Source organism: Burkholderia sp. 9779_493, assembly GCF_015712215.1.
Taxonomy (GTDB): domain Bacteria; phylum Pseudomonadota; class Gammaproteobacteria; order Burkholderiales; family Burkholderiaceae; genus Burkholderia; species Burkholderia cenocepacia.
Genome location: NZ_JACCQA010000023.1, coordinates 56,319 through 112,100, shown reverse-complemented (window position 1 = coordinate 112,100; position 55,782 = coordinate 56,319). Strand labels below are relative to the sequence as shown.

Sequence of the window (55,782 nt, the reverse complement as noted above, 5' to 3'; positions counted from 1 at the left end):
GGCGATACATGGGTACTTTCCTCAAATTTTTATCGGCGCCGCAATGCTTCGAGCTATCCCACCCCGCGAGCTCGTACCCGGTTGCGCGCGGCGCAGCGGATACAATTCCATCCGCCAACGCCGACACGCAGTCCTAGGCTCTCTCAGGTTCTCTCTTCGAATCGTTCCATCACTACTTCATTGCTGCCGCTTTTCGCTGTCCGACCAGGGCCGGAATCGATCTCCAAACATGACGCAACAAACAATAGTGACGTGGTGAGCAATAATAATGGAGAAAAACGGCATGTCAAGGCCCTTAGCGTGTTTGAAGTTTGCGTGACACGTCAGCTTTGATATGCTCTACCTCGCCCAAAACCCCTGGAGACCCCATCGAGATGTCCACCACCGAGCAGGCCAACGTCGATCTCATCACCGCCAACAAGGTGCGCGATCTCCTGAACCGGAACGGCATTCCGCCGCGCAGTCACAACACGACGATCGCGAACGTGCTCGGCCTGAGCTTCTCGGTCGTCACGCGCAAGATGAAAGGCCTGATCCCGTGGAACCTGTCGCAGTTGCAGGACATCGCGACGCACTTCGGCGTGCCGCCCGCGATCCTGCTCGACGACAAGGGCACGCAGCCGGCCGCGGCCGAGATGATCGACGCGACGTTCGTGATCGAGTCGAAGCGCTTTCGCTGCCGCGCCGCGATCTCGACGAAGGCGACCAGCCAGATCGAAACGGATTTCGTCGCGCTGCAGTGGCAGGGCGAATGGATCGTCACCGAACGCGAGCATGCGCGTGAGGGCCGCACGTATCCGGTCGACGTGATCGAGCTGCGCTCGGCGCAGCCGAATGTGTACGCGGCGCGCATCGCCGTGGTCGACGATTCGCACGACGTCGCCGAAACGGTCTGTGAATACTTCATCGAGAAAGGCGTGAACGCGATTCCGTACTTCGACGGTGCGAGCTTCCGCAAGGCGCTAGAGGTCGAGGATTTCGATGGCTACATCCTCGACTGGATGCTCGGCGACCAGACGGCCGCCGAACTCGTGCGCGGCATCCGCTCGAGCGAGAACAGCGGCGCGCCGATCTTCCTGCTGACTGGCAAGATCTCGACCGGCGAAGCGAGCGAGGACGAGATTGCGCACATCGTGTCGCACTACAACGCGCGCTGCGAAGAAAAGCCCGTGCGCCTGCCGATCCTGTTCGCGGAAGTCGCCCGCGAACTGAAACTCACGCTGCCGGCGGCAGCGGCCGCGACGAACTGAGCACCGAGCACGGAAACGGCGACCGGCGCGACAACCCGCTACACGCACCATAAGACCGAGGGAAAAACATGCGCATTTCAACCATCTGGATCAAAAGCCTGCTGACAACCTGCCTGCTCGGGATGGCCACTGCGGCATGGGCCGCGTCGTCGTTCACGTTCACCGTCGACGGCAAGATCAGCAAGAGCAACCAGCAGGGGAAGATGAGCTACGTCTTTTCCGAGCAGGCGCTGATGGCGCTGCCGCAGCATACGATCGTCACGTCGACGAGCTGGACGCCGAAGGCGACCTTCACCGGCCCGCGCCTGTCCGACGTGCTGAAGACGGTCGGCGCGCACGGCACGCAGATCGAATTTCGCTGCATCGACGAATACACGTTCACGATTCCCGTGTCGGACGCCGACAAGTACGGCGTGATCCTCGCGCGGACGATGAACGGCAAGGTGCTCGGCAACGACAACTACGGCCCGTTGTGGATCATGTATCCGCGAGACCAGTATCCCGACGAGCTGAAGACGCCGCTCGGCGAAGCCAAGTTCGCGTGGCAGATCATCGGTCTGACCGTGAAGTGACATGACGCGGCGGCGATGGAAAAATAGAAAAATCATCCTGGTCCTCGGCTCGCTGTGGATCATGGGGTTCGCCGCGTGGGCGTTCCTGCTGTGGGATCTCCTCGCCACCTCGGTCAACGAGGGCGTGCTCGAGGGGCCGCGCGAAGGCGTGTTCTGGACCGCCGCGCAATACCGAAACGTCTATACGCGCTTCGATCGTCAGCTGATTCTTTACGCGACGCGCGAGGACGACGACTTCGATCACGTGCAGATGCAGCTCGACAGCCTGTCGGTGTCGTTCGGGTTCCTGCAGCGGCCGTCGGAAGTGTCCCAATACTGGCTGCGCATCCCGCGCGCGCGCAACGAGATCGACGCGCTGGGCGAATTCATGACGCGCCTGAAGCGCGAGGTGCCGCTGCTGCGCGAGTCGCCGATGCAGGCGCGGCAGGTGATCGACGAAGTCAATGCGTATTGGCCGAAAGTTAACGGCCTCGCGAACTACTTCCGCGCGATCGAAATGGCTCAGCGCGATTTCACGTTCCATCAACTGAAGGACAAACAGCGCGCGATCCTGATCCTCGGCATCGTGCTCGGTGTGCTCCTGTGCGCGCTGTTCCTGCTGCTGCTCTATACGATGCGCACGCGCGACGACCTGCTCGAACGGCAAAACGCCGCGCTCGATGCGGAGCGCAAGGCGTCAGACCGCGCGTTCGAGATGATCGAGGCGAAGAATGCGTTCCTCGGGATGGTCAGCCACGAACTGCGCACGCCGCTGCAGGCGATCTGCGGATCGATCGAGATCCTGCTCGCGCGCTCGCAGTCCGACGCGAACCTGAAGACGATTCGGCGGCTGCAGAACTCCGCGCTGTCGCTGGAGGCGCTCGTCAAGGACCTCACCGACTACATCAAGCTGCGCTCGACGAAGCGCGTCGCCGAACTGGAGACCGTCGGCATCGCGCCGCTGCTCGCCGAAGCGCTCGAACCGCTACGCGAGAAGATCGTCGCGAAACGGATCGCGGTCACGCAGCTCGTCGAGCCGCCCGGCCTCGCGATCCGCTCCGATCGCAAGCTGCTGCGACAGGTGCTGTCGAATCTGATCGAGAACTCGGTCAAGTACACTGTCGGCGGCTCGATCACGGTCGCGATCACGCTTGCCGACGCGGCGGCCGGCCAGCAATTGAAGATCGCCGTGCGCGACACCGGCGCCGGCATCGCGAAACAACATCTGTCGAAGATCTTCGAGCCGTTCTATCGCGCGAACGACGCGGTCGGGCTGCACGTCGACGGGATCGGCATGGGGCTCGCGGTCGTGCGCGAAATCGTGACGACGCTACGCGGGCATGTGGACGTGCGCAGCGTGGTCGGCGAAGGCAGCGAGTTCGTCGTGACGCTGCCGGTCGAAGTGCCGGGCGTCGATACGGCCGGCACTGCCGCCGGCGATGCGCCCGCGCCGCCGCCCGCGCTGGCGTACCACGGCCGGCGCGCGCTGGTGGTCGACGACAACGACAACGCGCGCGAAACGCTCGGCGCGATGCTCTCGGCGCTCGGCGTCGACGCCGATCTGTGCGGCACCGGGCAGGAAGGCGTCGCGCGCTTCGGCACGGGCCGCTACGACCTCGTCGTGCTCGATCTCGAACTGCCGGACCTGAGCGGATTCGACGTGGCGCGGCGTATTCGGGCGGTGGCGGAACCCGACGACAACGGTCGGCATCCGGCGATCCTCGGCGTCAGCGCGTATGAATCGGCGGCGCTGCGCGAGAACCAGCGGGTGTTCGACGCGTTCCTGCCGAAGCCGGTCCACCTGCGCGAGCTCGGCGCGCTCGTCGAGACACTGCTCGCCTGAGCCGCGCGCCGGCGCGGCATCACGCGTGCCCGTTGCCCGGCGATTCGCCTACTCGCCTACTCGCCTACTCGCCTACTCGCCTACTCGCCTACTCGCCTACTCGCCTACTCGCCTACTCGCCTACTCGCCTACTCGCCTACTCGCCTACTCGCCTACTCGCCGAGCAGATGCAGCACGATATCGCGCCGGTGCGCCGCGCGACGATGCTCGAACAGATAGATCCCCTGCCACGTGCCGAGCACCATGCGTCCGTGCTCGACCGGGATCGATAGTTGCACCTGCGTGAGCGCCGTGCGCAGATGCGCGGGCATGTCGTCGGCGCCTTCGGTGTCGTGCTCGTAGCGCGTGTCGTCCTCGGGCGCGAGCGTCGCGAAATAGCGTTCGATATCGCGCTGCACCGACGGATCCGCGTTCTCCTGGATCAGCAGCGACGCCGACGTATGGCGGCAGAACACCGTGAGCAGGCCGGTTCGGATCGCCTGCTGGTCGACGAACGCGCGCACCTGCGGCGTAATTTCGACGAGGCCGCCGCCGCGCGTGTCGACGCCGACGTGCGTGATGGCCTGTTGCATCGCCATGACCTCAGGCCAGCGCGGCGAAGCCGTCGGCTTCGATCTGTTTCGCGTCGGCGGGGCGCACGACGCGTGCGACTTCGACCCCGTCGCGCAGGAACACCAGCGTCGGCCACAGCTTCACGCCGAACGAGCGGCCGAGCGGACGGCCGGGGCCGTCCTCGATCTTCAAGTGCCGCACGGCAGGATGCGCGGAGAACGACGCCGTGATCGCGGGCTGCGCGCCTGCGCAGATCCCGCACCAGTTCGCGCCGAATTCGATGACGGTTGCGCCGCCCAGTGCGTCGACTTCCGCGCGGGTCGGCGCGTTGGCGGTGTAGCGTTGCTCGGTGTCCATCAGGCCCTCGTGTGCGTTGGCGGAACGTGACTGCACGCGCCGGCGCGATGCGGGCGGGTGCGGCCTTCGATTTCTTACTGTAGCGGAAAAGCCCGCGCGCTGCCGGCGCGGTCCGCGCGCATCGTCCGGAATGACACGACAAGATTCGGAGCGCCGCATCGCCGCGACGGGATCAGCATGGGAACCGATCCCGTCAACAAAGGCCTCGACCATGAATGCACCGCATTGCGTCACCGAACCGAACATCCTCTACTTCGGCACGCCCGTCGTGCTGGTCAGCACGCTGAACGAAAACGGCACGGCCAATCTCGCGCCGATCTCGTCCGCGTTCTGGCTCGGCTGGCGCGGCGTGATCGGCATCGCTGCCAGTTCGCAGACCACCCGCAACCTGCTGCGCACCGGCGAATGCGTGCTGAACCTGCCGTCGTCGGCGCAGGCGGACGCGGTCGACCGGATCGCGCGCACGACGGGCACGTACCCGGTACCCGACGGCAAACGCGCGAAGGGCTACGTATTCGAACCGGACAAGTTCGGCACGGCCGGGCTGACCGAAGCGGCATCGCAAACCGTCACGCCGCCGCGCGCGCTCGAATGCCCGGTGCACATGGAGGCGGTCGTCGCGGCCACCTACGGAATCGGCGACGACACGCCCGACCTGCGCGGCCGCATCCGCGTGTTCGAGCTGCGCATCCAGCGCGTGCACGTGCATCCCGACCTGCTGATGGACGGTCATCCGGACCGCATCGATCCGGACAAGTGGTCGCCGCTGATCATGAGCTTCCAGAAGTTCTACGGGCTGGCGCCGCGGCAGGTGCATCCGTCGCGGCTCGCCGAGATTCCCGAACGCGCGTATCGCAGCCCCGACATCGAGCGTTCGCGCGACGCGGGCACGCTGGCCGGTAGCGCACGGTAATGAAGCGCGCGGGAGAACGCCTGTGAATCCGATACGCCGCCCTGCTGCCACCCGTGCGGCCGATGTCGCCGCGCCGGCCCGGCATCGCCTCGTGCTGCCGGCGCTGTGCATCGCCGTGCTGATCGCGCAGATCGACACGGCGATCGTCAATCTCGCGACCGAACCGATCGGCACCGCGTTCGGCGCCCGCGTCAGCGCGCTGCAGTGGGTGATCGACGCGTACAACCTCGCGTATGCGGTGCTGCTGCTCACGGGCGGCCTGATCGGCGACCTGTACGGTCGGCGGCGTGCATTCGTGCTCGGCGCGACGGTGTTGAGCGGCGCGTCGGTCGTGTGCGCGCTCGCGCCGACGCTGGGCGTGCTGATCGCGGGCCGCGCGCTCGCCGGCGCGGGCGCCGCGCTGCTGATCCCCGCGTCGCTCGCGATCGTCCGCGTGCTCTGGCGCGATCCGGCCGAACGCGCACGCGCGCTCGGCATCTGGGCCGCGTGCGGCGGCATCGCGATGATCGTCGGCCCGACGCTCGGAGGCGTGCTGATCCACGCGTTCGGCTGGCGCAGCATCTTCGGCGTCGTGATTCCGTTCGGCATCGCCGCGATCGCACTCGCCAGCGCCGTCGTGCCGGAATCGGCCGATCCGCGGGGCCGGCGCTTCGATCCGGCCGCGCAGGTGCTCGGTGCGATCGCGATCGGCTGCGTCGTATTCGCGACGATCGACGCGCGCCACGACCCGCAGCGCGCGGCGCTGCTAATCGGGACCGGCGCGGCCGCGATCGCGCTGTTCGTGCGGATCGAACGGCGGCTCGGCACGGCCGCGCTCGTGCCGCTCGACCTGTTCGCGAATCGCGCGTTCCGCGGGATGCTGGTCGGCAACGGCGCCATGACGTTCGGCGGCTACGGGATGCTGTTCGTGCTCCCGCTCGCATGGCAAAGCCACCACGTGCTCGACGCCAGCGGCGCCAGCCTCGCACTGCTGCCGATGTCGGTGCCGTTCGCGCTCGTGTCGTTCGGCTCCGGTGCCGTTGCGGCCCGCGTCGGCGCACGCACGGCCGGCGCGGGCGGCGTCGCGCTGATGGGGCTCGGGCTCGCCGCGATCGGCATCGGCGCGGCCGGGTCGACGAATCCGCACGCGCCGATGCTCGCGTGGGCCGAGGCGGGGCTCGCGCTGACCGGCACGGGCCTCGGCCTCGCGGTCGGCTCGCTGGCCGCGACGGCCGTCGGCGCAGTCGACGCCGCGCGCGCCGGCACCGCGGCATCGCTGATGAACGTGACGCGGATGATCGGCGCGGTCTTCGGCGTCGCGCTGCTGGGCGCGCTGTACGATGCGTGCGGCGGCGGCGCGTCGGGGCTGCGGGTCGCGATGCTGACGGGCAGCGCGCTGCAGCTCGCGGGCGCGGCGCTCGCGTGGCGCACGGCCGGCACCGGCACGCGGGCCGGCGCACCGAGGCCGATCGGATAAGATACGGCCGGCCACGCACCTTGGCCCATGACCGAACCGACGGAGTGTTTTCAGTGATTCAACCGACCCCAATATTCAAGGACAACCTCGCGCAACTGCCGGCCATCGACGGCATCGCGCGCATCGATCTCGTCGGCGCGAACGGCGACGTGGTCGCGACCATCGAGAACCAGCCAGGCAAGCAGGGCTCGCTCGCGGTGTACCACTATCTGAAGCAGGCGTTCGGCACGCTCGACGCGAAAGCGGCCGAGCACGGCCTCGCGGTGTTCGCCGAGCATACGGCCGACGCGCGCAATCGTCCGGGCGCGCACCCGAACGTCGATCGTCTGCTGGCGATCGTGGCCGGCGGCGACGCACTGCGCATCGACGTCGTCGCGAAGGACTGAGTCGGCGGCGACACGTACGCGTGCCGCCAGGCGGCGCGCGCGACCGTGACGGACGGGCGAAAAAGCGCTTGCCGCGCCCGTCCCACTTTCCCCGGAGACAACCAGCGTGCTTCCTTCCGTTGCCTCGCCGCTCACCCGGCATCTGGCGTCGATCGTTTCGATCGCGGTACTTGCCGGCGCCACGTTCGGCGGCACGGCATCGGCCAAGCCGCTGCGCACGGCCTCCGATATCGTCGGAGCGTCGCTCGTGCCGCTCGGCACGCTGCCGCACTCGCCTGAAAGAGGTTCGCTCGATCCGTTCTGCACGCAATATCGCGCGAAGCCGACCACGGCGGCCGGCCGCGAAGTCGCGAAGCGCGACTGGATCGTGACATCCGAGGCACCGCTTGGGCGCTACACGGTCGTGAGCTTCGCGAGCGGATTCAACGCCGGCACGAGCGCAATCTGTTTCGCGCGCAACGGCAACCTCGGCGTATTCGAGGGCGCGACGCTCGTCGCGCTGGGCTACACGGCGCGCAAGGCAGGCTGGCAGCTCGGCTCGGTCGATCGTCTGGAGAATGGTGCACTGCTCGTCTGGGGCGGCGACGGCCCCGGAGCGCCCGTCGGCGAGCTGCACGAGGAAAACGGCGGCCTGCGGCTGACCCGCGTCGCCGCCGAAAGCACGCACTGCAGCGGCCGCGCGGTCGTGCCGAACGTATACGGCAAGCCGCTCGACGCGGCCCGCAAGATACTGATCGCGCATGGCTGGCAACCGCTGCGGCCGCGCGAGAAGCCGGACGCGATGGACGGGGCTGCAACGCTCGCGAAGCACGGCATTATCGAAGCCGAAGCGTGCTCGGGCACCGGCATCGGGTATTGCGCGCTGCGCTACCGGAATGCGGCCGGCGTGCTCGGCGTGACGACGGTGGGCGGCAAGCCGGACCGGCCTTCCGAGAACACCGTGATCGACTATCAGGTTGCCTGTCGCAAGCAGTGAACGGCGTGCAGGGGCGCATGCGCGATGCATGCGTCATGCGATCCGTGCCGCCAGGCCATCGTCCGTTCGCTCGATTGACCGGCTTCGCCCGCCCTCCTAAACTGGATTCCCTTTTACGCCGCACCCGCAAAAGGGACTGCCATGATCGGCTTCTCCACGCTCGCGCTGTTCTCCGGCGCGTGTCTCGCGCTGACCATTACGCCGGGCCCCGACATGTTGCTGATCGCGTCCCGCAGTGTGAGCCAGGGGCGACGCGCCGGCTTCGCGACGCTCGCGGGCATCCAGGCCGGCACCTACTGCCACGCGCTCGCGGCCGCGTTCGGTCTGTCGCAGCTGTTCGTTGCGGTGCCGCTCGCCTATGACGCGGTGCGCTTCGCAGGCGCCGCGTATCTGCTGTATCTCGCGTGGAAAACCTTCCGTTCGAGTGCGGCCGCGTTGTCGCCCGTCGCGTCGCCACGTCGCCATTCGACCGCGACGATCTTTCGCCAAGGGCTGACGACGAACCTGCTGAACCCGAAGATGGCGCTGTTCGTGCTCGCGCTGTTCCCGCAGTTCGTGCGGCCCGAGCACGGCTCGATCGCCGTGCAGATTCTCGTGCTCGCGACGGTGCTCAACCTGATCGGGATCGTCGTGAACGGCGCGGTGATTCTGTCCGCGAGCCGGCTGAGCCAGCGGATCGGCGCGCGCCGCCGGCCGTCGAAAGTACCGCAGTATCTGCTGGGGTCGGTGTTCGTGGGGCTGGCGGCGCGGCTCGCGATAGCGGGACGGCACTGAGGGCAGCCAGCAGCGCGAACGGAACCGTGCGCGCCCCGACGACACACGAGGGCGTCAGTCGTCGCGACCGGTACCCGAATCACGCGTGTCCATCACCACGCGCAACGCACCGCTATCGAGGATGCTTGCCGGCGTCACCGTGCGGCGGTGCCACGCAATCCGGCCGAAATACCAGATCCTCCAGAAGCCGAGCGGATGATCGGGATTCCGGTGCAGCAGCGTGTAGAAGGTCTCGACGTCGCCGAGCACGATCCGCGTCGCCTCGCACACGACCTCGCGCACGAAACGTGAGCAGAACTGCCGGCTCGACGCGAGATTGAAACCCGTGTCGTAGAGCACACCGATCCGGCGCGTCGCCGCGGCGCCGCCGGGTGGCGGATTTCGATACCGGCGTGACACGCGAAGCGCCCGAACCCAGCACCCTTCAGCGCGTCGCACCCAGCGCCACGCGCAGCCGCTCCATCAACCGCGTGTAATGCCGCAGCACGTCGTCCTTCGACACGACATTCGCGGTCGAGAAACGCTCGGACCACGCCGGCTTCCATTGATACGAACCGTGCACGCTGCGGTCGCCGTCGGGCGCCTGGATCAGCGAGCGGATCCGCGCGTCGCGGCCGGGCCCCGTATGCATCTCGAACAACGCGTGGATGAACGTGTGATACGCGTCGTACACGTCGTCGTCGAACAGGTAGCGGTAGATGTGGAACGTGCGGTCGAGGTCACGCTTCGCGCGGATCACGTCGTCCGGCGAGATGTCCTTCCAGTAACCGATCCACGTGTAGAAGCACAGCAGCGCATTGAGCTGCGGCGCGACCGTGTCGTACAGCGAGAGCCGCTTCTCGATCAGCCGCTGATTGGTCCACTGCACGAGCTCGAGCCGCTTCAGTCGGCGCGCGACGAGCCAGCCGAGACAGGCGACCGACAACGGCGTCAGCACGCCGAGCGCGAGCTTGACGATTTCCAGCGAATTCCACGGCGTATTGAATGGCTGCATGTAGGGCTCGACAGGAAGAAACGCATCCTCTGCGACGCGCGGCCCGGCGCGCCACGCAGCGCCGCTGGGCCGATCGCGTCGGCATTGACCGTTAGTTGCTTGCACATCGAACAGTACGCGAGCGCACCGGCACTCCGTGCGACGCGACTCACCCCGTCAGTGTATCGGGCGATTGTCACCGCGCGATGACCGCGCGTCGACGCGCCACCGCGCGCCCGCTTCGCGCTAGGTCGGTAGCGCCGAGGTGAGCTTGACCTTCTGCATCGGAATGTCGGTCTTCACGCTGAGCACGCCGGGGATGCGCGTCAGGTATTCCATCTGGAAGCGCCGGTAATCGTCGATGTCGGCCGCGACGACGCGCAGCAGGAAATCGCAGTCGCCGGCCATCAGGTGGCATTCGACGACTTCTGGCATCTGCTGGACGGCCTCGGCGAAACGGTTCACCGATTCCGCGTCCTGCCCCTTCAGCCACACGCGCGTGAAGATCGTCAGCCCCTTGCCGACCTTCGCCGGGTTCAGCACGGCCACGTACTTCTCGATCACGCCGGCTTCCTCGAGCAGCCGTACGCGCCGCAGGCACGGCGACGGCGACAGCCCCACCTCGTGCGCGAGCTCCACGTTCTGCATACGGCCGTCGCGCTGCAGCGCGCTCAGGATCCGGCGGTCGATAGCGTCAAGTTTCATTTGGCATCCGATTCCAAAAAATTCGTGTATCACGCGTTCAATGCCAAATTCTGAGAAAAATCTGGCGACAACGCAACCCGATTCGAGTCAAAAAAGCAGACAATTCCTCCCCCGAAGGAGGAGTGATGAGCAGTAGCGTTTCAACGTCGTCCGGGCTTCGCGACAAGCCCGCCTATGTCGCCGAGATGGGCCGCGGTTTGCGCACGGCGCTGCCCGTCATGCTCGGTTTCGTGCCGTTCGCGCTGGTGCTGGGCGCGCAGGCCGCGCAGAAAGGACTGAGCCTGTTCGAGGTGCCGATGATGACGGGCCTGAACTTCGGCGGCGGCTCCGAATTCGCGGCGATCCATCTGTGGACGTCGCCACCGCACATCGCGCTGATCGTCGCGATGTCGTTCCTCGTGAACTCGCGCCACATCCTGATGGGCGCCGCGTTCGAGCCGTATATCCGGCGCCTGCCGCGCCGCCGCGCGTTCGTCGCGCTGTTCTTCATGTGCGACGAGAGCTGGGCGATGTCGCTCGCCGATGCACGCGAGCGCTCGGCCACGCACATCAGCGTGCCCTATTACGCGGGCATCTGCATGGGGCTCTATCTGACGTGGATCTCGATGACGACGCTCGGCGCGGCGGTCGGCCCGACGATCGGCAACGTCGAACAGTACGGCTTCGACATGGCGTTCACGGCCGTGTTTCTGGTGCTGCTGCGCGGCATGTGGAAAGGCGTGCGTGCGAGCCGTCCGTGGTTCGTGAGCCTCGTCGTCGCGGCGGCCACCCATCTCGCGCTGCCCGGTGCGTGGTACGTCGCGGCCGGCGCCTGCGCGGGGCTGATCGCCGCGCTGCTGTGGGAGCCGCGCGATGCCTGAGCTTCCGGATTTCGGCACGGTCGCGACGATCGTGCTGATGGCGTCGACCACCTACCTGTCGCGCATTCTCGGCTACGTGCTGCTGCGCAACCGCACGCTGAGCCCGCGGATGGCGTCGGTGATGGAGAACGTGCCCGGCTGCGTGCTGATCTCGGTGATCGCGCCGGCCTTCGTGTCGACGCGCCCGGCTGACCTGCTCGCGCTTGCACTCACGCTGCTTGCGGCGACGCGCCTGTCGATCCTGCCGACCGTCATCGTCGGCGTCGTGTCGGCAGGCCTGCTGCGCTACCTGCTCGGTTGAGCGGTGCCGCCGGCCACCCCGGCACCGCATTCCACGACACGACGAACGGGCGCGCGATGCGCCCGTTTTCACGTCCACGCCCGCCGGCGTCATGCGCGCGACACGACGATCCTCGCGTGGGAGTGCTAGCCTTGTGGCTTGCGCCACGCCGCACTTCCCCTCTGATTGCCCTTCGCGAGGATCGCCCCGATGCAAGCAACCCGCCCGCTGTTCGACCGTGTCCTGCTCACCAACGACGACGGATTCGACGCGCCCGGCCTCGACATACTCGAACAGGTCGCCACGCAACTCGCCCGCGAAGTGTGGATCGTAGCTCCAGCCGAAGACCAGAGCGGCACGTCGCATTCGCTGAGCCTGCACGAACCGCTGCGCGTGCATCGCAAGGGCGAGCGCCGCTTCGCGGTGCGCGGCACGCCCGGCGACTGCGTCGCGATCGCGGTCAGCCACCTGATGAAGGGCGCGCGACCCGACGTCGTGCTGTCCGGCGTGAATCGCGGCGCGAACCTCGGCACCGAAACGGTGTTTTCCGGCACGGTCGGCGCGGCGATGACGAGCATGCTGGTCGGCGTGCCGGCCATCGCGTTGAGCCAGGCCTTCACCGATCGCAATGCGGTGCCGTGGGGCACCGCGCTCGCGCATGCGCCGGACGTCATCCGCCGGCTCGTCGCCGCCGGCTGGGACAGCGACGCGTGCCTCAACGTGAATTTCCCGCCGCGGCCGGCCGACGACGTACGCGGCCTGAAGGTGACGAACCAGGGCGCCGGCACGCTGCAGGGCGTCGAGATCGTGTCGGGACGCGACCCGCGCGAGATCGATTATCACTGGCTGAAGCTCGCGCGCGCGCCGCGCGACGACGATGCGGATTCGGAAACGGTCGCGCTGGGCGAAGGGTACATCGCGGTCACGCCGCTGAAGTTCGAGCGCACGCACGATCAGGCGCTCGCACGGCTGCGGTCGAACCTCGGCTGATCGATCGCGCGTTCGAACGGACCCGGCGGTGGCGCATACGATGCCCGCGCCGCCGGTTCACCGCGTCAGCCGTCGCCCGTCACCCCATCAAGTCAGGTTCAACCCGCCGTCGAGCATCACGATCTCGCCCGTCACGTAATCGGACGCGACGAGCATCGCGACCGTCTGCGCGATATCGTCCGGCGTCGCCGCGCGACGCATCGGCGCGCGCTCGCGCCAGAGCTGCTGCGCGTCCGTCCAGTCGGCGGTCAGCGGCGTATCGACGAGCCCCGGCGCGACCGCGTTGACGCGAATCGCCGGCGCGAGCGTGCGGGCGAGCAGCCGTGTCGTGTGATTGAGCGCGGCCTTCGCGGCCGCATACGGAATCGACGCGCCCTTCGGCCGCACGCCGGCATGCGAGCTGACGTTCACCACACATCCGGCCCGCCCGCGCGACGCCGACTCGCGCAGCGCGGCCTCCGCTTCGGCCACCAGCCGGAACGGCGCGATCACGTTGATTTCGTGCATCTCGCGCCACACGTCGGACGTGGCGGCCGCGAGGTCGTCATGCGCGATCACGCGGCTGACGCCCGCGTTGTTGACGAGCACGTCGAGCCGCCCGTGCACGGCGAGCGCGTCGCGAATCAATCTCACGCGCTCGGCATCGTCGGCGAGATCGGCCTGCACGTAAGCCGCGCCGAGTTCGCGCGCCATCGCACGCCCGGTCTCGGCCGAGCGACGCGAATGCAGGATCACCGCGTAGCCGTCGGCCGCGAGACGCCGCGCGACGGCCGCGCCGATCCCCGACGTCGAGCCGGTGACGAGCGCGACCGGCCGGTGCAGGCGCGCCGCGCGCGGCTCGCCGGCGGTTTCGGTTTCAGGTGCCGTTTCGGCAATCGGGGCAGACATCGGCGGCAGCGGCGCGTCCATGGCGTGGAACCCAGTCAGTGGCGTTCCCGCATCATAAGCGCGACGAGGCACAGGATCGAGGCGCAATCGATCCGGCCCCTTCGTGCCCGCCGCGCGCGCTGCCCGGTGAGTCGGGCAGCGTCGCCGGCGGCGCGCGTTGACGGCGCGCGCTGCTACTGCGCGCGGGTCGTGCCGCCGGCCGCCAGCAGCGACGGCGCCAGCGCGCTGTTCGGGTCCTGGCCGTTCCACTGGCCGACCCACGCATCGTTCGGGGTCGAGCCCATCACGAAATCGAGCCTGCCGCCGGCCTTGATCTCGTCATAGGTGATGTACGGCCGATGCAGCGGCGCGCCGTTCAGGCTGACCGACTGCACGTAGCGATTGACCGACGACGGTGCGGCGCCCGACGCCGTATGCGCGGTGATCGTGAAGCGTCGCGCACCGCCGAACTTCAACGCGCCGCCGGTGCCGCTGCCTGATGCCATCGGGATGTCGATCGACGCCTGCTCGAACAGCGGCGTACCGAAATAGAACACGCCGCCCACCGGATTCAGCGAATAGATGCCGAGCGCGGACAGCACGTACCACGCGGACAACTGGCCGCAGTCGTCGTTGCCGGGAATTGCCGCATCGCGCACGCGCCGCGGATCGTTCAGCGCGGCCTTCAGGCTGGCGCCGCTCAGCAATGCACGATCGCCGGCTGTGAGCGTCAGCGAGTACATGTCGTCCATCACCGTGCGCACGCGGTCCTGCGTCTTCGACGGCATGCCGGCGACGTCGTACAGGTACGGCAGGTGGTTCGCCGGTTCGTTGCCCGCGAAGAACTGGCCGCTGCGGCCGGTCAGGTCCGGGAAGCCCTGGTTGTACTGGAAGGTCAGCGGGTTGGCCGGATCGAACGTGCGGTCGAGCTGCGCGATGAACTGGCTTGTGCCGCCGAGCAGCGTGATCAACCCCGGGAAGTCGTGGAAGATGTTCCACGTGTCGACCCATGAATTCGATTCGGAGAAGTCGGTCTTCTCGGCGGCCGTCGGATCGAAGCCCGCGACCCAGTTGCCCTGCGCGTCCTTCGGCTGCGAGAACTTCCAGCCGTTGTTCGGCGCCGGGTTGAACACGTTCCGGTAGTTCTGGCTGCGCGTCAGATAAGGCTGGTAGTCGGCCGTGCTCTTGCCGGCCGCCTTGCCGACCGCGGCCGTCGCCCAGTCGTCGAACGCATAGTCCTGCGTGGTCGACACCGACGCGTTGTCGCCCGCATAGACGTAGCCGCGCTGGCGATACTGGTCGAAGCCGTGCGCGCTCGCGCGCTGCGTGGTCGTCAACGCGGTCCAAATGTCGTCGATGCCCGCGCTCGTCAGGTGCTTCAGGTACGCATCCGCGATCATCGGAATCGACGGGTGGCCGGCCATCGTGAATGTTTCCGTTTGCGCCAGCGGCCACACCGGCAGCTCGCCCTTGCCGTTCTGCGCGAACTGCGTCAGCAGCGACTTGACCCAGCCGTCGACGCGCTCGGGCTGCACCAGCGTCATCAGCGGCGCCTCGGCGCGGAACGTGTCCCACAGCGAGAACGTCGACGAATAGTCGAAGCCCGGGTTCGCATGCTTGCTGGTGGTCGGCGGCGACGTCGTGCCGTCGTTCGACGAATCCATGCCGACGTAGCTGCCGTCCGCGTTGTTGTAGACCGTCGGCGCGAGCATCGTGCGGTACAGCGACGTGTAGAACATCGTCCGCTGGTCGGCGCTGCCGCCCTTGATCCGGACCCGGTCGAGCGCGGCGCTCCACACGCGCTCCGCCGCGCCGCGCACTTGGTCGAACGACTTCGCGCCGACTTCCGACGCGAGATTGGCCTGCGCATCCGCGATGCTCGACGGCGAGATGCCGACCTTCACCGTGACCGCGCCGCCGTCGCCGCCGTCGGCGAACGTCAGGTACGCCTTGAAGCCGTCCGCGCTGAACGCGACGTGCTGCGTATCGAACGGCTTCGAGAACCGCGCGACGAAATACGTCGGCTTGTTGTTCGCCCAGTTGTTGGTGAACTGCCAGCCGGCGATCGTCCGCGCGTCGACGACCTGGATCTTGCCGCTCGCGGTCGAGCCGCCGATCGGGTTGTCGATGCTCACGATCATGCTGCGTTTCTGCGTCGCCGCGCTCGGGAAGTACGTGTAGCGATGCACGCCCGCGTGCGTGGTCGCCGTCATTTCCGCGAGAATCTTCGCGCCCTGCACGTTCCACGGCGTGTTGCCACTGCCGACCGGCGCCAGCTTCACGCGGTAGTAGCCGGGGCTCGCGGTTTCGTCGTCGTGGCTGAACGACGCGTCGTAGGTGATCGATGCATCGGCGGCGACCTTGGCCAGCGTCGCGGTATCGACCGGCGCGAGCGTCGGCAGGAACCGCACTTCGCCGCCCGAGCCGATGCCGGTCCCCGACAGGTGCGTATGCGTGAAGCCGGTAATGAACGGATCGTCGTACTGGTAGCCGGACGTGCGATCCCAGTTCCACGGCAGCGTATGCGCGCCGCCGGTCGTGTCCGGCCCGAGCTGCACCATGCCGAACGGCACGGTCGCGCCCGGATACACGTGGCCGTGGCCGCGCACGCCGCTGCTCCAGTCCGCGTTGATGTCGAGGTTGGCCGTGCCGATCATCGGATCGACGCTGCGCAGCACCGATCGCTTGTGCGCGCCGTTTACCCCCTGATCGTTCTGATCGCCCTGGTCGTTCTGGTTGCCTTGATCGTTCTGGTTGCCCGGTGCGTTCGACATCTGCGCGAGCACGCTTGCATCCGTCGCCCCCTGATCGCCCCCGCACCCCGACAACACGGCAAGGCATCCGATACCCACCACGTGACGTAGCTTCATCCGTTCGTCCCTCCCTCTCTCTGCGTCGATCCTGTCGGCAAGACCCGCTCTTCGATCCTCCCGCCCTATTGCGCGCCCGCCGCCCGCGGGAACGACGGCATCGCGGATGCATCGGCGCCCCACGTCGCGGCGCTCGCATCCGCCGTCATCGCATACGTCAGCTTCCCGCCCTTCGCGATGTGCTCGAGCGGCAGCCACGCGGCGGGCCACGACGTGCCGTTCAGCTTCAGCGACTTCACGTAGAACGACGCGCTGTCGCCCGAACCCGCGCCCGGCGCGGCGATGTGCAGCAGCCGGTAGCTGCCGTCCTGCTGCCCGACGCGCACCGTGATCGCCTCGAACTGCGGGCTCGACAGCGCGACGCCGCTCACGCCCGGCACGACCGGGTAGAGACCGAGCGCGGCCCACACGTACCAGCCGGACAGTGCGCCGAGATCGTCGTTGCCGGGCAGCCCCGCCGCGCCGGGGCCAAACGCGTTGGCGAGCGACGCGTGCAGCACGCGCTGCGTATGCGACGGCGCGCCGGCCCACGCGTAGACCCACGGCACGGCCATCGTCACTTCGTTGCCGACGTAGAAATACGGCTGCTCGGTGCCGATGTTCAGATGCGTGAAGAACGTGTCGAGCCGCTTGACGACCGGCGCGGCGCCGCCCGCCTGCGCGATCACGCCGGCGAGATCGTGCGGCACGTACCACGTGTATTGCTCGGCATTGCCTTCCATGAAGCCCGACCCGTCGGTGACCCACGCGCCGGCCGACGTCTTCGGCCGGATCGCGCCGCGATCGAACAGGTGTTGCCAGTTGCCGCTCGACTTCAGCAGCGCGCCGGCCGTCGCCGTGTCGCCAAGCGCCGTCGCGAAGCGCGACACCGCGAAATCGCGCACCGCGTATTCGAGCGTGTTCGACGCGGTCTGGTTGTCGCCGCTGCCCGATGCGGGCACGTAGCCGAGCCGGTCGTAGTCCGCGCGGCTGCCCATCACCGGCGTGCCCGCGCACGCGGCACCCGGCGCGGTGCTGGCCTTCATGATCGCCAGCGCGGCCTGCGTATCGAAGTGCGTCGCGCCGAACGCATACGCGTTCGCCGTGATGATCGAGCCCGCATCGCCGGGCATCACGGCCGTCTCCGTATTGAAGTACGCCCAGCGCGGGAACGCGCCGCAGGCCTTCGCATCGAGCACGAGCGACTGCACGATGTCGCTGGTGCGCACCGGATCGAGCAGCGCCTGCAACTGGATGAACGAACGGTCGATGTCCCAGCCGGAGAAATTCGCGTACATCGTGCGGCCGTTTTCGACCTGACGCGTCGGCGCGGTCGATGCGCTGTTCGACGCGTAGAAATCCGGATACTGGCCGTTCACGTCGTTGAACACGTTCGGATGCAGCGACGCGTGATACAGCGCGGTATAGAACTTGGTCTTGTCGGCATCGCTGCCGCCCGCGACCTGGATCGCGTTCAGGCGGGCGTTCCATGCGGCGCTCGCCGCGCGGCGCACCTTGTCGAAACGCCAGTTCTGTTCGCCTTGCGCATCCGTTGCCGGATTCTCCGCACGCAGGTTCGCCTTCGCGTTCGCTTCGCTGACGAACGAGATGCCGAGCTTCATCATCACGTCCGGATGCTTGCTGTCGACGTTGAAGGTCAGCGTGACGGGGCGGTTGTTCGACAGCGCCGGCTTCGCCGCGAACGGCTGGCTGAATTCCGCGTAGTAGTAGACGGGCACCGCATGTCCGGCCCAGCAGAATCCGCCGCCCGCGATCGTGCCCGACAGCGCGCGGTCGCCGACCTGGCTGACCGTGTCACTCGTCGTGCCTTGCGCGCGGTTGTTCAGCACGGTCGGATCGATCGCGATCGTCGCCTGCTGGCCCTGCGCGAGCGCCGGGTACGTGAAGCGCGCGAAGCCGGTGCGCAACGTCGTCGTCAGCTCGGCCTTGATGCCGTTGCCGAGCGTGACGCCGTAATAGCCGGCCTGCGCGGTTTCGTTCGCGTGATCGAACGTGGCCGGCGTGCCGGCGTCGCCGGGCGCGAGCTGCGGCATCACGTTCAGGTAGCCGCCGTTCGCCCAGCAGCCGGTGCCGCTCAGATGCAGGATGCTGAATGCGTTGATCGACGTGTCGCCGTACCAGTAGCCGCCGGAGAAACCGGAGCCGTCGCCCTTGCGCCCGTCGTATTGCGCGGTGGGCGTCATCGGGCTCCACTGCATCATCCCGAACGGCACCGTCGGCCCGGGGAACGTGCCGCCGCCGAGACCCGAGCCGACCGGGTCGGCCGGCTGGTCGGTCGCATAGTCGGTGCCGATCAGCGGGTTGACGTACTGGACGACGCGGATGTCGGCGTTTTTCCTTGCCGCTTCGTTGCCGTTGCCGCTTTCGTTGCCGTTGCTGTTGTCGTTGCCGCCGTTGCCGTTCTCATTGCCCTGCGACTGCGCGGACGTCGACATGTTCGCCGCCACGGCCGACGGCGAATCGCCATCGCCGCCGCAAGAAGCCACGGCCACGCACAGCGCCAGCAGCGCCGTTCCCAACCCCCAGTTCCTCGACATCGCCTGTCTCCGTTTCGTTCTTGAATCAAGCCGTTGGTTCGAACTACTGAGCTTTAGATCAGGAATCTTTTCGTGACTTGTCGCGCACCCGCGCAATCGGTCGAAAATGCCGGGCGCGTATTTATTTCCGCATTCTGGTATCCGAAAAAGCTGCGCCGACCTATCGAAATACCGGCGCCCAGAAACGGACAATGGGCACCAGCGTGCCCAAATAAACGCGTTTTCTCTACCCCGTGTTTTTACGAATTTTTATTTTGTTTATCTAAACAAAAGGCGATTGATTCGATTTTTATACGGAATCCGTCACGGCGAATGCAATTCACCATTACGGCTGTTTCGGCAGATCGACATACTCCTCGAGCTCGCCCGCAATATAAAGCCGCTTGCCGATGCGCGGGTATTCGCACACGTCGTGCTCGAGCCGCTGGCCGCCGACGAGCAGCTCCAGCGGCGCATCGCCGGTGTTCTGCACCGTATGCGCGTCACCGCCGCGCGGAAAGCCGATGAAATCGCCGGGCCCGATTTCGCTGGCGTGCTCGCCGATCGTCACCGCGCCGGTGCCGGACAGCACGTACACGAATTCCTCTTCGTACAGGTGGCGGTGATATTCGGCCGATTCGTGACCGGGCATCAGCGTGAGCAGGTGAACGCCGAATTGGGTCAGCCCGGTCAGGTCGCTGAGCGGGCGCTTGAGACGAACGGCATTGGGATTGAGCGAATGCACCGCGCGCGTCGGTTCCATCTTCGCGATATCGGCGGCCTTCAGCAGTTCCCGGGGAAAGGGGGTCGACATGGGGATCTCGCAAGCGTGAATGCTTCGGTTGAACGCACGGCGCCAGCGCGGCGCGCGCAGCGGCCATTGTCCGACATTTTCACGCTGGCAAGGGCGCGCGCCGAACCGCACCCGGCGACGCAGTCAACGCGCGCAATCGGCCAGCAGGTTCGCCAGCACCGACGCGCCTTGCGCGAGGTGCACCGGATCGGCATCTTCCGCTTCGTTGTGGCTGAGCCCGGCCTTGCACGGCACGAACACCATCGCGGAAGGCGCGACGTATGACAGGTTCACCGCGTCGTGCCCCGCGCCGCTGCACATCTCCAGGTATGGATAGCCGGCGGCGACCGTCGCCTGCCGCACGCGCGCGACGCAGTCCGCATCGAACACCACCGGCGCGTATTCGGCGATCGTCTGCACCTGCACGCGCGTGCCACGCAGCGCGGTGCGCTCCATGCAGATCGCCTCGATATCGGCGACGAGTTGCTGCAGCGCCGGCCGCGACGGGTGGCGCACGTCGACGCTGAAGCGCACCTTGCCCGGTATCGTGCTCGGTGAATTCGGCTGGCACGCGACATGGCCGACGGTCACGCGCGCATCGGCATCGAACGCATGGCCGTGCTCGACGATCGCGGCGATCATCGCGGCCGCCACGCCCATCGCGTCGCGGCGCACGCTCATCGGCGTCGTGCCCGCATGCGACTCGAAGCCGGTCACCGTGACGTCGAGCTCGTAAATGCCCTGCACCCCCGTCACGACGCCGATCGGCAAGCCGGCCTGCTCCAGCACCGGCCCCTGCTCGATATGCGCTTCGAAATACGCTTTCGGCATCTGTCGCTCGCGCGCGGGACCGGCGAAACCGGTGCGTTCGAGTTCGTCGCGCAGCAGCACGCCCGTCTGCATGCACGGGCGCGCCAGGGCGTAGTCGAGATCGAGCGCGCCTGCATAGACGGCCGAGCCCATCATGCCCGGCGTGAAGCGCGAGCCCTCCTCATTGGTCCACGCGACGACGTCGATCGGGTGCCGCGTCGCGATGCCGTGCTCGTTCAGCGTGCGGATCGCCTCGAGGCCCGCGAGCACGCCATAGACGCCGTCGAAGCGGCCGCCGAGCGGTTGGGTGTCGAGATGGCTGCCGCACATCACGGCCGGCAAGCCGGGCTGCGTGCCGGGCCGGCGCGCGAACACGTTGCCGATCGGATCGATGCGGATCTCGCAGCCCGCGGCCTCGCACCATGCGATGAAGCGGCGCCGGCCTTGCGCATCGTCGTCACTCAGCGCGAGCCGGCAACTGCCGCCGTGCGCGGTCGCGCCGATCGTCGCCATCTCCATCAGCGAATCCCACAGTCTCTGCTGGTTCACGCGCATCATCGTCGCCGCTCCTGAAAAGCACCGAGCATATACACTCGACCCCATAAGAAAAATCCAAGATTTCGTTGTGGACGATAATTTTTACTTGTCACCCGGCGTCCCACCCGGACCCCCGTGCTTTCTTTCTCACTGGATCGATCGCCCATGAAGCTCAAGCAACTCGATGCGTTTCTCGCGGTCGCCGAGCATCGCACCATTCGCGGTGCGGCGCGTGCGCTCGGCGTCACGCAGCCGGCCGTCAGCGGCATCGTGCGCGAGCTCGAACACGAGCTGGGCGTGCCGCTCGTCGTGCGCAGCGTCAAGGGGATCGCGCTGACCGATTACGGCAGCGCATTCGCGATTCGCGCGCGGCTGATCGTCGAGGAGATCCAGCGCACGCGCGACGAGATCGAGCAGTTGCGGCTGGGCACGACCGGCTCGGTATCGATCGCGGTCAGCCCGACCGTCGCGTTGACGATCCTGCCGCGCGCGTTCGCGGCCTTCACGCGCGACCTGCCCGGCGCGACGCTGAACGTCGACGATGCACTGACCGCGACGGACCTCGCGCGGCTGCGCGACGGCTCGCTCGACTTCATCGTCACGCACCAACTGTCGAACGCGCTGCCGGACCCGGACGAATTCGCGAGCATTCCATTGTTCCGCACGGCGTTCGCGGTCGTCGCGCGAAGCCGGCATCGGCTCGCGCGGGCCCGCTCGTTGCGCGAGCTCGTCGATGCGCACTGGTGCGTGCCGCGCTACGGCGAAGGCGGCGACGACCTGATCCGCTCGATCTTCATGCCGTTCGGCCTCGACGTACCGAAACGCGTGGTGCACTGCCCATCGTTTGCCGCGACGCTCGGGCTCGTGTCGCAGACGGAGGCGCTCGGCGTGTTCGCGCGACCGCTCGCCGAGGTCGAACGCCAGTCGCGCGGGATCGTCGCGTTGAATCTCGCCGAGCCGATGCCGGCGCTGACGGTCGCGATCGTGATGCGGCGGCATGCGTTGCTGACGCCGGCCGCACTGCACTTCATCGAGTGCCTGAAGGGTGCGTCCGCAACCGTGTCGGCCGCGGACGACGCGTGACGCTCAACCCACGTGCACGCCGCGCAGCTTCGTCAGCAACGCAACGAGACGATCGATGTGCGCGTCCTCGGTGCGCCACGACGACACGCTGATCCGGAACGCCGGCCGCCCTTGCCACACGGTCGCGCCGAACCACACGTCGCCCGACGCCTGCGCGGCTTCGAGGATCGCCGCCGTTTCCTCGTCGGTACCGGCGCGCACGAGCACCTGGTTCAGCACGACGCGGTTCAGCACGTCGTAGCCGGCCGCACGCAGGCCGTCAGCGACCCGCGCTGCCTGCGCGCAATGTCGCTCGACCATCGTCGCGACGCCGGCGCGGCCGAGCGAACGCAGTGCGGCCCACACGGGAATGCCGCGCGCGCGGCGTGAGAATTCGAGGTTCAGGTTCTTCTGCGCATCGTGCGCGCCGCTCAGGTAGACGGCGTCGCTGTTCATCGCGGTGGCGAGCGCGGCCGCGTCGCGACAGATCACCATCGCGCCGTCGTACGGCGTGTTGAGCCATTTGTGACCGTCGGTCGTCCAGCTGTCCGCGCCGTCGATGCCGTCCGTCAGCGCGCGCTTCGACGACGCGCGCGCCCACAGGCCGAACGCGCCGTCGACGTGCACCCACGCGCCGGCCGCCTTCGCGGGCGGAATCAACGCCGCGAACGGATCGAATTCGCCGGTGTTCACTTCGCCCGCCTGCACGCAGAAAATGGTCATGTCGTCGAGCGGCGGCAACTGCGCCGGGTCGATCCGGCCGTGCGTATCGACCGGCGCGACGACGATGCGCTTCATCCCGAAGCCGAGCACGCGCAGCGCCTTCTTCACCGTGATGTGCGCGAGCGCGGAGATCACGACTTTCACTTCCGGCGCGCCGATCAGCCCGTCCTCGTCGATATCCCAGCCCTTGCGCGCCAGCAGCGCGCGCCGCGCGGCCACCAGCGCGACGAGCGTGCAGGCCGTCGCGCTCGTGCCGAAGCCGACCGCGCTGCCTTCGGGCAACCCGAGCGCATCGACGACCCAGCGCGCGGCCTGGCGCTCGAGCGTCGCGGCCACCGGCGAATTCGCATACGACGACGCGCACTGGTCCCACGCGAGCATCAGCCGCTCGGCCGCCGCCGCGGCCGGCAGCGTCGCGCCGATCACGAAGCCGAAGTAGTTCGGGCCGTTCGATGCGACCGTCGCGGGCGTGCCGTGCTCGTCGAGCAGGCGCAGCACGTCGTCGGCCGGGCGGCCTGCATCGGGCAGCGGCTCGTCGAATGCGGCGAGGCCGGCGAGTGCGGCCGCGTCGGGAAACGCGCGCCGCTCGTTCGTTGCAGCCAGATACGCGTGCGCGCGCCGGTCGGCGTCGGCCAGCAGGGAAAGTTCGTCCATGTCGGTTGCCTCGGTCAGGGTCAGAGTTGCGAGAGATCGCGGCCGAGCCGCTGCAGCGCGCCGTCGATCCGCTTGTAGTACGTGAACTTGCCGACGCGGGTCGCCTGCACGAGCCCGGCATCCGCGAGGATGCGCATGTGGCGCGTGGTCGTGGCCGGCGCGATGCCGAGCTTCTCGGTGATGTACGTGCAGCACACGCCGAGCTCGTCGACGTCACCATGCGGCTGCGGCGGGAAATGCTTGCGCGGTTGCCTGAGCCAGCGCATCACGGCCAGACGGCTTTCGTTGGCGAGCGCGCTGAGGCGGGTGACGTCGTCCATGGGGGTGCGGATTCGTTTAACGTTTTGAATATTAGCTAAATGACGAAATGTGGGCAATGCAGTCGAAGGGGGATTTCGACGCATGACGACGTTCGCCGGCATGCACCGGCGCACATTCGATGTGATCGCAGCGAGATCGCCGCTTCAACCGCTCGAAGCGCGTCAGGCAACGTGCTTCAGGCCAGCGCCTGTGCCAGCCTGTCGATCAACGCCCGCACACGCCGCGGCTGCGCCGCACGCCCCGGATAGACGATCTGCAGATCGACTTCGCCCGGCGAGAAGTCTCGAAGGATCTCGACGAGCGCGCCCGACGCCAGATCGCGCTCGACGTCGACCAGCGACTTCAGCGCGATGCCGTGCCCCGCGATGCACCACGCGCGCACGAGCGCGCCGTCGTTGGCGACGCGCCGGCCACGCACCACCACGCGCTTCAATACGCCGTCGATGCCGAACGGCCATTCGGCATACAGCTCCTGGCCGAAGCGCATCACGATGCAGTCGTGCGCGGCGAGTTCGTCCGGATGCATTGGCGTGCCATGTGCGGCGAGATACGCGGGCGACGCGCACACCACGCGCCGCGCACGGCCGAGCGAACGGCTGCGCAACGAACTGTCGGCCAGCGTGCCGCGGCGGATCGCGAAATCGAGCCCCTGCCCGACGAGGTCGACATACCCGTCGCCGAGATGCAGGTCGACCGTCACGCCCGGATGGTCGGCCAGGAATGCGTCGACGACGGGCACGACGCGCTCGCGCCCGAGATCGGCCGGCGCACTGAGCCGCACCGGCCCCGACAGCGTCTGCACGCCCAGCCGCACGCGGCTTTCGAGTTCGTCGGCCTCGGCCAGCAGGCGTCGCGCGCCGTCCACCAGCGTGCGGCCCTCGTCGGTCAGGCTGATCGCGCGCGTCGTGCGCGTGAGCAGCGCCGCGCCGTAGTGACGCTCGAGCGCCGTCAGCCGCTCGGACACCGTGGCCGGCGACAGACCGACCTCGCGACCCGCGGCGGCCAGCCCGCCCTTCTCCACGATGCGCAGGAACAGCGCGAGGTTGTCGAGCAGCATTATTCGCTCCTTCCGAAGGATATTTTCGCCATCTCCTGGATTATCCGGGAAAGGCGCAAACGGTACATTGATCGCCTGACGATCGATCCGCGGCCGCGCCGCGCCCATACGACGAAAGGAAACGCAGATGGAATACCGCACGCTCGGCCGCTCCGGCCTCCAGGTCCCCGTGCTGAGCTTCGGCGCCGGCACCTTCGGCGGCACCGGTCCGCTGTTCAGTGCATGGGGCAATACCGGCGTCGACGAAGCGCGCCGCCTGATCGACATCTGCCTCGACGCCGGCGTCAACCTGTTCGACACGGCCGACGTGTATTCCGACGGCGCGTCCGAGCGGGTGCTCGGCGCCGCGCTCAAGGGGCGCCGCGATCAGGTGCTGATCTCGACCAAGACGGGCCTGCCGACCGGCGACGGCCCGAACGACGCCGGCACGTCGCGCGCACGGCTGGTGCGCGCCGTCGACGACGCGCTGCGCCGGCTCGACACCGACTACATCGACCTGCTGCAACTGCACGCATTCGACGCCGGCACGCCGGTCGAGGAAGTGATGTCGACGCTCGACGATCTCGTGCGCGCGGGCAAGCTGCGCTACATCGGCGTGTCGAATTTCGCCGGCTGGCAGATCATGAAGTCTCTCGCGGCGGCCGACCGGCATGGCTGGTCGCGCTACGTGGCGAACCAGGTGTACTACTCACTCGTCGGCCGCGACTACGAATGGGACCTGATGCCGCTCGGCGCGGACCAGGGCCTCGGCGCGCTGGTGTGGAGCCCGCTCGGCTGGGGGCGGCTCACCGGCAAGATCCGGCGCAATGCGCCGCTGCCCGAAGGCAGCCGGCTGCATGAAACGGCCAGCTACGGGCCGCCGGTCGACGACGCGCGCCTGTACGACGTGGTCGATGCGCTCGATGCGATCGCGGAGGAAACCGGCAAGACGGTGCCGCAAATCGCATTGAACTGGCTGCTGCAGCGGCCGACCGTGTCGTCGGTGATCGTCGGCGCGCGCAACGAGGAACAGTTGCGGCAGAACCTCGGCGCGGTCGGCTGGACGCTGACCGATGCGCAGGTCGCGAAGCTGGACGCGGCGAGCGCGGTGGAAGCGCCGTATCCGTACTTCCCGTATCGCCGGCAAGCGGCGTTCGCGCGGCTCAATCCGCCGATGCGCGGGTAAGTCGTGGAGGTACGGGCATCAGGCCGGCACGCGGGCCGTGCCAAGCCGCACGACCTTGTCGGTCGGTCCGATGACCGAGCGCCGGTGCGTGATCGCGATCACCGTGACGTCGCGCGCCAGTAGCCGCACGTGCTCCATGATGTCGCGCTCGGTGGCTTCGTCGAGCGCGGAACTCGCCTCGTCGAGAAACAGCACGGTCGGATCGCCGTACAGCGCGCGGGAGATTGCGATGCGCTGACGCTCGCCGCCGGACAGTTTCAGCCCGCGCTCGCCGACCGTCGTGCGAAGCCCGTCCGGCAAGCCCTCGATGAACGGCAGGATCGTGGCCTTCGCGGCCGCGTCGCGCAAACGCCGCGCATCGCGTGGCCGGCCGAGCAGGATGTTGTCCTCCAGGCTTTCGTTCAGCAGCACGACGTCCTGCGGCACGACGGCCACCGCGCCGTACCAGTCGGCACGGTCGATCGTCGCGAGATCGACACCGTCGACGAGAATGCGTCCGGCGGTCGGCTCGATCGACTTCAACGCCAGCCTGAAGACAGTGGACTTCCCCGCGCCGGTTTCGCCGACGATGAACGTGATGCCGCCGCGCTCGGCCACGAAATCGACGTCGCGCACGCCGCGCCCGTTGCCGTATGCATAGCCGACGCGCTCGAACACGATGCGCCCTTCGCGCGGCACGAACGCCGACGCGTGCGACACCTGCCGCTCCTCGGGCGCCGTCCAGAGCGCGGTGAACGGCACGAGTGCGGCGCGGGAGCGCACACTCTCGTCGATCGAGCGCGCGAGCATGTCGAACGGCAGGTTCAGTTGCAGCAGCAGCGTGTTGAACAGCACGATCTCGCCAATCGACAGCGCGCCGGCCGCATGATGCGGCAACAGCAGCCAGAACGTCACCGAGAACTGGACTGCGAGGCCGAGCCCCAGCAGCGCAAGAAAACCTACGTGCTGCATCACGTAGGCGCGCCAGTTGTCGCGCTCGGTGCGCGCCTTCTCCGCGAAACGCTCACTCATCCAGCGGTGGCTGCCGAAATGCCGGAGCGTTTCCATCGCGTTGATCGCACCGCCGACGAACCGCGCATTGTCCTGCCCGGCCTCGATCGCGCGATCGAGGTACACCCGCGAGCGCCGCGCCGAAACCATCGCGATCGTCACCGCGATCGCGCCATAGGCCGCGGTGATGGCCGCCACTTGGGGATTGATCAGTGTGCCGAGCGTGACGAGGGTGAAGACGATCTGGAGCGTGCCGGGGATCAAATCCATCAGCGCAAGCTGCACGAGCACCGCCAGCGCGCGGCTGCCGCGCGTGTTCGCGCTCTGGATTTCGGCGGGATTGTGTTCGACGAAGAACGCCGTGGTCTTCTTCAGGACGCGCTCGAAAAAGCGCGTGCTGGTGATGAATCCCAGATTCCCGGACGTCATGAAGGCGAGGTACTGCACGACGCGTTGCAGCGCGCTGGACAGGCCCAGCAGCACCGCGTAGACAACGAAGCCCGCCATGAGCGCGTGCATCGCGCCGCGATGCGACAGCGCGTCGATCAGGCGCGAGAACAGATACGGAGCGGCAACGGCGGTGGCACTCGACAGCACGACGACGGCCGCAACCGTCAGTAACATCCAGCGATCGGCCTTCCAGTAGGCGCGCAGCACCTCGGTGATCGGATTCGGTGCGTGGTGTTCGTTCATGGCGCAATGGACCGGGGCGCGGCCCGGATGGCGACAGGCGGCCAAAAAGTCTAGCAGACTGAAAGAAAGCCCACCGCACCGTTCGGGCTGCACGACGGTAGCCGCATGCAGTTGCGCTGTGACATCAGAAAACGCGAGCACCGCGGCCCCCCATCGTGCCCCTGCCCTCGTGTCGTTGCGCCCCGCGACCGGTCTGGCCGGCAACGCTCTTCCCTCCTCGAAAGGCTCACGAACATGAACGTTGCCGATACCGGCCTGACTGTACGCGTGGTTGGGAGTAGACGACTACGATCAATGGCTGCCGCAATGGGATCACAACCGCTTCTTCGATAGCCGCTTCGACGCCACGCTACCGCCGCACATCACGCAGCTCACGTGGTCGCGCTCCTTCGACGGCTACGAACCGGTGTTCGCGCTGGTCGCGGAGCGTCACGGCAGGCCGGTCGGGTTCGCGCATTCCTGCGCCACCGCAGCACGACGCACGTCGGGCCGTCCTGCTATCTGCAGGATCTGTCCACGCTCGACAGCGAACACGGCAAAGGTGTCGGCCGCGCGCTGATCGAAGCGGTGTACGACGCCGCGCGCCGACATCGTGCCGAATACGTGCACTGGCTGGCAGACGCACGCGACGGATCACACAGCGCAGCGCGCCCGACGACACCGGCGCGGCACGAACGGCAGGATTTACAGAAAGATGCTTCCGCGCTGAGTACAGTTGATCGGGTATTCAACTCACTCTCATTCAACGCATCGACGACCCGCCACGTGCACCCCGACCGTCGGGGGGACATGGCCCCCAACCCCGGGTAGCCCGCGGGATACAAATTCGTCCTTTCACCGGATTTTTGTATCCTCGGGGACACCATTTCGATGTCTCAGTTTTCGTCGCCAATAATGGGGGCAGATTAATCCTGTTGATCGGCCATTCCCCTGCTCTGCGGCCTCAAATTTCGGCTATACGCTCCTCGCATGTCCCACGAAATCAAACGCCCTCGGTCTCATCCGACGGCTTGTCCGTCCCCGGTCGTTCCGTCGGCGTACCATTGATCGCAGCCACGAGCGCCAGCACCCCGCGCCTTTCTCGCAGCTTCAGTTCTCGAAAGCCCGCGAGGAGCAGTTCTTCGTCGCTGGTTAGCGCCAAAGTTACGGGGTCGGACGTACGGCCAGTCAGCAAATACTGGACATCTACACCCAAGTCCGCGATCCCCACCAGATAACTCACGTCCGGAAGCCTCGCCCCTTTTTCGTAGTTGACCTGCGCATGTTGTTGAACGCCTCCCGCCGCCGCGAATTCGGTCTGGTTCATCCCCAGTCGCTTTCGCTCCAGCCTCAGGCGTACGGAAAATATATCCGGTTGATTCATTTTTATTGACATATGCTCATTTGATACATAACATGGCAGGTATGGTCGATCGGATACCGACGGTAGCGAGATGCATCTGACAATGCCGTCGCTCTCTCACAGGAGGCGTTATGACTTCCACCTATGAAATCTGCGGCGCACTCTCCGTCGTCGGTCACTTCCGACGCAATCACGCACAGCAGTTCGCGCAGAGCTTGCCCGCTTCCGCGACCGTCTACTGCGTCACCGACGCCGTCACGCATTCGGTCATGATCCGCCTTCGCGGTGCACTTACCGATCAAGAAGTCACCTCCATTGAAGGAAAATTGAAAGAATTCTCCCAGAAGTGGGCCCGGACCGTCGCCGTATTCAGTCGCATACGGTTCGGGGAACGATCTCTCATGTCTCTCGCGCCGGGCCGACATGTCGAGCGGTTGAAAGGTCCGGCGACAGAATACGTCCGGCATCACACGTCTACGCCGCCACATTCTGATGCTCAAAACACTCAGGTACTGGCAGCTCCGCTCGGATAATCCGCCTAGCCTAGCTAAAAGCTGGAATTCTAGGCCCAATCGGGACATTGATTTCCCCCCAACCTCTGGAGGTTCGCAATGGAAGAGCCCGCACCGTACAGCCTCTCAGGCGCACTGTCCGTCCAGGACGACTTGGACGATGAACAACTCGATCGGGTATCCCGGCACCTGAGCGGTATCGCCAGCGTGTACGTGAAACACGACGCCGTCGCGCATACCGTTTCATTGTGTATCTCGGGTACGTTGATGCGTGACGATGCGCGTTACATCGAACAACGCATCGAACGCTTCGCCGAAGAGCATGCTCGTGCGGCCTCTATTCTACTTAGCGAGTGGAACGGCGTGACGAGCGAGCTTGTTGTCGGAATGAACTGGGACGCCCAGTGCCTCATCAAGCTGGCAGCGATCCAGGAACAACTTGGAAAGCTCCCGGAGCGATATTTCGATTTTCTCTTGCGACTGGAACCGGCGGGTGCACCAGCGCGTGGCAAGCAGTTCTTGTCTGTTTCGATCGAGACCAGCGACGATCAGCAGGTTGTGTAACGCAAGTTCAGCGTTGCGGACACGCTGCGAGTATAAGATGTCGAGGCGCGAAAGCACGGTGCCGACTCGCGCTCGTTCAGCATAGGTGCGCGCGATGAGTCGGTCACACATTCGAATTGAAAATCGCACGAAGCATCCGCGTCGCCTATCAGTCGCACGCGCTCAACGCAATGGCCGAGCCTTGATCCACAGAAACAGCGGCACGCGCGCCCACTGCTTCAACTGATCCGTATCGGCATGATCCGGCGGCGGTTCGCGCAACGACACGATCGCGAACCCGGCCGCTTCCAGCGCCTCCATGTACGCCTGCAGCGGCAGCGACCAGCCCGCGAAGTGCATCGACAGCCCGTCGCGTGTTTCCACTCCGTCGAAATGCTCGCGCCCGAAATAGCTGCCCGTCAGCACGAACGGCGCATCGGGCTGTGGCCCGGCAAAGCTACCGCGATCGCGGAACGGATGCACGAGCGAGATGAACAGCGTGCCGTCCGGCTTCAGCACGCGGCGCGCCTCGTGTAAGGCGCCCTGCATGTCGTCGAGATCCATCAGCACGTTGTACGCCATCACGAGATCGAAGCTGGCCGTGTCGAACGGCAGCGCGGCCGCGTCCGCCAGTCGATAGCGATGCGCGGAATCCGCACGACGCGCGGCATCGAGCATCGCGGGCACCGCGTCGCTCGCGGTCACGTCGTAACCGAGCGCCTTCAACTCACGGCTCACGCGGCCTTCGCCGCAGCCGACCTCCAGCGCGACGCCCGTGCCGCGACCGATGTAGGCCGCGAGCCCCGCGCGATATTTCCAGAACGCATCGTGGCCCGGCTTGCCGGCCCAGCCAATCCATTGGTCGGCGACCCGCGTCCAGTGTTCGGTAATGGCTTTCGTGTCGGTCATGCGTGCTCCCGATCGGTCTGCGTCGTAGGCCCAAGATGCGCATGGTAAGCCGAAGCGCATCGACGCGATTGCGTGCAAGCGGAATCCGCTTTCCGTCGGGAGCAAGTCGATTGGTTCACTCAATCCCACGGATTCAGAATCGCGACACCGGTTTCAACGAAATCGGCAACGTTGCGCGTCACGACGGTCATGCCATGCACGATCGCCGACGCAGCAATGAGCGCGTCCCGCTCGTATCGCCGGTCCGGCACATGAAGCCGTGCGCATCGTTGGGCGACAGCAGTATCGACCGGTAACACGCGCCCGGCGAACTCGGGCAGGACGTGCCCGTCGAGCCATGCCCTGAGAAGCGCCCCCTGTTCCGCGTCCCTGCGCCCGACCTGCAAGACGCCCGTCTCCAGCTCCATGATCGTGATGGCCGAGACGAACAGCACCGGCGCATCGACGGTCGAACACCAGGCCGCCACGTTCCTGTCCGCCTTGCCCGCCCGCACCTTCCGGAGTTCCCAAACCACATTGGTATCGAGAACGAACATCATCAGAAATCGACCTCCTTGATCTTGACGTTTGCGCGCGGCGGGTCGAACTCGATGTCCTCACACCCGGCATGGCGAGCGCGTCGGCAATGTTGCGCCGCTGCCGGGTGAGACGCTGGTATTCCTCGAAACTCAGCAGCACATGGGCCGGCCTGCCGCGATCGGTAATGAACACGGGGCCGTCCTTTGTCGCCTTCTTTGCCTTGGTCACGTCCTGGTTGAGTTCACGACTCGAGAGCGTGGTGATGGTCACAATGAACTCCTGGAAACCATATATGTAGGTTTGTTACTACAATATATGATTCCGTGTCATTCCTCGCCCTGTGCGGCGGATTCCTCGCGATGCCGGTAGCAACGTCCTACAGTTACGAGAAACAATCCGCACCGCCGCGCATCGCCTCCGCTCGACGATGCGCACCGATTCCGAGGAAAATCGATGCCGAGTATCTATGCCGTGCCCGCCGATGCCCCGCCGAGCCCCGTCGCGGCGGAAACACGTATGGTGCACGATGTGGCGACGCTGCGGCCGTCCGACTACCGTTCGGCGGACGGCGCGTCGTGGGTCATCTCCGTCATCACGCCGGCCGCAGACAGCGGCGCGAACGTCACCGGCACGACGTATTTCGACACCGCGAAAGGTCAGACCGTCCCGGTACCCGACGCGCGCCGCCGCTATGCGAATCGCGGCACGTGGCAGGTCGTCGCGAGTTCGAGCCCGGCGGTGCCCGCGACGGGTCGCTACGACTGGCTCACGCTCGCGTGGCTGCCGATCAACCGGCGGCCGCTACCGCAAACGGCCGAGCATCTGTATTCGCCGTTCATTCGCGGCGGCACGATCGTCTATCGGTGGAATCCGTCCGCGGAAGGCGGCGAGCAATTCGGCAACGTGCGGATGATCTTTCCGGAATGGACGCAGCAGGTGGCCGATGCGTTGCGGTCCGCGCCCGCGGGGATGCAGGACGGCGCGTCGTCGGCCCCGCAACCGGCACTCGACCGCCTGAAAGCCGACACGAACCCGATGACTGCCGTGCTCGACTTCGGCGATGCGCTGCGCGACGAACCGGTGGAACAGATCATTGCGCGGCTACCCGCGCTGCTGCGGGTGAAGGACCGGCATGCACTCTCGGCGATCGTGTACCTGTGCCTGTCCGCGCCGCGCGCGGAAGACCGGTCGCGCTTCGTCGAAACGATCAACGCGACGATCGCGGGCACCGACGACCGCGCCCGCCTGCTGGCGATCGCGTATGGCGCATTCGCCGCCGGGCGGACGCAACCGGTTCCGTTCCGCGACGGCGCGCAGAGGGCGTTCATCGACGATGTATTCGGCGCGCTGAAACAGCGCACGACGGCGCTCGGTGTGCCGGTCACGCAAGGCTCGCCGTGGTACGAGTTCTTTACCGCGTATCGATTGGGCGAAGCGGTGTCGGGCAACGGCCAATAACCGCGAGCCAAGAGACGCCGCCGCGCAAGCTATAGCGGATCTCCACCGCCGTTCATCACGCACTGCCCATTATTTCGACCATTCCTCGGTGCAATCGCGCCGCGTCGACCAAACACCGCATCGATTTTCGATCTATTCGACGATTTGAATGGAATCGCTCCGTGCTAGATTCCCGCTCGGCCACAGAGCCCATTCCAATAACCTCAATCAAAGACCAAATCATGAAATCTCTTATCCGCCATGCCGCTCTGGCATTCGTGACGATCGGCTTCCTGTCGGGCTGCGCCAGCAGCGTGACGCGCGACGCCAGCGATACGGCCGGGGCCGCCGTGACCGCATCAACGACCCCATTCGGCAAGAAGCCCGTGATCGTGACGGTCACGCTCGACAATGCCGCGCAGGAAGCGTTGAAAGACAACCTGAAGTTCGACGCAAAGAAACTGCAGGAGAAAATCGAACACGCATTGGACGCACGCAAGCTGCTGGCCAAGGCGGATGCAACGGATGCGATGCACCTGAATGTCAAAGTCACTGGCATTCGCGTGCGCTCAAGTTTCTCGGCCGTCATGTTCGGCTTCATGGCCGGCAGCGATTACGTCGACGGCACCGTCACGTTCACCGATGCCGACAATCATCCGGTCGACCACTTCAAGGTGTCGGCGTCGTATGCGCTCGGCGGTATCGCCGGAATCGACAGCATGCGCATGGACTGGCTGTATGAGAAATTCACCGAGAAGACGCTCGCGACGCTCGATCCGACGGCCGCGGCCACGCAAGGCGACGCGGCACCGGCAGCGTCGAAGAAGCTGTAAGGCCCGCCGCCCGACAGATCGCGGATGCGCGGCCCGTCGGGCCATGGCGGCAGACCCGGTGCTGCCATCAACGCACTGCCTGGCCGGTCACGAACCGACCATCATGCGTCCTGCAATGCGCGAGTGAATGCCCGGTGCTCGCATCTGGCAGCGGTCCTATTCCGTTAAATCAGCCGATATGCATCGGAGTGCGGCCGCGCCCACCGACCGCCACAAGGCATTCACGCGCGCACGCATGACAGCAAAAAAGCGGCCGCTCGCGAGCGGAGCGGCCGGCAAGGAGAGATCCCTAGGCGGGATACCGGTGGACACCACACCAAACCGGTCTGCGTATTGTTGATGAACGGTATGCCGTTGACCATCAGACTGGTCTGATTCGCTGCAAGCTGGCGTGAACGTCACGCCCTCGTGAGCTGCCCGGGGCACTCATCGCGACCCGCAATACGCCGTTACGTTCTCTGAGGGAACCCCCATACGCGCCAACCGGTCGAAACGCCGCACGACCGTCGAAGGCTTGAGCACTGCGACGGCCCACCTGCGCTCCTGTCCCGCTCGATCACGTCCATTTTTCCCATCGCATGCTGAGCATTGGTCCCTTCTCGATCCGCGTCGTCGCGGTAGCCGTCGCCGCGCTGCTGGCGTGGCTCGTCGCGCACCTCATCCAGCGCCGTCCGCCTGATGGGCATCACAAGAGCGCGTCGAGCCTGATCCTCGACGTGCTGTTGCTCGGATTGATTGCGGCGCGGGTCGCTTATGTCGCGCAATGGTGGCCGGACTATGCGGCGTCGCCGCGCGCGATCGTCGCGCTCGGCGATGGGGGCTTCGACGCGCGCATCGGTATCGCGGCCGCGCTGGTGTTCGCAGCCTGGCGCCTGCGCCGCCTGCCGGCGCTGCGTCGGCCGGTGCTAGCCGGCATCGTCGCGGGCCTAGGCGCGTGGGGCATAGCGCAAGGTACGCTGGCGACGTTGCAGCGGGGCGCGCCGCCGCTCGCCGCGATGCCGCTCCAGGCGCTCGATTCGACGCCCGTGATGCCGGCGGGCTTCGTCGGCAAGCCGGTCGTCGTGAACCTGTGGGCGACGTGGTGCGCACCGTGCCGGCGCGAGATGCCGATCCTCGAACAGGCGCAGCGCGACCATCCGAGCATCACGGTGCTGATGCTCAACCAGGGAGAAAACGCGCACGCCGTGCGTGCGTTCCTCGAGCAGCAGAGCCTGCGTTTCGATCACGTGCTGCTCGATCCGTCGCTGCACGCGATGCATGCGTATGGCTCGCGTGGACTGCCGACCACGCTGTTCTTCAACGCGAAAGGCGAGCTCGTCGAATCGCACATGGGCGAGCTGACTGCAGCGCGCCTGAAGGACACCGTCACGCAGCGCTTCGGACAGTAATGCCCGGCGGCGGATCGGGAAGCGACGCCGCTTCATCACTTCCGAGCTTCGAGCGCGACAAATCGGTACACGAAGACCTATCCGATAAGCCTCGTCGAAGGTGTCAGCGCGATCGTGGCCAACTCGCGCGACGGCCTGCACATCGGCCAGGAGACGGATGCCTTCACTCCGTATCTGTATGCCGCGCTCCGCCTGATGGGCATTGCCGATATGGAATCTGCCTACGCCTAAGGGCTCGACATGAAGCCGCGTGACTTCGACGCCAGGCCAGAGCATGCGCGAAAGCAGATGCAAGCTCTGCATACGTGAACACTGACGGCACCGGTCTACGTCGCGAACCGGTCAGGCCGACGGACGCCATCACGTTACCCAGTGCCCATCAGCCGCGGTACCACAATCGCACGACACCCGTGAACCAACAGTGTGTGCACACGAATCGCCGTTCGCGGCAGCATACGTCATGCGTGCAGAATCGCGCACCCGACACCCAAACACGGCTGACGGAAAGGCGATCAGTCTCGGTCAAATAGCGGATCCGGTTCGGGTGGCCTGTCATCAACACTGCGCTGCTTACCCTTGAAGCGAGCGATATACCTGTGCTCATGAGGGGGGGCACGATGTGAGCACGTGGTGGCCGAGTCGAGTCGGGTAGCGCCGGGCTCCAATTGCCTCGCCGGCATGTGCTGCACAAAATTCACAATAGCCATTGCCATGGTTCGGTCTTCAGGGATACCTCCGGATCGTCGAGCAGTTCTGTATCGTCAAAGCCGAACAATTGGTGCGCATCTAGATCAATCCGGTCAACCGGGTTATCGAGCACCCACCCGAGGCGCCCGCCGGCGCACCACTTGGCAAGCCGCGCATGAAGACTGTTATCTCCAACGTTTGGCAAGAGTTGCCTGACCATGGACAACCGACGCAGCGATCGATCCATGCGTGCGACCTCCCGGATCGCGCGAGAGATATCGAGCTCATCCTTCGCGGACAGTGGTACTCCGTTGTCGACCAGCTTGCACACGAGACGCATCCAAAAACTGTGTGTCGCCTCGTCCACTTCCAACTGGAACGGGTTCATGCCGGTGGGCTCACCACGGTGAAATACCGTGTACTGACCACCCATGGCGCGAATCCCGATTTCCGCTCCTCGGTCCTTGTCGAAGAGCACGCCCATCACACCGTACTTCATTGCCATCGCGAGCAGGAACAGTTCAAGCACGGTCTTGCCTGCACCGGCTCGGCCGATGATCTGCGTGTTGGCAAGCGCCTTCTCGTCGTTTGAGTCGACTTTCTCGGGCGTTGCGTGAAAGTTCAGATAGAGCGGTTGCCCGCTGGGCGTTTTGACAATCGTGATAGCTTCGCCCCACGGATTACCCTCTCGCTTTCCAGTCGCGAAGTTGTGCAAACTGGCCATGGCGCAAAAGTTGCGTGATGTAACATCATCTTGAAGCCAGCCCAAATGATTGAAATCGAACACACCACCCCGCCTACACCGAGCAGCGTGTTCTGGATAGTGATCAGCAAGGTATTGACCTGACTGAGTTGCGCAGATGCCGTGGGGGTTGCCATGACAAGCACGCTGAGCACTGCGATGCGGCGCCAATTCAACGAGATCCACGCAACATACGTTTTTCTCAATCTCACGGCGCTTATATTAATTAGGAATACAGATTTCATAATGCACTCCAACCGGCCGAATTCTGCCTGCCTTGCTCAGAAGATCACGGCACTGCCTGCGACTCCACCGTTATTTTGGCTTCGCGCTGTATCGTCGTTCGGGTTCGAGGGTGGAGGAGACACAGGAGTCGAGCGCCCGCGGCTCTCAGCCCGAGACCCAGTCACACGGTCGGGTATCACTGGAATCGGCTTTACCGATGATGTCAGCGCAGGAACGATAGTGTCGTCCGACGCCGCGGCCTCCGCGATCCGTCGTACATAACCGACGCGAAATCCGGTTACGAAATTCCCGCTCGCATAGCACGACAGCGCAGCGCGCAACGCCTCTTGTGGACGGACATGAATGACGCGAGCGCGCATGAAGCACGCCTGAAGAATCGCCGCACCAGCGCTCAGATTCCGACAGACGTCGAAGACGGTCCTCGCGGTCAATCCGTAACGGGACCAGTTTGCTCGATTGATTTGCGCGAGGCCGGCGCTGTAGTTCCAGCCTGCCGCTTGCAATGCCTCGACCGTGGCGATCGCTTCGTCCTCATGCCGAGGCTGTCTCGCCAATCGACCATGGACGACGCCGATAGCGTAGGGATTGAATCCCGATTCGATGCGCACAATGGCAGCCAACGTCTGCGGAGCGACGGCGGGCGCACACTGCTGAGCCATCGCCACGAAGTCCTGCGTGGTCATCGCCCATCTCCGCTGGCGCAGCCCGCGCTGATATTATCGGATCGACATATCATCAATACGGCCGGACCGGCCATCCGCATGGCAGTCGCACTCTCGGCTCGGCCACGAAGCGATATCACGTCCATATTATCGTTCACACGCATGATCTGTCCCCTCGCCGTTGGTCCCGCGCAAACGATGGCGGGAACACGAGGGAATTCAAGCAGCGGTCAAGCACAGACCCAAACCCGTCTTGTCGACGGGTTTTCCCGTCGGGTTGGCTCTGTATCGCCGATTGAAAACGGAATCGGCTCGAACGTGTGTGTCTATTAAACCGTGTCAGTGCGCCCCGGTTTGCCGCGCCGCTCGATACCCGCTCACGTCGCTCCGAAGCAGCTGAAGGTCGATTCAGTTTGCGTGAAGTACCGCATCCGAACCGGCTCGTCGCGTTGTCCACAGACACAACAATGCGCGGGCCTGTGCCCGACCCCGGCACTATCAGGGCTCGCTTTCTAGGCTAATCAGCGGACTGTCCGGGTGGCGGCATCGGCGTAATTGAAGCCCCAATGTCCAGCTGAGATTTACTTCCATATCGCCGCGAACCGAATACTCGGTATGTCGGTGCGTTCAAGTGCGGAAATTTCGACCTAGGCACTACAAGGCTTTCCGACGACAGATACAATTATGTCTAATTAATTTGGAATCCAAATAACTTCAAATTTGGACTTGTAGACGATTTGACCATCGCGTGCCGGTGCGTTTCCTGCTTATCGGATACCGAATGTCCTTTCGGTCCGATCTGTAACCGGCGAGCTCGACACGTTCGATCTGGGCACCTGCGTCTACAACCCCGGTCAAGCCGGCAACGGCAACGTCACGTGCACGCCGAAACCGCCGCCGTTCAGCCCGTCGATGTATGTCAGATTCCCGCCCAGCTTGACCACGATGCGCGCGACGATGGACAGCCCCAAGCCGCTGCCACTCTCGTCGTGATCCGCGCCGCGAAAGAAGCGATCCTGCAGTCGGGACAGATCTTCTTCTGGGACGCCGGGGCCGTCATCCTGTACCCGGATGCTGATCACACCGCCGTCCTGCGACGACCTGATTTCGATGCACCCCTGCTCGCGACCGTACTTGATCGCATTGTCGACCAGGTTGTCGAACAGGACGCGCATCAGCGTCGGCGGCGCATGTGCGACGACCGGACCATCGACACATGACACCAGCGACACGCCCTTGCGCTCCGCGTTCGCTCGATGGTCGTCGATGCAGGTCTGCACTGTGCGCGCGAGATCGACGTCCTCGCCCGGCATCGGTACCGCCTCGTCGAGTCGTGCCAGCGCGAGCAATTGGTCGGCCAGATGCGTGCTGCGGTCGACGCCCTCGACGACCCGCTGCATCGCGCGCCGCTGGCGAGCGGGATCGCGTGCGGTAAGCGCCACCTGCGCCTGAACCTTGAGCGCGGCAAGCGGGGTCTTGAGCTCGTGGGCGGCGTCGCTCGTGAACGCGCGTTCGCGATCGAGCGAGCCGCGCAGGCGCAGCAGCAACGCATTGAGTGCGGCGACCAGCGGCCGCACTTCATCGGGAATGTCTTTCGTGCCAATCGCATCGAGGCTGTCGGGGGAACGGGCGTCGATTGCCTCGGACAACGTACGCAGCGGCGTGAGGCTGTGGCCGATCGCCAGCCAGATAAGCACGGCCAGCACGGGCAGCGCGAATGCGAGTGGCCGGGCGATGCGGCGCGCCACCTCCGCAGACAAGTCTGAACGGTGCGTACGCTGCTCGAAGATGCGCACGGAACGGCCGCGCGTGGCATCGGTCAGCACATACGCGTGCCACTTCGGATTGTCGAACCGTGACGGGCTCGACGCCGCGGCGGGAAACACCGGGAGATCCAGCGACTCCAGTCCCGGGCTGGCGGCCAGGATGCGCCCGCCCGTGTCGCTGACCTGATACAGCATGCGCGGTGATTCATCGTTATCCCCGTCTCTGTCTTCGGCCGACCCGAGGGCGATGTCCGCAAAAACCGGGAGATCGGCCGCGTCGAGCGCGACGAACGCCCTTGCGATCTGTTCGACGCGCGTATCGTCCCATTCCTCCGCTTCGTGAATCGCCTGGCGGTAGCTCGACACCAGCGAGTACGCCCAGACGACCACGACACCCGACAGAACCAGCAAGGCCAGCCGTTGCCGAATCGAGCGCATCACGACGCCTTCTCCACCACGTAGCCGACGCCGCGGATCGTGCGGATCAATTCGGCACCGAGTTTCTTGCGCAGGTTCGACACATGCACTTCGATCGCGTTGCTTTCGATCTCTTCGTTCCAGCCATAGAGGCTGTCCTGCAGCTGCGCGCGCGACAGCGGACGCCCCTGGTTCGCTAGCAACTCGACCAGCAACGCGCATTCGCGCGAAGTCAGCGCGATCCGTTCGGCACCGCGGACGACCGTCATCAATGCGGGATCGACCGTCAGTTCGCCATATTCGATCGTATCGGTCCCGCGGCCCTGCGAACGCCGCACGAGCGCACGGCACCGGGCAATCAGCTCGGCCAGGTCGAACGGCTTGCCGAGGTAGTCGTCGGCGCCCGCGCTCAAGCCGCTCACGCGGTCGGCCACCGTGTCGCGCGCAGTCATCACCAGTACCGGCGTGTGATCGCGGCGCTTGCGAATCCAGCCGAGCAAGTCGGTTCCCGACATGCGGGGCAGCCCGAGATCGAGCACGACGAGGTCGTACGGCGTGGTTTCGAGCGCAAGTTGCGCATGCCTGCCGTCGTGCGCCCAGTCGACCGTCATGCCGGCCTCGATCAGGCCATCTTCGACCCCGCTGCCGACCAGCTTGTCGTCTTCCACGAGTAACACCCGCATGGCGTCGCGTTCCTTTGGGTTCGGACATGGCGTCCCTTGCCGCACGATAACCGCGCGCACGGGCGGGCATCAAGCGGCGCGCTGAAAAATCCAGCCCTTAAGAATCCGTTAACGTCGGTGCCCTAAGGTCGCGATCACCGACACGTGCAATCGACTGACGACCATGAACAGACTACCGTTTCGACTCCGTTTCTGCGTAACGCTGGGCGTACTGCTTTCCGTGGCTGCCGCACCGGCCCGCGCAGGCGAAATCAAGACGCTGATGACTGACATGAAGCACGCGCTGCAGGGTGCGTTGGGCAGCCGGACGATTCCGGAAATGAAAAGCTACACGATCCGGCTCGAAAGCGATGTGCAACGGGCGAGCCGCCAGCGCTATCGCAACAATCAGCCTACCTACGACGAAGGCATGCGCGTGCTGCACGATGAACTGACCGCCGTCGACCGTGCCATCGAAGCCAATGATCTGCCGGGCGCGAAGCAGGCGTTGCGGCGAATCAACGGTTCGAAAAAACACTATCACGACCTGCTCGGCTAACCCGGGCCGGACACGCTTGCGACACTGAACAGGCATTCCCGTCATGAAAACTGTTACCCGTTACCCACTGTCGATCAGTGTGCTGCACTGGCTGCTGGCCGCCGCGTTGATCGGCAACCTGATCGTCGGCTTGCTGCTGGACGACAACGAAGACCTCGTCGGCCTGCACAAGTCGATCGGCGTCGCCATTCTCGTACTCGTGGCGATTCGCGTTGCGAATCGGCTGCGCATGCGACGCCGGCTCCCGCCGTCGGTCAATCCGGTCGGCACGCTGAATCGGCTTGCGGAACGCTGCGTCCACGCGCTGCTCTACGTGTTGATGCTCGCCATTCCCGTGCTCGGGTGGATGAAGACGAATGCGGCCGGGCACGCCGCCAGCTGCTTCGGACTCTTCTCGCTGCCGACGCTGGTGCCCGAGAGCCGCGAACTGTCGCACTGGCTGGGCGAGCTGCACGCACTGACGGCATATGGGCTGGCCGCGCTGGTGGGCTTGCACGTGCTTGGTGCGGTGGCGCACCGGCTGTTCAAGTCGGAGAACGTGTTGCCGCGCATTCTGCCGTTGCCGACGCGCGTCGCCCGGCCGAGGATTCCGCCCGGCGACCGGAATTGAGCGCGGGCGCGGGCTTGAGCAGCGCGTTAGCAGTCGATCCCGTCAGGTCTGACAAATAGCGCGCCGGTACGGTCGGCCTTCGGTCACCGACGAGGCCCCGTCGCCCCGGACACCCACGACGAAGGTGCTTGACGGAGGTCAACCCCGCGGCAGCACACCGTGCGAAAAATGCCGTGTACAAGACCGTCGGTCGCCATCGGGAGACATTCATGAGCACCTGCCCTTCACCCGCCCAGGCCGTCCCCGCTCCGCGACGCGTGCTGATCGCCGTGGACGGTTCGAGCGCATCCGCGCATGCGCTCGCGTATGCCAAGGCGTTCCTTCCGACAAACACGGAGGTACATATCGTCAGCGTCGCGGAAAACCCGCGAACGCTCGTCCCGCTTGGATCGAAGACCATGGCATTTCTCGAGTCGGCGCGCGACGAGTTGCTCGGGGATGCATCCGACGCGCTATCGCGCGCCCAATCCGTCATGAAGCGCGACGACCTCGCCGTCGACACGGAGACCTTCGACCTGGCTACTCGTGGAGGGGATGTCGTGCATGCGCTGGCCGACAGCGCGCGAGCCTGGCGGGCCGATCTCCTGATCGTTGGTGCACGTCAGCATCACGGCTTGCTCCGCTGGGTAGAAGGAACGGTTTCAGGCCCGCTCGGCAAGTTCGTCGGCTGCCCGCTGCTCATCGTTCCGGAGGGCTTCGCGTCGGTTGCCGAGCATCTGCCGCGGCGGATGCTGTTCGCCGTCGATGGAAGCACGATTGCGCTCAACGCATTGGGAACGGGGTTGAAGTGGTCGCGACCGGATACGGAATTCCGTACGATATGCGTGCTCGATCGCCCCGTCTCGCTGGGTGATTTCGTCCCCGTCGAGACGCTGGATAACGCATTGATCGGCGAAGGCAATCGTGCATTGAAGGAGGCCACGGCTCTGCTCGGCGACAGGGCCGTGCAAGTACAGTCGCAACTCATTCAGACGGATTGGGCCGGCGCCGACGTCGCTCATCTGATCGTGCGCCATGCCGTCGAATGGAACGCGGACATGATCGTGATGGGCACCCATGGGCGACACGGCGTCACGGGCTGGCTCGTCGGCAGCGTGGCCGCACGCGTGGCGCGCATCACGAAGACGCCGGTTCTGCTCGTGAACCCGCCGCGCGCATGAACGATGCGTTTCGACGTGTCGTCATGCATCCGCTCCCACGGCGTGGAACAGTTCCTCCTCCTGGGCGCAGTGCAGCCGGACGATCGCCTCCAGCCCGTACAGCAGGCGCTGTATCGCCTGAACCTGCAAGGGGTTCGTTCCGTCGCGCGGCAGGTCCGAGACCATCTCCCTGAGCGACCGGACCATCCGGAAGATCTCCCGGTGTGCGCCGCTCATCGCCGCGAGCGGATCCTCGCCGCCGAGCAGCGGTGCAAGCCGCGCGTAAACCTCCAGATCGTCGGCGCGCTCGTGCGGCAGCAGCCGTTGGTCCAGCGAGTCGACGGCATCGACAAGCTCGCTGGCGGCGGTGACTCCGGACAGTTGCGGCAAGCGGTCCGCGAGATCCCTGAGCCGGTCCAGCAACGGTGACAATGCCGCATGCTCGCGCCTGAGTTGCTCGACGTCGACATCGGCCAGCCGGGCTTCCGGCGGCCGCACCAGCAACACGCGCAGCGCATTGACGATCACGACGACGTCGACGGCTTCCTGGATCACCGCGCCGGCAATCGGCGGCAGGAATCCTGCCGCGGCAATCGTCATCGCGACGACCGATAGCGACATGCCGATCAACACGCTCTCGAGCGCGATCCGGCGCGATCGACGGGCGATGCGCATCGCATCCACGAGTCGATCCAGCCGATCCACCAGCAGTACCACGTCGGCTGCTTCGGATGACGCGGCCGCTCCCCGCGCGCCCATCGCGACGCCGACGTCGGCTGCCGCCAGCGCCGGCGCGTCGTTCACGCCGTCGCCGACCATGATCGTCACGCCCTCCGCGCGTGCCGCCTGGACGGCCGCAAGCTTGTCCGCGGGCGTCTGTTCGGCGCGCACGTCGGTGACGCCCAGCAGTTCGCCAACGGCCTGGGCAATGTCGAGCCGGTCGCCGGTCAGCATGACGAGACGCTCGACGCCCTCGCGCTTGAGCAGCCGCAACGCCCGCGGCGTTTCCAGCCGCACCTGGTCGGCCATCTGGATCGCGCCCACCATGGCGCCATCGATGCCGACGAACACGGCAGCCCCGCCCGCGTTGCCTACCCGCTTCAGGAAGGCCTCGCACCAGGGGGCAACCGTCGCGCCGGCGCGGACGTACCCGAACTTGCCGATCGCAACGACACGGCCGTCGACCCTGCCGGTCACGCCCTCGCCGGCCGTCTCCATGACGGCCGACGGTGGGGACAGGCGGATCCCGCGTTCTCGCGCCGCGACCGTCAGCGCATCCGAGACGACATGGCCCGAGGCCTGCGCCAACGACGCCGCGAAGCGCAGCACGTCGCCCCTTCCGACGCTGGCGCCGCATTCGATCGCGACGATGCGTGCGCGCCCGCCCGTCAGCGTTCCGGTCTTGTCGAAGAAGAGAATCGTCGCCTGCGCAAGCCGTTCGAGCACGCCTCCGCCTTTGACCAGGATGCCCCGTTTCGAACAACGCGACAGGCCCGAGACGATCGCGACCGGCACGGCGAGGATCAGCGGACAAGGCGTGGCGACGACGAGCACGGAAAGCGCACGTGCGACATCGCCGGTCAGCAGCCACGCGGTACCGGCGACGAGCAGCGACGCGAGCACGAAGAATGCGGCGTAGCGATCTGCAAGACGCACGGACGGACCGCGCTCGTGCCGTGCGCGCTCGACCATGCGGACGATGCCTGCAAACGTGCTGTCGGCCGCCGTCGTGCGGGCGACCATTTCAAATGGCGCGCCGGCATTGACCACGCCGCTGCATGCGTTTTCTCCGGAACGTCGCCGCTGGATGGACGACTCGCCCGTAAGCATCGATTCGTCCAGCTCCGCGTCGCCGGTCAACGTGCCGTCGACCGGCGCGCATTCGCCGCTTCGCACAAGCAGTCGGTCTCCCTGAACGATGGTTGCCGGTGCAACGGAACGCCACTCACCGTTCTCGAACCGCGTCGCCTGGCGCGGCGCGCGGCCGAGCAGCGCGGTCATCTCGCGTTGCGCGCGGTCTTGCGCATATCGCTCCAGCATCCGGCCGCTAGCCAGCATCAACCCGATGACCGCGGCGGTCAGCGTCTCGTCGAGCATGATCGCCAGGCCGATCGCCAGCCATGCGAGCACGTCGATGCCGGCCTGCCGTTTCGCCGCCGCCATTGCCAGCGATACCGTCAACGCGAGCAAGACCGGCACCGTACCCAGCAGCCACGCGAATCGCGCGAGCGAAGGCGCGCCGAACGCCGCGCACATGCCCCCCGCGGCGAGCGTAACGGCCGCCAGAACCAGCAACGCGAGATCGATCGACCAAGGGATTCGGGGCATGACCATTCTTCCGATCGCCTTACGGGGCGGGATTCGCCGCATCCGGTACCGGTTGCGGACGGCGTGGCATCAGTCTAGGCAACGCCGCGTTGCGACGGTTGACCTGAGTCAGCGCGATGCGCGTGACGCGACCGACTGGCGCGGCCAGTTGCTTGACGTGAGTCAAGTGGTCGACGCCTTTCGTCAGCACAATCGAAGCGTGACACCGGAGCGCCTGGAGTCGATATCGTGCTGACGCTGGCAGTACTCTTTCTGCTGATTCTCCTGCTGAATCTCATACCGGCGTTCGCACCGCCCACGTGGATGGCCATGTCGTGGGTCGGGTTCAACCTGCCTGACGGCAATCCGTGGGTCTTCGCCGTCGTGGCGGCCGGCGCGGCGACGACCGGCCGCGTCATTCTGGCGACCTTCGCAAGATCGCTCGTACGCTCCCGCTGGATGCGCGAATCGGATCGGGCGAACATCGATGTCGCCACGCGCTGGCTGCGAAAGCACCGGACACTGACCGCCGGTGCGTTCTTCTTCTATGCGTTGAGTCCGCTTCCGTCGAACTATCTGTTCATCGCATACGGGCTGTCCGGGTTGCCACTCAGGATCATCGCGGCGGCGTTCTTCGTCGGCCGCGCGACGACCTATGCGATCTGGGCGTACCTCGGCCGCTTTGCGTCGACCCGGCTGGACGTGGAGTCCGAACTCGAAGGCACTTACCTCGGCGGATACTTCGTCGTCACGCAACTGGTGTTGCTCGGCGTCGTCTTCGCGTTGATGAAGCTGGACTGGCGCGCGCTCGTCGAAGAGCGCCGGTTGACGTTCCGACGCGGCCATCCTTCGCGCGGCGCAGAATGACACGGCAGGTCGCCGGAGCGGAACCGGCGCATTCGCCGAATGACGCGACGTCGCACCTCTGGCGGCGGCATGATCTGCGTCAAGCCCGCGTTTTCGCTCCACGTCAGCATGGAAGCACGATACCGGGTCGCTCTGCGCGCGCATTGTCGACGCGGTAGAACCACCGCCGAGGAGGCTTCGATGCGATCGCGAATTTTTCCTGTGCTGCTAGCCGGGCTAGCATTGCTCGCCGGCGAGGTATCGACCGCCTGCGCGAACGATCTGACGCGCACCGTGACGACACCCACGCTGGTCGTCCATTACGGGGTGGTTCCGGCGAGTCGCGCCGCCACGCCGGGCGGCCATGCCGGCGACGCATCGAACAATGTAAACCTGTACCTGCTCACGGTCGCGTTGTTCGACAAGTCGAACGGAAATCGCATTGAACATGCTCGCGTCGCCGCCGTTGTTCAGGGCCCCCGAAGCGAAGCCAGTTCCTTCCATTCGAAGCCGACGCGAATGCAGCTCGACCCGACGCCGGACGGCAATGCGGTCACCTACGGGAACGTGTTCGACGCACGTTGGAAAGGCGTATATCACATCGATCTCACGATCACGGGAGACGGTCTCGCCCATCCGGAGCACGTCCGTCTCAACTACGACCAGCAGTTCTGACCGCTCAAGCTTCGTGGTCGCATCCGCGCCGCTGCGCGCGGCCGGGCCGGACAACAGGCGCACGTCGCGTTTCGGCCGGCCTGCCGCCGGTGCAAAAGCCGCCGTCGACGTGCGGCGGGCACGGCGCGGCTAGCGGTCAGCTTGCGGCTGCGAGGCCGGGCACGCCATGCACAGACGCATCGTTCCGCGCCGATCGGGGTCGTGCCAGTAAAAGCGTACGTCGACGGCGCCCCGCGCCGGAACGACCACGCGCCGCACCTCCTGCACGGCCCTGTCGTGCGCGGACACGGTATATCGTCCCGGCGGCACCCGCGCGAACAGGAACGGTCCGCTCGTGTGTACGTCGAGGAGCTTCGACTTGCCGGACGACAGCGTCACATCGATGTCGGCAAGGTACTGGCCGGCATTCGATGCGAAGGTGATCCGCAGGTTGTATCGAGGCGCGACATCGCGAAACGCGGCGACCTCGTCCTGGCCGATTCCGCCGGTGATGTACGCGACACCGTTGCGCACGACCGGTTCGGTCGACGTTTCGGCCAGCGCGTTCGCGCCGACGTTCAGCAGGCAGGCTGCCAGCAGCAGCGCCTTCACGGTTCCGGTCCTCATCTCCACTCTCCTGGTTGGCCCTGCATGGTCGCGATGCCCCCTGTCCGGTCGCGGAACGTGGCGCGTGCGGCGACGTCGCAGGCGTTTCGACGACATTGCCAGCGTCGCGCGGAACGCCGATTTCCCGTTGACTCATGTCAAGAGCGCGCCTGTCGAAGCAGACCGACACCGCAGCGGGCGCCGCGATGCAGTCGTCGCGTCCGTCTTCCCGAGCGGGCCGCAAGCCTGGCAACACGAGGGCGCGGCATCCGTCCGGCGCTATCGTCCGTAACGTCTGTCAGCCGTTATTGCATGGCCCGTCGGAAATTTCCGACACGGTGGCTCGACATCGGACAGCAAGCTCAGGCCACGCTGATTGTCCCGCGCGGCGTCACTGTCGATACTGGAGACGTGACAGGACGCAACGTGTTTCGCGGCCGACGCGGGGTTTTCGCCCGCCGCCGCCGGGGCCGAGGAGCTGGCGATGAGTCATCCGACCGCAGTGCACGCCGACGACGCCATACCGGACGGCGAACCGCCGGTCGGTGCCCACCTCGTGACCCGCCGCCATGGCTATCTGCATCATGGGATTTATGTCGGCGACGGCAACGTGATCCACTACGCCGGATGGTCGCGCCACCTGAGCGGCGGCGCGGTCGAGGTCGTGACCCTCGACGGCTTTCGCGCCGGTTTCGAGCTCGCGGTGATCCGCCACGCGCGCGCGCCATACGACGGAACAGAGGCCGCGCGCCGCGCGGCATCGCGCCTCGGCGAATGCCGCTACCGGCTTCTCACGAACAACTGCGAACACTTCTGCCTGTGGTGCCTGTTCGGTGTCGGGCGCAGCGATCAGGTCACGTCGTGCCTGCGCAATCCGGTGCACGGCGTTGCGGTCGTCATCATGCTGGTCGCGTGCGTCCTGGTTGCACGGTGGCATCCGGCGGCGGCCGGGCGCGAATGCCCGCTCGGGTATCCGGCCTAGCATCGGCCGCAGTGCCTTCGTGCTGTCGATCGCTACGTTCTCCAAACCTGCCGGTCAGTGCGGCAACATGGCGGGATCGTAGCGATTGCGAGGATTCCACAGCATCCAGCCATCCGTGCCCGCGGCGTCGGCCGCGTCGACCTGTGAGCGGACCTCGTCGGCATCGAACGGCCGGCGATCGAATGCATAGTCGCGAAAAGCCTGGAGCCACGGCCTGAACCGGACACCGTCCAGGCCGGTCCGGCGCTTCGCCTCAGCCAGTGACCGCGCAACGATCTCGCCCGGATGCTCGGTCGGTTTCCGGCAACCGGGCAGGCCCCACGTAAAGCCGGACGGGTACAGCATCGGCGACACATAGTCCAGGGCCGGCTCGAGCGCATCGAGCCGCTGTCCGATCGCGGTGTCGTCGGTGTTCCAGCAGACGTAGCCGAAGATGTCGGCCGACGTGTAGAGGTTGTACGGCTGCAGTCGCTCGCGCGCGCCGGTGAGAAATCCGGCGATCGTGGCGACCCGGTTGGCCTCAGTATTGGGCTCGGCGAATCGCAGGCCGTTGGCGTCGGGAAACCGCAGGTAGTCGAACTGGATCTCGTCGAAACCCATGCGGGCGGCTTCTTCGGCGACATCGTAATTGTGTTGCCACGCCGCGCGCGACGTCGGGTCGATCCAGCGCTGATGCTCGCGGTCCTGCCAGATCTCGCCGGCCGCGTCGCGCACGGCCCACTCGGGGTGAGCGCGCGCGAGCGGATCGTCCTTGAACACGACGATTCGCGCGATCAAGTAGAGGCCGCGTGCATGAAACGTCCGCAGCAAGTCCGGCAAATCGGGCTGATGCACGATCGCACCGGCGACATGGCTCGCGGCGCCGGAGATTTCGCGCGCCTTGCTGCGATAAGGTGTCACGCCGCTGTCGCCCTTCACGTCGATGACGAGCGCATTGATCGCCGTCTGGTCCTGGAGGGACAGCGCCGCGTCGCGCAGCGTGCGGTCTGCGACGCCGTAGGCGGACAGGTAGACCGCCTTCGGACGCACCGGCGTCATGCGGATCGTGTGCGCGGCCGCGGCGGGCGCCAGCGTGACTTCGATTCGCGCGTAGCCTGGCGCACGCACGCTCAGGCGCGTTCCGGCGGCGTCGATCTCCAGCGAAAACGATCCCTCGCGATCCGCGGTCCGGGTCACGCCCGCCGCGTGGCCGATCGCACCGGCCAGCGCGCGTCCGTTCGTCGCATCGACGACGGTGACCGTGACGGGCGCCGCCCGGGCGGCGAATCCCGCGAGCGACACGAGCAGACAGACGATCAGACGTTCGATCACGGTTTCCCCCCGACGGTTCTCAGCAATCCGTTCATGCATCGTGTGTCGCAGGCGTCGGTCATCAGATAGCGCGGCAGCGCCATTGCCGAGTCGGTGATACGAACGGGGCGCGCGTCGAGCGTGAATGCCGCGACGTAGCCTTCGCGAGCGGCCAGCTGGTCGGTCAGCGCGTCATGGACGCCGAACGGCCAGGCCAGCAGCCGGACCGGACGGCCGGTTTCGGCCTCGAGCCGCGCGCGCGACCGGCTCAACTGGAACGACACGAAACGCTGGTAGTCGTCCGGTGCGAGCCGGGCACGCTCGACGCGAAAATTCGGATGCCAGACCGTGTGGGACTCGATGTCGAACCCGGCCCGCCCGAGCGCAAGCAACTGGTCCCACGTCATCGCGTAGCTGGCGTTGGAGATAGCCGACGGATAGATGAACAGCGTGACCGGAGCCGGATGCGCGGCCAGCAGCGGGCGCAGCACCTCGTAGACTGAGCGGTGACCGTCATCGACCGTGATCGCGACCGCCCGCGCCGGCACGGCATCGCGCTGGCCGTCATGCCAGCGTACGACGTCGGCGAGTGGCACGATGCGATAGCCGTTCGCATCGATCGCCTGCAACTGATTGCGGAACGTGTCGATGCGCACCGTCATCGAATCGAGCCGCGCGGCGGCGAACCGATGGTAGACCAGGATCAGCACGCGCTCCGGTGGAGAAACGACCGTCGCGACGTCGGCGGACGCAACCGGTCGCATGCACGACAGCAGGAGTAGGCAGGCGATCAGTCGATAGACCATGGCGGATCTCGTGGAATGGGTTCCCCATTTTTTGCGATCGCGGCGCGCATGCCGCTGAGCCAGATCAACGATCGATCGCGCACCGACGAGATCGGGCGCGTGCCGGGCCGCCCGCCCGTCAGCTTGCCTGCGCAACCAGTTCGGCGCGAATCCGCTCGACGTCGTCGCGCGTGCACAGCGCCGTCCCGGGACGTTCGACAGACGCCGCCGATGCCGCCAGCGCGTAGCGGCACGCATCGTCGAACGGCACGCCGCACGCCAGCGCCCACACCATGCCGCCGACGAAACTGTCTCCGGCGCCGACCGTGCTGCACACCGCTGCGGGCCTGCCGGGCAGGCGCAGGGTGCGATCGCGCGTGACGACCCATGCGCCGCGTGCGCCGAGTGTCAACGCGACGATGTCGGCCTGGCCGCGCGCCACGAGTTCGCTCGCCTTCCGGCATGCCGACGTGTCGTCGAGCGGTTCGCCGGCCAGCGCGCTCAGTTCGCCAATACTGGGCTTGACGAGATGGACACCGGCCTTGAGGGCCGCCTGCAGCGCCCGGCCCGCCGCGTCGACAACCACGCGGCTGCCCCTTGCCTTCGCCGTCCGCGCAAGCGTCGCGTAGAGATCGTCGGGGGCGCCGGGCGGCAGGCTTCCGCTCAACACGAGATAGCGCGGCGACGGTTGCATGGCGTCGATGCGCGCCGCGCAGGCGCGCCACTCCGCACCCGTGACCAGCGGCCCCGGCATCAGGAAGCGGTATTCACGTCCGGTCGCGGTCTCTGTCACGCAAACGTTCTCGCGGGTCTCGCCGGCGATCCGGATTCGCTCGCTCGGCAGATGCTCGGCTTCGAGCAGCGCCGTCAGGACGTCGCCGGTCGGCCCGCCGGCCAGGTACAACGCGACGCAGTCGCCTCCGAGTCGGTGAACGGTCCGGGCGACGTTGATTCCGCCGCCGCCGGGGTCGCGCCGCGGCCGCGCGCAGCGCAGCTTGTGCGTATCGACGATGTGCTCGACCGACGTAGCAACATCGACGGCGGGATTCAATGTGACGGTAACGATGCCGGTCATGGTGGGTGGCTCTCGATCGATGGCTGGGACGCCGGCGCGGCGATGCCCGGCAACCGATGCGTGCCGGCCGTGGCTCCACATTACGTTCGATACCGGCCACCGCGTTGACCGCCGTCAAGCCACGCCGCGAAGGCGCCCGCTTGCGCTCGATCAACAACGCGTCCGGGCGGACTCCTACAGTGAGTCATTCATCGTTGCCGAGCCCCGCCATGGACGAGCAACCGCTTTGCACCACCGTGTTCACCGAACGCTATGCGCAGCCCGGCGAAACGTCTCGTACGGCCCTCTTCCATCGCGTCGCGCATACACTGTCGCTCGCCGAGCCGGCCGATCTCCGTGCGCAGGTGGAGCGCGCGTTCTTCCGGAACCTACAGCACGGCGCGATCGGCGCGGGCCGCATCCTCGCGAACGCCGGCGCGGATACCGGCGGGACGATGGTCAACTGCTTCGTCCATCCGCTCGCGATTCCGCCGGGCGCGCGGTGGCCGGCCGTCGACGCAGCGCTTGCTCGTGCGCTCAGTGACGCATGGCGCACGCTATTGATGGGGGGAGGCATCGGCTACGACTTCTCGCCGGTGCCGCCTGCCGGCGCGTACGAACGGTGCGTGTCGTCCGAACGAGGCGCATGCGTCGCAATCGACCGCTTCGACGCGATGTGCCGGGCGCTGCCGTTCACCGGGCCGCGCCGGGGCGCGCAAATGGGGGTGTTGCGCTGCGATCATCCGGATCTCGCGGCCTTCGTCGCATCCAAGCGCGGACGATCGCGCTGGCCGACGTTCAACCTGTCGGTCGGTGTCACCGATGCGTTCATGGAAGCGGTCCGGCAGGACCTGCCTTGGGCGCTCGTCCATCACGCGCGGCCCCGTTCCGGGGCCTGCGCACCGATCCGGCGGCCGGACGGCCGGTACCTTTATGCGACGATTCCGGCGCGCACGCTCTGGCACGAAATCGTCGGCGCGGCGCGGGACAGCGCCGAGCCGGGGCTGCTGTTCCTCGACACGATCCGCGACACGAATCCGCTGCGCGAACACGAGCGGATCGACGCGACGAACCCGTGCGGCGAGCAGCCGCTGCCGCCGTACGGCAGTTGCGTGCTCGGGCCGATTGACCTGTCGCGGTTCGTCCATCACCCGTTCGGGGTCGGCGGCAAGCCGCGCTTCGATTTCCCGGGGCTCGCCGACGCGGTGCGCATCCAGGTGCGCATGCTCGACAACGTGCTCGACCTGACCGAGTGGCCACTCGCCGCGCACGAACACGAAGCGCGGCGCACGCGCCGCATCGGGGTCGGCATAACGGGCCTGGGCGACGCGCTGACGATGCTGCAGCTGCGCTACGACAGCGCGCAAGCGCGCGCGTTTGCACGCGGCATCGTACTGACGATGCGCGAGCATGCGTTCGCCGCATCGGCCGCGCTTGCCTCCGAGCGCGGCGTGTTTCCCGCCTACGATCCCGCCGCCTATCTGACCGGCCCCGCGCACCGCACGCTGCTGCCGCTGAAGGTGCACCACGCGATCACGCGGCACGGGCTGCGCAACAGCCATCTGCTGTCCTTCGCGCCAACCGGCAGCGTGAGTCTAGCGTTCTGCGACAACTGTTCGAACGGAATCGAGCCGGCGCTCGGCTGGACGCAGCGTCGCCTGGTGCGCACCGCGGACGGACGGGTGCGGCCGTTTCGTGTTCAGAATCACGCTTATCGGCTGTTTCGCGACCTGCATGGCGACAACGTCGGGCTGCCGGACTATTTCGTCACGGCGGCGGAGATCGCACCGGCCGATCATGTCGCGATGCTCGCGGCGCTTCAGCCGTGCGTCGACGCCGGCATCTCGAAGACAGTGACGCTGCCGGGGCAGTGTTCGCTCGCGGACGTTGACGCACTGTTCTTCCAGGCATGGCGTGACGGGCTCAAGGGAATCACGGTGTTTCGGCCTGATCCGCGGCTTGCGTCGGTCGTGACGGCCGATGCGACGCAGACGCGGCGCGAGCGCCCGGTCTGCATCGGCTGTTGAACGATGCACGAAGACCAGCGGCCGACGCTCGACGCGACCCGGCGATCGTTCGTTCAGACAGAGGCGTCCGTGGTCGTTTCCGTGTCGGCCTGCGTGGGCCGGCGCGCGTCGCCGATTTCGTCGGACCGCGCGATGAGCGCCGTCAGCCTGTCGTGATCGATCGATTCGTGTTGCAGCAAGCTGCGCGCGATCCGCTCCAGCGCATCGCGATGCTCGCCGAGCGTCGCCGCGACCCGCGCGTGCGCATCGTCGAGCAGCGCGCGCACCTCTTCGTCGATCAGTTGTGCGGTGTGCTCGCTGCAATGGCCGTCGCCCGGTGTCCACACGGCCGGCACGCCGCCCTGCGATACCGCATCGTCGAGCGTCATCAGTCCGATCCGTTCGCTCATTCCGTACTGCATGACCATGTGCCGCGCGAGCGCGGTCGCGCGTTCGAGATCGTTCTGCGCGCCGGTCGATACGTCGCCGAACGCGAGTTCTTCCGCCACCCGCCCGCCGAGCAAGACGTCGAGCCGGTCGAGCAGTTCGCTCCTGCGCAGAACGTAGCGATCCTCGGTCGGCACCTGCTGCGTATAGCCGAGCGCCGCGATCCCGCGCGGGATGATCGACACCTTCTTCACCGGGTCGCAGTGCGTACGGCTCTGCGCGACGAGCGCGTGCCCCGCTTCGTGGTAAGCGATGGTCCGTTTTTCCTGCTCGTTCATCACGCGGCTCTTGCGTTCCATGCCCGTCAACGCGCGATCGATCGCCTCGTCGAAATCGGCCATCGCGATCGCCGGCTTGCCGAGTTCCGCCGCATGGAGCGCGGCTTCGTTGACGACGTTCGCGAGATCGGCGCCGACGAAGCCCGGCGTGCGTTGCGCCAATTCGGCGAGGTCGACTTCCGGCGCAAGCTTCACGCGCTTCGTATGGACGGCCAGGATCTGCTTGCGTCCGACCAGGTCCGGCCGGTCGATCGCGATGTGCCGGTCGAACCGTCCGGGGCGCAGCAGCGCGGGATCCAGGATTTCCGGCCGGTTGGTCGCGGCCATGATGATGACGCCCGAATTCGCCTGAAAGCCGTCCATCTCGACCAGCAACTGATTGAGCGTCTGTTCGCGTTCGTCGTTGCCGGACATCAGTCCGACGCCGCGCGCCTTGCCGAGCGCATCTAGCTCGTCGATGAACACGATGCACGGCGCCTTCTGCTGCGCCTGCTCGAACAGGTCGCGCACGCGGGCCGCCCCCACGCCGACGAACATCTCGACGAATGCCGATCCGCTGATCGTGAAGAACGGCACGCCCGCCTCGCCGGCGACGGCACGCGCAAGCAGCGTCTTGCCGGTGCCCGGCGCGCCGACGATCAGCACGCCCTTCGGAATCTTGCCGCCGAGCCGCTGGTAGCGCTCGGGGCTGCGCAGGAACGCGACGATCTGCTGCAGCTCGGCCTTCGCCTCGTCGATACCCGCGATGTCGTCGAACGTGATGCCGGTCTCCTGCTGCACGTACACGCGGGCCTGGCTCTTGCCCATGCCGCTCAAGTCCCGCATCCCGCCCGGCCGCCGCATTATGAAGTTCCAGACCAGCACGAGCACGATCATCGGCAGCAGCCACGTCGCGAGCATCGCGATCCAGCCCGAATCCGGCATCCCGCGATAGCGGATGCCGGCGGTCGTCAGCGCGGCGACCAGATGATCGTCGCCGACGCGATTCGTCGTGAAACGCCACGGCGGCCCTGCCTTCTTGACGGCGCCCGCGTCGGAAGCCGGCAGCATCGCGCCGGCTTCGGGCATGCGCAGCGCGCCCGAGATCGACGACTGACCGATCTCGAGCTCGTCGACGAGCCGCGCGTCGACCAGCCGATGAAAATCGCTGTACGAAATCGATGTCATCGCCGGCTGGGCCGCAAGCAATTGATAGGCGACCAGGACCGCGAACGCGATCGGGATCATCAACCCGGAGTAGTCGAATGTTTTCTTCATGACGTCGAGGCTGTGCGCCAGACCCGCGACCGCTCAGGCCGCGTCACGGCTCCAGTTCGCGCGCAGCACGTCCTCGCTGTCGCGATAGTTGAATGCCAGCGCGCCGTGATGCGCATGCAGCAGCGCCTCGCCCATGCGCCTCACCACGTGCACGCCGGTGGTTCGAATCACGAGCGCGTCGCCGGTTTGCTCGATCTCCATGATGCGTTCGAGCGCGTGCTCGCTCATCTCCAGATCGGCTTGCCGCTCGAGCAGTTCGAGGATCGCCGAGCGATGCCGGCGCACGTATTCGCCGCGCAGCACCAGTTCGCCCGCCGGCGCGTTTTCCCGCATGCGCTTGCAGGCCGGGCATTCGAGCTGACGCCGGTCGAGC

52 protein-coding genes and 5 pseudogenes (2 of these 57 running past the window's edge) are annotated in these 55,782 nt (G+C 66.3%); 26 read left to right on the top strand and 31 right to left on the bottom strand.

From position 1 onward, the window contains the following. Positions 1-10, bottom strand: part of the annotated coding region (locus H0X95_RS23370; RefSeq protein WP_163124159.1) for an SEL1-like repeat protein (this coding region is incomplete at its 3' end). Its footprint begins 308 nt before the window's first position; 10 of its 318 annotated nt are in view. Positions 11-374: 364 nt separating this feature from the next. On the opposite strand from H0X95_RS23370, the gene H0X95_RS23365 reads away from it, so the two are divergent. From H0X95_RS23365 to atsR, 3 genes are all read left to right on the top strand, one after another. Then, entirely contained in the window at positions 375-1,250 is an 876-nt protein-coding gene (locus H0X95_RS23365) for a response regulator (protein WP_006485493.1), read from the top strand. Between the two features lie 68 nt (positions 1,251-1,318). Continuing rightward, positions 1,319-1,822: a molybdopterin-dependent oxidoreductase gene (locus H0X95_RS23360; RefSeq protein WP_006485477.1), complete on the top strand. Its 504-nt coding sequence runs from the start codon at positions 1,319-1,321 to the stop codon at positions 1,820-1,822. Between the two features lies 1 nt (position 1,823). Next, a complete protein-coding gene (atsR, locus tag H0X95_RS23355) occupies positions 1,824-3,644 on the top strand; it encodes a hybrid sensor histidine kinase/response regulator AtsR (protein ID WP_059720979.1) in 1,821 nt (606 codons plus the stop codon). A gap of 152 nt (positions 3,645-3,796) precedes the next feature. On the opposite strand, the gene H0X95_RS23350 is transcribed toward atsR, so the two are convergent. Together H0X95_RS23350 and H0X95_RS23345 are read right to left on the bottom strand one after the other, a co-directional pair. Then, entirely contained in the window at positions 3,797-4,216 is a 420-nt protein-coding gene (locus H0X95_RS23350) for a secondary thiamine-phosphate synthase enzyme YjbQ (protein WP_012493085.1), read from the bottom strand. Positions 4,217-4,226: 10 nt separating this feature from the next. Next, positions 4,227-4,553, bottom strand: a complete 327-nt coding sequence (locus H0X95_RS23345; RefSeq protein ID WP_006485487.1) for a thioredoxin family protein — start codon at positions 4,551-4,553, stop codon at positions 4,227-4,229. 211 nt (positions 4,554-4,764) lie between these two features. On the opposite strand from H0X95_RS23345, the gene H0X95_RS23340 reads away from it, so the two are divergent. The 5 genes from H0X95_RS23340 to H0X95_RS23320 all read left to right on the top strand — a co-directional run bounded on the left by H0X95_RS23340 (position 4,765) and on the right by H0X95_RS23320 (position 9,058). Beyond that, a complete protein-coding gene (locus H0X95_RS23340; protein ID WP_027812970.1) occupies positions 4,765-5,466 on the top strand; it encodes a flavin reductase family protein in 702 nt (233 codons plus the stop codon). Positions 5,467-5,488: 22 nt separating this feature from the next. Continuing rightward, complete coding sequence (locus H0X95_RS23335; protein WP_058902656.1) at positions 5,489-6,922, top strand: MFS transporter; 1,434 nt, start codon at positions 5,489-5,491, stop codon at positions 6,920-6,922. Positions 6,923-6,975: 53 nt separating this feature from the next. Next, complete coding sequence (locus tag H0X95_RS23330) at positions 6,976-7,308, top strand: DUF2322 family protein (RefSeq protein WP_059720980.1); 333 nt, start codon at positions 6,976-6,978, stop codon at positions 7,306-7,308. 106 nt (positions 7,309-7,414) lie between these two features. Further along, the gene (locus H0X95_RS23325) at positions 7,415-8,284 is read left to right on the top strand and encodes a PASTA domain-containing protein (RefSeq protein WP_059720981.1); all 870 of its coding nucleotides are present in this window, start codon (positions 7,415-7,417) and stop codon (positions 8,282-8,284) included. A 141-nt stretch (positions 8,285-8,425) separates the two neighbouring features. Continuing rightward, the gene (locus H0X95_RS23320; protein ID WP_059720982.1) at positions 8,426-9,058 is read left to right on the top strand and encodes a LysE family translocator; all 633 of its coding nucleotides are present in this window, start codon (positions 8,426-8,428) and stop codon (positions 9,056-9,058) included. A gap of 54 nt (positions 9,059-9,112) precedes the next feature. Here the strand turns inward: H0X95_RS23320 and H0X95_RS23315 are convergent. The 3 genes and pseudogenes from H0X95_RS23315 to H0X95_RS23305 form a co-directional block, all read right to left on the bottom strand. Further along, positions 9,113-9,421 (bottom strand): annotated as a pseudogene (locus H0X95_RS23315) (YiiX/YebB-like N1pC/P60 family cysteine hydrolase); the annotation flags it as partial. 61 nt (positions 9,422-9,482) lie between these two features. Next, the gene (locus H0X95_RS23310) at positions 9,483-10,052 is read right to left on the bottom strand and encodes a hypothetical protein (protein ID WP_006486306.1); all 570 of its coding nucleotides are present in this window, start codon (positions 10,050-10,052) and stop codon (positions 9,483-9,485) included. Positions 10,053-10,277: 225 nt separating this feature from the next. Continuing rightward, positions 10,278-10,736 carry an Lrp/AsnC family transcriptional regulator gene (locus H0X95_RS23305; protein WP_006486309.1) on the bottom strand — a complete coding sequence of 153 codons (459 nt, stop codon included), beginning with the start codon at positions 10,734-10,736 and terminating at the stop codon, positions 10,278-10,280. 125 nt (positions 10,737-10,861) lie between these two features. On the opposite strand from H0X95_RS23305, the gene H0X95_RS23300 reads away from it, so the two are divergent. From H0X95_RS23300 to surE, 3 genes are all read left to right on the top strand, one after another. Continuing rightward, on the top strand, positions 10,862-11,596 hold the full coding sequence (locus H0X95_RS23300; protein WP_034202880.1) for an AzlC family ABC transporter permease: 735 nt from the start codon (positions 10,862-10,864) through the stop codon (positions 11,594-11,596). Further along, complete coding sequence (locus tag H0X95_RS23295) at positions 11,589-11,897, top strand: AzlD family protein (protein WP_006486305.1); 309 nt, start codon at positions 11,589-11,591, stop codon at positions 11,895-11,897. The genes H0X95_RS23300 and H0X95_RS23295 overlap by 8 nt, the downstream gene beginning before the upstream one ends. A 189-nt stretch (positions 11,898-12,086) precedes the next feature. Further along, a complete protein-coding gene (gene surE / locus H0X95_RS23290) occupies positions 12,087-12,866 on the top strand; it encodes a 5'/3'-nucleotidase SurE (protein ID WP_034202881.1) in 780 nt (259 codons plus the stop codon). A gap of 87 nt (positions 12,867-12,953) precedes the next feature. Here surE and H0X95_RS23285 read toward each other — a convergent pair whose 3' ends face one another. The 5 genes from H0X95_RS23285 to H0X95_RS23265 all read right to left on the bottom strand — a co-directional run bounded on the left by H0X95_RS23285 (position 12,954) and on the right by H0X95_RS23265 (position 21,280). After that, positions 12,954-13,775: an SDR family NAD(P)-dependent oxidoreductase gene (locus tag H0X95_RS23285; RefSeq protein WP_034202882.1), complete on the bottom strand. Its 822-nt coding sequence runs from the start codon at positions 13,773-13,775 to the stop codon at positions 12,954-12,956. 152 nt (positions 13,776-13,927) lie between these two features. After that, positions 13,928-16,603, bottom strand: coding sequence for a GH92 family glycosyl hydrolase (locus H0X95_RS23280; RefSeq protein WP_059720983.1), 2,676 nt, complete (start codon positions 16,601-16,603; stop codon positions 13,928-13,930). 65 nt (positions 16,604-16,668) lie between these two features. Next, on the bottom strand, positions 16,669-19,140 hold the full coding sequence (locus tag H0X95_RS23275; protein ID WP_059720984.1) for a GH92 family glycosyl hydrolase: 2,472 nt from the start codon (positions 19,138-19,140) through the stop codon (positions 16,669-16,671). A gap of 325 nt (positions 19,141-19,465) precedes the next feature. Then, positions 19,466-19,933 carry a cupin domain-containing protein gene (locus tag H0X95_RS23270; protein ID WP_059720985.1) on the bottom strand — a complete coding sequence of 156 codons (468 nt, stop codon included), beginning with the start codon at positions 19,931-19,933 and terminating at the stop codon, positions 19,466-19,468. 123 nt (positions 19,934-20,056) lie between these two features. Beyond that, positions 20,057-21,280, bottom strand: a complete 1,224-nt coding sequence (locus H0X95_RS23265; protein WP_059720986.1) for a Zn-dependent hydrolase — start codon at positions 21,278-21,280, stop codon at positions 20,057-20,059. A gap of 144 nt (positions 21,281-21,424) precedes the next feature. Between H0X95_RS23265 and H0X95_RS23260 the strand changes: the two genes are divergently transcribed. Beyond that, on the top strand, positions 21,425-22,342 hold the full coding sequence (locus H0X95_RS23260; protein ID WP_006488454.1) for a LysR family transcriptional regulator: 918 nt from the start codon (positions 21,425-21,427) through the stop codon (positions 22,340-22,342). Positions 22,343-22,345: 3 nt separating this feature from the next. Here H0X95_RS23260 and H0X95_RS23255 read toward each other — a convergent pair whose 3' ends face one another. From H0X95_RS23255 to H0X95_RS23245, 3 genes are all read right to left on the bottom strand, one after another. Then, a complete protein-coding gene (locus H0X95_RS23255) occupies positions 22,346-23,698 on the bottom strand; it encodes a pyridoxal phosphate-dependent decarboxylase family protein (protein WP_059720987.1) in 1,353 nt (450 codons plus the stop codon). A gap of 20 nt (positions 23,699-23,718) precedes the next feature. Continuing rightward, the gene (locus H0X95_RS23250) at positions 23,719-24,018 is read right to left on the bottom strand and encodes an ArsR/SmtB family transcription factor (RefSeq protein WP_006488445.1); all 300 of its coding nucleotides are present in this window, start codon (positions 24,016-24,018) and stop codon (positions 23,719-23,721) included. A gap of 176 nt (positions 24,019-24,194) precedes the next feature. After that, positions 24,195-25,076, bottom strand: coding sequence for a LysR family transcriptional regulator (locus tag H0X95_RS23245; RefSeq protein WP_006494625.1), 882 nt, complete (start codon positions 25,074-25,076; stop codon positions 24,195-24,197). Positions 25,077-25,203: 127 nt separating this feature from the next. Here H0X95_RS23245 and H0X95_RS23240 point away from each other — a divergent pair, with 127 nt between their 5' ends. Then, positions 25,204-26,241, top strand: coding sequence for an aldo/keto reductase (locus H0X95_RS23240; RefSeq protein WP_174388417.1), 1,038 nt, complete (start codon positions 25,204-25,206; stop codon positions 26,239-26,241). A gap of 18 nt (positions 26,242-26,259) precedes the next feature. Here the strand turns inward: H0X95_RS23240 and H0X95_RS23235 are convergent, their stop codons facing one another. After that, positions 26,260-27,924 carry an ABC transporter ATP-binding protein gene (locus tag H0X95_RS23235; protein ID WP_196446229.1) on the bottom strand — a complete coding sequence of 555 codons (1,665 nt, stop codon included), beginning with the start codon at positions 27,922-27,924 and terminating at the stop codon, positions 26,260-26,262. Positions 27,925-28,158: 234 nt separating this feature from the next. On the opposite strand from H0X95_RS23235, the pseudogene H0X95_RS23230 reads away from it, so the two are divergent. Beyond that, a pseudogene (locus tag H0X95_RS23230) lies at positions 28,159-28,633 on the top strand (GNAT family N-acetyltransferase). 273 nt (positions 28,634-28,906) lie between these two features. Here the strand turns inward: H0X95_RS23230 and H0X95_RS23225 are convergent. Then, the gene (locus H0X95_RS23225) at positions 28,907-29,230 is read right to left on the bottom strand and encodes a helix-turn-helix domain-containing protein (RefSeq protein ID WP_227743184.1); all 324 of its coding nucleotides are present in this window, start codon (positions 29,228-29,230) and stop codon (positions 28,907-28,909) included. 167 nt (positions 29,231-29,397) lie between these two features. Here H0X95_RS23225 and H0X95_RS23220 point away from each other — a divergent pair, with 167 nt between their 5' ends. Together H0X95_RS23220 and H0X95_RS23215 are read left to right on the top strand one after the other, a co-directional pair. Next, the gene (locus H0X95_RS23220; protein WP_077021669.1) at positions 29,398-29,799 is read left to right on the top strand and encodes a hypothetical protein; all 402 of its coding nucleotides are present in this window, start codon (positions 29,398-29,400) and stop codon (positions 29,797-29,799) included. Between the two features lie 78 nt (positions 29,800-29,877). Then, positions 29,878-30,342 (top strand): hypothetical protein, encoded by a 465-nt coding sequence (locus tag H0X95_RS23215; protein WP_012493077.1) that lies wholly within the window; start codon positions 29,878-29,880, stop codon positions 30,340-30,342. A gap of 162 nt (positions 30,343-30,504) precedes the next feature. Here H0X95_RS23215 and H0X95_RS23210 read toward each other — a convergent pair whose 3' ends face one another. The 3 genes and pseudogenes from H0X95_RS23210 to H0X95_RS23200 form a co-directional block, all read right to left on the bottom strand. Further along, the gene (locus H0X95_RS23210) at positions 30,505-31,230 is read right to left on the bottom strand and encodes a class I SAM-dependent methyltransferase (RefSeq protein ID WP_059720991.1); all 726 of its coding nucleotides are present in this window, start codon (positions 31,228-31,230) and stop codon (positions 30,505-30,507) included. A gap of 119 nt (positions 31,231-31,349) precedes the next feature. Continuing rightward, positions 31,350-31,769: a type II toxin-antitoxin system VapC family toxin gene (locus H0X95_RS23205; RefSeq protein ID WP_006488311.1), complete on the bottom strand. Its 420-nt coding sequence runs from the start codon at positions 31,767-31,769 to the stop codon at positions 31,350-31,352. Beyond that, a pseudogene (locus H0X95_RS23200) lies at positions 31,769-32,019 on the bottom strand (type II toxin-antitoxin system Phd/YefM family antitoxin). The gene H0X95_RS23205 and the pseudogene H0X95_RS23200 overlap by 1 nt, the downstream one beginning before the upstream one ends. A gap of 183 nt (positions 32,020-32,202) precedes the next feature. On the opposite strand from H0X95_RS23200, the gene H0X95_RS23195 reads away from it, so the two are divergent. From H0X95_RS23195 to H0X95_RS23185, 3 genes are all read left to right on the top strand, one after another. Next, positions 32,203-33,207: a hypothetical protein gene (locus H0X95_RS23195; protein ID WP_059720992.1), complete on the top strand. Its 1,005-nt coding sequence runs from the start codon at positions 32,203-32,205 to the stop codon at positions 33,205-33,207. A gap of 221 nt (positions 33,208-33,428) precedes the next feature. Then, on the top strand, positions 33,429-34,019 hold the full coding sequence (locus tag H0X95_RS23190; RefSeq protein WP_059720993.1) for a DUF4410 domain-containing protein: 591 nt from the start codon (positions 33,429-33,431) through the stop codon (positions 34,017-34,019). Between the two features lie 578 nt (positions 34,020-34,597). Continuing rightward, complete coding sequence (locus H0X95_RS23185; protein ID WP_058902647.1) at positions 34,598-35,407, top strand: TlpA family protein disulfide reductase; 810 nt, start codon at positions 34,598-34,600, stop codon at positions 35,405-35,407. A gap of 730 nt (positions 35,408-36,137) precedes the next feature. Here H0X95_RS23185 and H0X95_RS23175 read toward each other — a convergent pair. From H0X95_RS23175 to H0X95_RS23160, 5 genes and pseudogenes are all read right to left on the bottom strand, one after another. Then, positions 36,138-36,842: pseudogene (locus tag H0X95_RS23175) on the bottom strand (VirB4 family type IV secretion/conjugal transfer ATPase); the annotation flags it as partial. Beyond that, positions 36,824-37,093, bottom strand: a pseudogene (locus tag H0X95_RS36010) (TrbC/VirB2 family protein); the annotation flags it as partial. The pseudogenes H0X95_RS23175 and H0X95_RS36010, both read right to left, overlap by 19 nt. A gap of 24 nt (positions 37,094-37,117) precedes the next feature. Continuing rightward, positions 37,118-37,765, bottom strand: coding sequence for a lytic transglycosylase domain-containing protein (locus tag H0X95_RS23170; RefSeq protein ID WP_077020740.1), 648 nt, complete (start codon positions 37,763-37,765; stop codon positions 37,118-37,120). A gap of 833 nt (positions 37,766-38,598) precedes the next feature. Then, positions 38,599-39,948, bottom strand: coding sequence for an ATP-binding protein (locus H0X95_RS23165; RefSeq protein ID WP_059720998.1), 1,350 nt, complete (start codon positions 39,946-39,948; stop codon positions 38,599-38,601). Beyond that, on the bottom strand, positions 39,948-40,610 hold the full coding sequence (locus tag H0X95_RS23160; RefSeq protein WP_006488386.1) for a response regulator: 663 nt from the start codon (positions 40,608-40,610) through the stop codon (positions 39,948-39,950). The genes H0X95_RS23165 and H0X95_RS23160 overlap by 1 nt, the downstream gene beginning before the upstream one ends. 163 nt (positions 40,611-40,773) lie before the next feature. Between H0X95_RS23160 and H0X95_RS23155 the strand changes: the two genes are divergently transcribed. The 3 genes from H0X95_RS23155 (at position 40,774) to H0X95_RS23145 (ending at position 42,918) form a co-directional block, all read left to right on the top strand. Beyond that, positions 40,774-41,148 carry a cytochrome b562 gene (locus H0X95_RS23155; RefSeq protein ID WP_059720999.1) on the top strand — a complete coding sequence of 125 codons (375 nt, stop codon included), beginning with the start codon at positions 40,774-40,776 and terminating at the stop codon, positions 41,146-41,148. A gap of 43 nt (positions 41,149-41,191) precedes the next feature. Then, positions 41,192-41,758 (top strand): cytochrome b, encoded by a 567-nt coding sequence (locus H0X95_RS23150; RefSeq protein ID WP_006488354.1) that lies wholly within the window; start codon positions 41,192-41,194, stop codon positions 41,756-41,758. 209 nt (positions 41,759-41,967) lie between these two features. Continuing rightward, positions 41,968-42,918 carry a universal stress protein gene (locus H0X95_RS23145; RefSeq protein WP_059721000.1) on the top strand — a complete coding sequence of 317 codons (951 nt, stop codon included), beginning with the start codon at positions 41,968-41,970 and terminating at the stop codon, positions 42,916-42,918. Positions 42,919-42,939: 21 nt separating this feature from the next. Here the strand turns inward: H0X95_RS23145 and H0X95_RS23140 are convergent, their stop codons facing one another. Next, positions 42,940-45,225, bottom strand: a complete 2,286-nt coding sequence (locus H0X95_RS23140) for a heavy metal translocating P-type ATPase (RefSeq protein ID WP_059721001.1) — start codon at positions 45,223-45,225, stop codon at positions 42,940-42,942. 228 nt (positions 45,226-45,453) lie between these two features. Here H0X95_RS23140 and H0X95_RS23135 point away from each other — a divergent pair, with 228 nt between their 5' ends. Both H0X95_RS23135 and H0X95_RS23130 read left to right on the top strand, forming a co-directional pair. Continuing rightward, on the top strand, positions 45,454-46,071 hold the full coding sequence (locus tag H0X95_RS23135; RefSeq protein ID WP_059721002.1) for a VTT domain-containing protein: 618 nt from the start codon (positions 45,454-45,456) through the stop codon (positions 46,069-46,071). Between the two features lie 180 nt (positions 46,072-46,251). Next, on the top strand, positions 46,252-46,725 hold the full coding sequence (locus H0X95_RS23130; protein ID WP_006488450.1) for a hypothetical protein: 474 nt from the start codon (positions 46,252-46,254) through the stop codon (positions 46,723-46,725). A gap of 129 nt (positions 46,726-46,854) precedes the next feature. Here H0X95_RS23130 and H0X95_RS23125 read toward each other — a convergent pair whose 3' ends face one another. Then, complete coding sequence (locus tag H0X95_RS23125; protein ID WP_006493315.1) at positions 46,855-47,331, bottom strand: hypothetical protein; 477 nt, start codon at positions 47,329-47,331, stop codon at positions 46,855-46,857. Between the two features lie 463 nt (positions 47,332-47,794). Between H0X95_RS23125 and H0X95_RS23120 the strand changes: the two genes are divergently transcribed. Next, entirely contained in the window at positions 47,795-48,292 is a 498-nt protein-coding gene (locus H0X95_RS23120) for a lecithin retinol acyltransferase family protein (protein WP_059721003.1), read from the top strand. Positions 48,293-48,346: 54 nt separating this feature from the next. On the opposite strand, the gene H0X95_RS23115 is transcribed toward H0X95_RS23120, so the two are convergent. From H0X95_RS23115 to H0X95_RS23105, 3 genes are all read right to left on the bottom strand, one after another. Further along, positions 48,347-49,603, bottom strand: coding sequence for a putative glycoside hydrolase (locus H0X95_RS23115; RefSeq protein ID WP_059721004.1), 1,257 nt, complete (start codon positions 49,601-49,603; stop codon positions 48,347-48,349). Then, positions 49,600-50,388 (bottom strand): polysaccharide deacetylase family protein, encoded by a 789-nt coding sequence (locus H0X95_RS23110; protein ID WP_059721005.1) that lies wholly within the window; start codon positions 50,386-50,388, stop codon positions 49,600-49,602. The genes H0X95_RS23115 and H0X95_RS23110 overlap by 4 nt, the downstream gene beginning before the upstream one ends. Positions 50,389-50,506: 118 nt before the next feature. Continuing rightward, on the bottom strand, positions 50,507-51,442 hold the full coding sequence (locus H0X95_RS23105) for a 1-phosphofructokinase family hexose kinase (RefSeq protein ID WP_059721006.1): 936 nt from the start codon (positions 51,440-51,442) through the stop codon (positions 50,507-50,509). A gap of 209 nt (positions 51,443-51,651) precedes the next feature. Between H0X95_RS23105 and H0X95_RS23100 the strand changes: the two genes are divergently transcribed. Next, positions 51,652-53,448 carry an adenosylcobalamin-dependent ribonucleoside-diphosphate reductase gene (locus H0X95_RS23100; protein WP_058902632.1) on the top strand — a complete coding sequence of 599 codons (1,797 nt, stop codon included), beginning with the start codon at positions 51,652-51,654 and terminating at the stop codon, positions 53,446-53,448. 53 nt (positions 53,449-53,501) lie between these two features. Here H0X95_RS23100 and ftsH read toward each other — a convergent pair whose 3' ends face one another. Both ftsH and H0X95_RS23090 read right to left on the bottom strand, forming a co-directional pair. After that, entirely contained in the window at positions 53,502-55,409 is a 1,908-nt protein-coding gene (gene ftsH / locus H0X95_RS23095; protein ID WP_196446228.1) for an ATP-dependent zinc metalloprotease FtsH, read from the bottom strand. Positions 55,410-55,442: 33 nt separating this feature from the next. Then, positions 55,443-55,782, bottom strand: the 3' portion of a protein-coding gene (locus H0X95_RS23090) for a BCAM0308 family protein (protein WP_059721007.1). Its footprint extends 170 nt past the window's final position; the window shows 340 of its 510 coding nt (coding positions 171-510); its start codon lies beyond the right edge, outside the window; the stop codon is at positions 55,443-55,445.

Excerpts from the sequence above, each read along its gene's own strand:
- H0X95_RS23205 (WP_006488311.1), bottom strand. The coding sequence starts at position 31,769 with ATGATGTTCGTTCTCGATACCAATGTGGTTTGGGAACTCCGGAAGGTG.
- H0X95_RS23265 (WP_059720986.1), bottom strand. The coding sequence starts at position 21,280 with ATGATGCGCGTGAACCAGCAGAGACTGTGGGATTCGCTGATGGAGATG.
- H0X95_RS23215 (WP_012493077.1), top strand. The coding sequence starts at position 29,878 with ATGGAAGAGCCCGCACCGTACAGCCTCTCAGGCGCACTGTCCGTCCAG.
- H0X95_RS23105 (WP_059721006.1), bottom strand. The coding sequence starts at position 51,442 with ATGACCGGCATCGTTACCGTCACATTGAATCCCGCCGTCGATGTTGCT.
- H0X95_RS23260 (WP_006488454.1), top strand. The coding sequence starts at position 21,425 with ATGAAGCTCAAGCAACTCGATGCGTTTCTCGCGGTCGCCGAGCATCGC.
- H0X95_RS23170 (WP_077020740.1), bottom strand. The coding sequence starts at position 37,765 with ATGACCACGCAGGACTTCGTGGCGATGGCTCAGCAGTGTGCGCCCGCC.
- surE (WP_034202881.1), top strand. The coding sequence starts at position 12,087 with ATGCAAGCAACCCGCCCGCTGTTCGACCGTGTCCTGCTCACCAACGAC.
- H0X95_RS23165 (WP_059720998.1), bottom strand. The coding sequence starts at position 39,948 with ATGCGCTCGATTCGGCAACGGCTGGCCTTGCTGGTTCTGTCGGGTGTC.
- H0X95_RS23210 (WP_059720991.1), bottom strand. The coding sequence starts at position 31,230 with ATGACCGACACGAAAGCCATTACCGAACACTGGACGCGGGTCGCCGAC.
- H0X95_RS23245 (WP_006494625.1), bottom strand. The coding sequence starts at position 25,076 with ATGCTGCTCGACAACCTCGCGCTGTTCCTGCGCATCGTGGAGAAGGGC.
- H0X95_RS23195 (WP_059720992.1), top strand. The coding sequence starts at position 32,203 with ATGCCGAGTATCTATGCCGTGCCCGCCGATGCCCCGCCGAGCCCCGTC.
- H0X95_RS23155 (WP_059720999.1), top strand. The coding sequence starts at position 40,774 with ATGAACAGACTACCGTTTCGACTCCGTTTCTGCGTAACGCTGGGCGTA.
- H0X95_RS23280 (WP_059720983.1), bottom strand. The coding sequence starts at position 16,603 with ATGAAGCTACGTCACGTGGTGGGTATCGGATGCCTTGCCGTGTTGTCG.
- H0X95_RS23295 (WP_006486305.1), top strand. The coding sequence starts at position 11,589 with ATGCCTGAGCTTCCGGATTTCGGCACGGTCGCGACGATCGTGCTGATG.
- H0X95_RS23120 (WP_059721003.1), top strand. The coding sequence starts at position 47,795 with ATGAGTCATCCGACCGCAGTGCACGCCGACGACGCCATACCGGACGGC.
- H0X95_RS23310 (WP_006486306.1), bottom strand. The coding sequence starts at position 10,052 with ATGCAGCCATTCAATACGCCGTGGAATTCGCTGGAAATCGTCAAGCTC.
- H0X95_RS23150 (WP_006488354.1), top strand. The coding sequence starts at position 41,192 with ATGAAAACTGTTACCCGTTACCCACTGTCGATCAGTGTGCTGCACTGG.
- H0X95_RS23235 (WP_196446229.1), bottom strand. The coding sequence starts at position 27,924 with ATGAACGAACACCACGCACCGAATCCGATCACCGAGGTGCTGCGCGCC.
- H0X95_RS23300 (WP_034202880.1), top strand. The coding sequence starts at position 10,862 with ATGAGCAGTAGCGTTTCAACGTCGTCCGGGCTTCGCGACAAGCCCGCC.
- H0X95_RS23350 (WP_012493085.1), bottom strand. The coding sequence starts at position 4,216 with ATGCAACAGGCCATCACGCACGTCGGCGTCGACACGCGCGGCGGCGGC.
- H0X95_RS23275 (WP_059720984.1), bottom strand. The coding sequence starts at position 19,140 with ATGTCGAGGAACTGGGGGTTGGGAACGGCGCTGCTGGCGCTGTGCGTG.
- H0X95_RS23365 (WP_006485493.1), top strand. The coding sequence starts at position 375 with ATGTCCACCACCGAGCAGGCCAACGTCGATCTCATCACCGCCAACAAG.
- H0X95_RS23225 (WP_227743184.1), bottom strand. The coding sequence starts at position 29,230 with ATGAACCAGACCGAATTCGCGGCGGCGGGAGGCGTTCAACAACATGCG.
- H0X95_RS23250 (WP_006488445.1), bottom strand. The coding sequence starts at position 24,018 with ATGGACGACGTCACCCGCCTCAGCGCGCTCGCCAACGAAAGCCGTCTG.
- H0X95_RS23145 (WP_059721000.1), top strand. The coding sequence starts at position 41,968 with ATGAGCACCTGCCCTTCACCCGCCCAGGCCGTCCCCGCTCCGCGACGC.
- H0X95_RS23220 (WP_077021669.1), top strand. The coding sequence starts at position 29,398 with ATGACTTCCACCTATGAAATCTGCGGCGCACTCTCCGTCGTCGGTCAC.
- H0X95_RS23190 (WP_059720993.1), top strand. The coding sequence starts at position 33,429 with ATGAAATCTCTTATCCGCCATGCCGCTCTGGCATTCGTGACGATCGGC.
- H0X95_RS23360 (WP_006485477.1), top strand. The coding sequence starts at position 1,319 with ATGCGCATTTCAACCATCTGGATCAAAAGCCTGCTGACAACCTGCCTG.
- H0X95_RS23185 (WP_058902647.1), top strand. The coding sequence starts at position 34,598 with ATGCTGAGCATTGGTCCCTTCTCGATCCGCGTCGTCGCGGTAGCCGTC.
- H0X95_RS23125 (WP_006493315.1), bottom strand. The coding sequence starts at position 47,331 with ATGAGGACCGGAACCGTGAAGGCGCTGCTGCTGGCAGCCTGCCTGCTG.
- H0X95_RS23160 (WP_006488386.1), bottom strand. The coding sequence starts at position 40,610 with ATGCGGGTGTTACTCGTGGAAGACGACAAGCTGGTCGGCAGCGGGGTC.
- H0X95_RS23345 (WP_006485487.1), bottom strand. The coding sequence starts at position 4,553 with ATGGACACCGAGCAACGCTACACCGCCAACGCGCCGACCCGCGCGGAA.
- H0X95_RS23285 (WP_034202882.1), bottom strand. The coding sequence starts at position 13,775 with ATGGACGCGCCGCTGCCGCCGATGTCTGCCCCGATTGCCGAAACGGCA.
- H0X95_RS23320 (WP_059720982.1), top strand. The coding sequence starts at position 8,426 with ATGATCGGCTTCTCCACGCTCGCGCTGTTCTCCGGCGCGTGTCTCGCG.
- H0X95_RS23140 (WP_059721001.1), bottom strand. The coding sequence starts at position 45,225 with ATGCCCCGAATCCCTTGGTCGATCGATCTCGCGTTGCTGGTTCTGGCG.
- ftsH (WP_196446228.1), bottom strand. The coding sequence starts at position 55,409 with ATGAAGAAAACATTCGACTACTCCGGGTTGATGATCCCGATCGCGTTC.
- H0X95_RS23340 (WP_027812970.1), top strand. The coding sequence starts at position 4,765 with ATGAATGCACCGCATTGCGTCACCGAACCGAACATCCTCTACTTCGGC.
- H0X95_RS23240 (WP_174388417.1), top strand. The coding sequence starts at position 25,204 with ATGGAATACCGCACGCTCGGCCGCTCCGGCCTCCAGGTCCCCGTGCTG.
- H0X95_RS23130 (WP_006488450.1), top strand. The coding sequence starts at position 46,252 with ATGCGATCGCGAATTTTTCCTGTGCTGCTAGCCGGGCTAGCATTGCTC.
- H0X95_RS23270 (WP_059720985.1), bottom strand. The coding sequence starts at position 19,933 with ATGTCGACCCCCTTTCCCCGGGAACTGCTGAAGGCCGCCGATATCGCG.
- atsR (WP_059720979.1), top strand. The coding sequence starts at position 1,824 with ATGACGCGGCGGCGATGGAAAAATAGAAAAATCATCCTGGTCCTCGGC.
- H0X95_RS23255 (WP_059720987.1), bottom strand. The coding sequence starts at position 23,698 with ATGGACGAACTTTCCCTGCTGGCCGACGCCGACCGGCGCGCGCACGCG.
- H0X95_RS23305 (WP_006486309.1), bottom strand. The coding sequence starts at position 10,736 with ATGAAACTTGACGCTATCGACCGCCGGATCCTGAGCGCGCTGCAGCGC.
- H0X95_RS23110 (WP_059721005.1), bottom strand. The coding sequence starts at position 50,388 with ATGGTCTATCGACTGATCGCCTGCCTACTCCTGCTGTCGTGCATGCGA.
- H0X95_RS23100 (WP_058902632.1), top strand. The coding sequence starts at position 51,652 with ATGGACGAGCAACCGCTTTGCACCACCGTGTTCACCGAACGCTATGCG.